Origin of the sequence: Alsobacter soli (assembly GCF_003004785.1) — a bacterium.
GTDB lineage: Bacteria > Pseudomonadota > Alphaproteobacteria > Rhizobiales > Beijerinckiaceae > Alsobacter > Alsobacter soli.
Genome location: NZ_PVZS01000028.1, coordinates 1 through 55,195, shown reverse-complemented (window position 1 = coordinate 55,195; position 55,195 = coordinate 1). Strand labels below are relative to the sequence as shown.

Here is a 55,195-nt window from a genome sequence, read left to right as displayed (position 1 = left end):
CGTCACTGGAAAACTCCGCCCTGCCGGCAAGGCGGGCCATGACGCGATATCGCCGCATGTGGACTGGGTCAGACGCCCAGGAGTACCTAGCCGCTTTGAAGGAATGGCGGAGGCGCTGCGTCGCCATTCTGGCCAAAGCGCCCATCCGATCCCCGATTGCGCTGGCCACCACTGAGATCATGCACGTCATAGACGGGGCAGCCGAGGTGATCACCGGGGGCCGCGAGGCGTTATGGTCGAAGCCGGCGAGCGCCGGCCCGGAAATGCAAGCCCACTTCGGCAGAACTAGTCCGAGTAGCGCAGATCGAGACGGCTAGCTGGTTCACCTCCACTGACTAATAGGCAATCAATCAAGAAAATGGGATATGTCAAAATCGCTTCCTGGGGGACGGGCAGCGTGAGCGCAATCGAGGAAATCAGAGCGGCACGAGAACTGGGGCTCCGGGACGCAGTCATGTTGGAGTTTCTTCGCGGCCGATTGCGCGACCTTGGGGTGAGAGTGGGGCCTCGAAACTGGAGAAGGCTCAACCTGAGGCAAAAGGCAGAACGGATCATCCAGGCGTTCGACCAGCTTGAAGAGCGGAATCGGCAGTCCGCGGAACGAAAAAAGCCGGGCAGGGCCGGGGTATTGCTTAGGATGCCTTCTCGTCCCAGCGCCGATCACGGATGACGGCCCGGAGTTCCTTTTCCAGCTCCCGCAGCCGCTGCTCAAGCGGTTGGCACGCCTGCTGCCGGCGTAGTTCCAGTGCTTTCGCCAGCTTGGCTTTCAGCACAGGGGAGAGCGGCGCTCGCATCAGCGTCTCGCTTTCGTAGTCGAATTCCCCCCGAGCCTCCACGAGTTCGCGCAAAGTCTCGTGCAGTCGGGGCAGCAGCATCGGGGGATAATAGGGAGCCTGGCCTGCGGCGGCATCCCGCACAGGAGCTGACTTCATCGGCGTTTCCTCTGACCTTTTTGAGCGAGCCCACTTCGAGGCAGGCTCGACGCGCGATGCTAGGACCTTCGACCAGGCGCAATACTGACCCTGCTCAATGATTGGGCAGTCAATTACCGGCGCGTCCCTAGGCGTCACGGAACGGGGGCAGCGGTTCCGTAGCTCAGCCGAATGAAGCAGCAGTTTCCTAAACCGAAGGCCGGAGGTTCGAATCCTCCCGGCATAGGCTAGAAGGAGCTGGAAGGAGCAAGTACCCGCTAGCCGGGGCTCGCATGTGGGGGGCGAACCGGCGGGTCATGCGAGGCACATGGCGCGCGCGCTCTGCGCCCCGCAACTTCCGCTAGAAATGAGAAGCCCCGCCTTCAGCGGACCCGGCGGGGCAAGTTGGAGTTTCTATCGATTCCAGAGTGAGCCAGCCTAGCAGGCGTGTATGTTGCGATCATGCCGTTCCGCCCCCGCCCCTTGCCCGTGATCGCCGCGCGCCGGCAGGCTTCATCCAGCCCATGCTGGCGACGCCCTCGGACGCGATCCCCACTGGCCCGGGCNGGCGACGCCCTCGGACGCGATCCCCACTGGCCCGGGCTGGCTCTATCAGGTGAAGCACGACGGCTACCGCATGCAGGCCCGCCGCGAGGCCTCCAGCGTAGCCCTGTGGAGCCGCAACGGCCTTTCGTGGACTGATCGCCTGCCCCGGTTCGCCGCGGGCTTCGTGAGCCTTCCATGCGCCTCCTGCGTGCTGGACGGGGAGGTCGTGGTTCAGCTCCCCGATGGGCGCGACGACTTCGACGCGCTGCGCTCCGTCGCGGGCGCCCCTCACGCTGTGCTGCTAGCCTTCGACTTGCTCGAGCTGGATGGCCGGGATCGGCGCCTGTTGCCGCTCGTTGAGCGCCGCGCCGAACTGGCGAGGCTCCTAGCCCAGCCAGTTGACGGGATCGCCATGGTGGACGCCCTGGACGAGCGCGGGCCGGATCTGTTCCGCCATGCCTGCGCTCTGGGGCTGGAGGGCCTGGTCTGCAAGCGCACGGACAGGCGGTATCGGTCTGGTCCCTCGCCCGCATGGATGAAGGTGAGATGCCCCGAATACCGGCATCCCTGAGATTGGCCCATCGAGAGGGCGATCCCCCTGGCTAGGGTCGGCCCCATTCGCATCGAAAACCCCTGCAGCATGCCAGCTGGCAGGATGTGGGGCTTTCTCATTTACGTCAGACGGTGCCCGGGCAACACAGGTGCGCAAGGGATGAGTGCTCGGTCGCACAGTGCGGACTTGCGGCCGGGTGTAGATCCAAGCGGCGGGTGGATCCCGCCCCCCTTTGAGAGGAGGTCGCCGTGCCTTTGCGCCACTACATCATCGAACGCAACATTCCGCGGGTCGGCTCGCTCGACCGCGATCAGTTGCGAGCCGCCGCTGCGAAATCGAATGAGTGCCTGCGCGAAATCGGTTTCGACATTCAATGGGTGGAAAGCTTCGTCACGGCTGACAAGCTCTTCTGCCACTACCTCGCCGACAGCCCGGAGACCATCCGCAGACACGCCGAGATGAGTGGTTTCCCCGCCACGGTCATCACCGAAGTCAAGAAACGCATCGACCCGACAACCGCATCCCCGGCGATGTGAAGGGCGCGCCGAAGGGAGGCCCAATGCCCATCTTCATCGACCGGCATGACCTGCAGAAAACCACCCAAGCCGAGGTCGCCGAGGCCCATCAACGTGACCTCGCTCTGCAGGACGCATTCGGCGTGCGGTTCCTGACCTATTGGTTCGACGAAGCTAGAGGCTTGGCCTTCTGCCTGGTGGAGGCGCCAGACAGGGATGCTGCTCAGCGCGCGCACGCCGAAGCCCACGGCCTCGTAGCGGCGGAGATCATTCCGGTCAGCCTGGCGGCGATCGAGGCCTTTCTGGGCCGCATCGCCGATCCGCACGGGACCGCCCCGACCGGCGCCCGCGTTGAGCCCGCCCACCGGGCAATCATGTTCACGGACATTGTGGGCTCCGTCCGCATGACCCGCCAGCTGGGCGACACCATGGCCGTCGAACTCGTGCGCACGCACGACGGCATCGTCCGTCGCCACTTGGCGGCGACCTGCGGGCGCGAAGTGAAGCACACGGGCGACGGGATCATGGCGGCGTTCCCGTCCACCCGCGATGCTGTCGGCTGCGCCAAATACATCCAGGCCGAGTTCAGGCGATTTAACGCAACGAGCGAGCAGGCCCTGCACGTGCGCATCGGAATTGCTTCCGGCGAGCCCGTCATGGACAGCTGCGATCTCTTTGGCTCAACCGTCCAGCTGGCCTCGCGCCTGTGCCAGGCGGCGTTGCCAGATACGGTCCTGGTGACGTCCGAGGTTTGCGGGGAGTGCGAGGGGCTGCACGCTTTCGAACGCGCTGGACTCAAGAGACTGAAAGGTTTCCGGGAGCTGATGCCGACGTATCGCTGCGCCTGAACCTGCTGACCCGGGGCCAGGCTTTCAAAGGGCCAAGCCTAACGTCAGCGTGAGGACGGCCGCGGCAAGGAGCGGGTTTCTGAAGGTCGCAATCCCTGCGACCACGTAGAGAGCTCCGAGCAGAACCCAGAGGACCATCTTGCCCCAGCTCCTCAGGCTGAAAGCATGGATGATCTCGGCGACGCCGCTGATCAGCATCATGATGCCGACGAGCGCGACCGACGCCACAGTGGCCATGACGACGCTGCCCAGGGCGATGAGGCCAGCCAGCAGGAAAACCACGCCGAGCGCGACAATCCAGCCCCATCTTGCGCGCAGGGCAGGCGTTTGGTGGAGCCCTTGTGGCAGCCAGACCGCTTCACACTGCGCCTGATCAAGGGGGGCCGTCGGACAGCCAGATGGTCGCGGCGGCTAGAAGGCCGGGGGGCGGCCAGGCCGCCCGATTGTGATCGGCGCACCCCGGGGGCGCACAATGACCCGCTCGCTCTTCTATGGCGTGACCGCCGGACTCCTCGTCGCAGCCTGCGCGGCCGGAGCGGTCCTATATCTCTGGACGCCACACGACAGGCTGCGAATCACGGTCGGACCCGTGGGTGGCAGTGCCGAGCGGTTCGTCGCCGCGATGGTCGCGGTCGCGAAAAAGCAGAATCCGCTGGTGTCGTTCCAGCCAGTGGAGGCGGGCAGCCTCCAGGAAAGCAGCGCGCTTCTCGATGGCCACAAGGTCGATCTCGCGATCGTGCGTTCCGACGCATCTCCGCCCACCGACGGCCAGACCATCGTCATTCTGCGCAGAGACGTCGCCGCTCTCCTGATCCCGCCCCGGTGGAAAGTGGACTCCCTCGGGGGGACTGAGCGGAAAAACCGTCGCGCTGCTCGGCAGCCGCGTTCAGGCCGCTGACGAGGCGCTGTTCGAGGCGCTGCTTGGCTACGCCAACGTCCCGCGCCAGTCGGTCCACCGCGTGATCGTTCCACCGCAGGATCTTGGCAAGCTCTTACGCGAAAGGCCGGTGGCGGCCGTGTTCGTGGTTGGTCCCATCGGGGCCGGAGTTCTCTCTGACACGATCGCGGCGATCACCAGGACGGCTGGCGCCCCGAGCTTGATGGCGTTCGACAACGCCGATGCTATCTCCAACAGCATTCCCGGCACGGAAAGCCTCGACGTCGCCAAGGGCTCCCTTCGCCCCCGCCCCGAGATCCCCGAGGACAGCACGACGGTGGTGGCGGTCACCTACCGGCTGGTGGCTCCCTTCTCGATGCTGAACCTGCACGCGGGCGCCATCGCGCGCGCGATCCTCACCGCCAAGGGCAAGCTGGTGGAAGCCTATCCTCAGGCGGCCTCGATCGAGGCGCCCGATCCCGACAAGACCACGACAGTGCTGCCGGTCCACCCAGGCGTGGCCCAGTACCTCTCGTCCGGCGAGCAGAGCTTCGTCGACGAGGCCCAGGGATACTTCTACGGCGCGGCCATGGCGTTCAGCGTCATCGGCTCACTGTGGGCGATGGTGGCGAGCCGTCTCAGCGGCAAGCGCTACGCCGCGGAGCGGAACCGCATCGGCCGGCTGATCGAGATCGCGGACGAAGCCCGAGCCGCGCCGGTTGAGGACTTGCCCAGGCTGGACGGCGAACTGCACAAGACCCTGTCGGAGATCGTTAGGGCCGGAACAAGCGACCCCACCACCTCCCTGGCGGCGTCCCACGCCGAGGCGGTACTCGTGGCGCGGCGTCAGGCGGCCGATGTGGACCGGCGCCGCGAGCGAAGCCTTGGGACGCTGTGATTTACGGGCTCCCGATGGTCCAGAGCCCGGGGAAACTGCTTGTCGAATTCAAAATGACTCTGATCAACTCGAGTTCGGCGCCCCCCGGCTATCATCGTCGCTCACACAGGGTGATAGGAGGCCTGCCATGCGTGGTCCCATCCTTTGCGTGATCATCCTCGCATCTTTGGCCGTCACGGATGCTGCGTTCGCCCAGAATGAAATCACGGTCACCAGAACGCTCCCGCAATGGAATGAGCGAGGCTGGCCTCTTACTCCGGCCCCCGTGTTGCGGGGCGTCGGCCCAAGGTACTCGGAGCGGAGCGGGGTGCGCGTGGGCCGGGGAAGCGTCATTCCCGTGTGGGTGAGCTCGGGTCAGTTCCAGAACGTGAATGTCCCGGGCCTGAGCCGCGGTGGTTATTACGAGTATTTCATCTCGCCAGATGACCGGGTTGTGGTGTTCACCCCAACAGACCGGCGAGTTTCCAAGGTGTTCTGGCATTGAGGGCAGGGCGGCGCCGAACGGCCCGTGAAGGGGCTAAGCGTTCGTTCCCGAATCCAGCGCGATCGACTTCGTTCACGGCAACTTCGGTTCGGGCCGGCGCTTCGAGGCTCCTGCTCGCTTGGACGCGGGCCACGAAGGTCGCCTGCCGCTTTCATAGCGCCAGGCGCAAGCAGGGTCACAGCACCAGGACGAAAGCCGTGTTGGCGGAGCCCGCTGCGGGACCCGCCAGGAGGAGCGCCGACCGGCCTTTTCGGAGGCGTGGAATGCTCAGGGCTGCTCGGCCGTGGCGAAACAACCGGCTCGATCCTGCTCTCGCCCTGATGGAAGCCGAGGGACCCAAATGGCTACGGGGCTACCTACGGGGCTACCTACGGGGCTACCGGGTGTGATCCCGGCCTGACGTTGGAACATTCGGGCCCGGTAAACGGTCGGAAGGTCATCAAGGCCAGCATGGCCGCGAGCCCGAGGCCCCAGGAAGCGACATACATAGGGGCGTAGGTGCCCGCGCGGTCGTAGATCAAACCTCCGATCAGCGGTCCTGTGGACATGCCGAGACTGCCGGCCATGGAGATTCCGCCGATGATCGTCCCCATCATCCTGAGCGGGAAGTTTTCGCGGATGATCACGGCGTAAAGCGGCATCGTGCCCGCATAGACGAACCCGACCACGACCGCGACGGCGTAGAAGCCGGCGAGTTCGTTAACCAGCGCATAGGAGAGCACGCCGAAGGCCTGCGCGAGCAGCCCCAAGACGAGCACTCTGTGGGCGCCGAAGCGGTCGCCCGCGACGCCGAAGCCCAGGCGGCCGAACAGCCCCGACAAGCCTTCCACGCTGTAGATCGAGACCGCCGCGAGCGTCGGCACCCCGCACGTGACCGCGTAGCTGACCGTGTGAAAGATCGGGCCGGAATGCGTGGCGCAGCAGAAGAAGTTCGCCAGCATCAGCGTAAGGAACTGAGGCGACCGTACGGCCTCACGCACCGTCATGCCGGATTGGGACTGGTTCGGCCCGGGCTGCGCGCCCCCATCCTGCATCGCCGGCGGACGGCGCACGAGAAGGGCCGCGGGGATCATCAAGACCGCGGCTACGCCGGCGACGATCAGCATGGCGTCTCTCCAGTCGAGACGGGTCACCAGCCAGGCCGCCAGCGGGGCCATCGTCATCGGGGCCATGCCCATGCCGGCGGACACAAGAGAGACTGCGAGTCCTCGCCGGGTTTCGTACCACCCCGTGACGCAGGCCATCATGGGAGCGAAGATAGCCGCCGTTGCGGACCCGACCAGGAGCCCGAACAGCAGCTGAAATTCGACCAGGGACTCCGCCCGGCTGGCCAGCGCCAGGCTCGCGGCCAGCCCGGCCGATCCGGCCAGAATGACGGGCCGCGGGCCGAACCGGTCCGACAAGCCGCCCCACAGCATGCTGGCGCCCGCCATGGCCAGGAAGCCGAACGTCATCGCGGTCGAGATCCCGGTCGCCGACCACCCTGTCTGGGCCGACATCGGGCGCAGGAACACCGGCAGCGAGAACATGGCGCCCATGGCGACACAGCCGAGGAGGCCGCCCGCCGCCACGATCACCCAACGATAGGAGCGGTCCATGTTGTCTCCGCCTGGTTCGGAAAATGACCTCTCAGGCGCGGTCAACCCTGGGCGGGATTCCAATCGCCGGAAGGAACCGTGTTGATCATCCACGGGACGCCGAACTTATCGACCAGAGACCCGAAGCCTGGAGACCAGAACGTCTCGCCGAATGGCATGATGGATCTGCCGCCCTCCGAGAGCTGGTTGAACCAGCGCTCGCACTCGGCCTTGTCCGGGCCGTGCAACGTGACGTCGAAGCCGTTTTTGGGCTTGTCGATGTTGCGCGCCCAGGCGATATCCATGTCCGCGCCCATGAGCGCCTGGTCGCCGACCTCCAACCAGCAATGCATCAGCCAGGATTCGTGCTTCTGGTCGGGGACCGGCATGCCGGGAGGGGCCGCGCTGTACGGGATGGCGGCGACGATTTTGCCGCCGAGCACCTGGGCGTAGAACTCGAAGGCCTCGCGGCATTGACCCTGGAAGCTGAGGCTCGTGACGATCTTCATGCTTGTCTCCTCCCGTGTGTTCAGCCTTTCGCCCGTCCGCGTCGTAGTGGGCCGGCGAGCATGCCTCGCAGCCGCCGCGGCAGGTTGGCCGCCGAGGTTGACCTCCTGCGCGATAGGTTGATATCAACGTGAAGGAGCCATAGCAGTCAACCCCTCGTATGCAAAGCCGTCCCGATGTCCCGTTTACGACCACGCTGCTGGTGCGCGACACCTGCCTGTGCCTCCATGCGCAGCGCGCGGCGCGAACGCTTGCACGCCGCTTCGACCTGGCGCTGAAGCCCGTCGGCCTGACAAGCGGGCAGTTCTCGTTGCTGATGTCGCTGAACAGACCGGAGCCGCCTAGCCTCGGCAGCGTGGCCGAGCTACTGTCGATGGACCGGACCACCCTGACCGCCAACATGAAACCGCTTGAGCGTCGCGGCCTCGTGGAGACCGCGCCCGACGCGAAGGACAAGCGCACACGTCGTCTGTCTCTCACGCAGGAGGGCAGGCTCGTTCTGGCCGGAGCTGCGCCGATCTGGCGCCGCGTTCACGCCGCCGTCGAGGCGGAGCTACAAGACCCTGATCGGTTGCGCGCCCAGCTGGCCGTTCTCTCGCAAGCAAACGGTCCGGAAGGCTGAAGCACGGTTGCTCGACTTCGGGTTCCCGAGCGGACGCCGTTTGGCCGCTCAGCGGCGGGGGAAAATAGGGCCCTAGTCCTTCTCGACTCAACGGACAGCGCCAGCCGCGCCTGACGGAGCGTCCCCGGGCGACTTGCGGATTGCGCCCCTTCCGCGCGCTTGAGCCGCGGTATTCCCTTCTTTGATCGCGTTGTGTGTTTTCGAAACTCATCTAAAATATCGTTTTTTGAGGGTCTGCCGATGGACTTCTTGCTGCGCTACCTGGTGGTCCTGGCCTTCTCGGCCATCATTCTCGCCGCCTTCCAGGCGATGCTGACGAACATTCCCCCACCCTTCATAACGGCCTTGGTCGGGTTCGCATTCATCGGCGGCGCTCTTGTGCTTCATCTGCGTAAGCGCCTGCGCGCCCGGCGCTGATACGCGGCATATGGGGAGCGCATCCCGCGTCCGAGGAGGCGGGCGCGTAAGGCCATCCAGTTCTCTTCGCCAACTTTGCGAGAATTGATAAATTTGTAATATAATTTTAGTAACGCTCATGCCGTAGGCCCGTAGCATCGCTCCCCGCCGCCAGCATGCGTCATCGCAGACGGTAAGGAGGCCAGATCACGTGGCGGGGCGCGCGGGCAGGCGGTATCGAATGTCTATTCCTGAGCTAGATTTTTATCTTCGCGACAACGAGCACGTCAGCCTTTCCCGGCGGGCTGAGCCCGCTTTGTTGATCGACGACAGCGCGCCCATGCGGAAGATCGTGGAACGCCTGCTCAACCAGCTCGGGATTCGAGATGTCGACCAGGTTTCGGATGCGCGCGCTGCCTTTCAGCAACTGCACCGGCGACGATACAAGGTCGTGATCTGTGACGTCGTCATGGATGGCGTGACGGGTATCCAGCTGGTGAAAGCCTGCCGGGAGAACCCCGAAACCGCCAAGCTGCCCTTTCTGATGATGACCGCGAGCATGGATCCGCGCTACCTGGCCCAGGCCAAGGGCCGGGCGGAGGGCTACATCCTCAAACCCTTCACAGCGGAAGGGCTGCAACGGCAGCTGCAGGAGATTCTCCCGGCGCCTACGGAGGACGACATCCAAGCCAGTCAGGGGCGCGGCCACGAGCCGAAAGTGGAACGCTTTCGCTTTTAGCCGAGTGCAAGGCCTTTCGTGGATGCGCGGATTGTGCAGCATCTGCTGGCTGTGATCCCGGTACGATAGCTCCGGTTGCTGTTTCGTTCGAACCGCTCAGTCGGCGTTGCGTTGGATCCGCCCGAGTCCGCTCATCTTGAGTGGCAGACCTCCGGGCCGTGCGCCGGGGCCGAGCCCGCGCGTGTTGACCTGAGATGACCCACATGGGGATAAGGTCACCTGCTTACAGCCGATCCGCCTTCGGAAGTCAGGGTCTCCGCCTCCAGCCCTGGATTGACGGGCGAGTTGAAGGGACTACGGTTTCGTGCCGAGTTCCCAGGAGCGGAGGATGTGGGCTGATGGCGGTCAGTTCGCCCGATCTGAAGGCATTCCTGATTGCTACGCCGTTTTTCGGGGGCCTCTCGGACCCAAGTCTCGAACTCCTGATCGCCATGCTGGTCGAGCGCCGCTTCGAGCCAGGCGCCGCTGTCGTACGGGAAGGCGAGCCGGGGCGATCCATGTACATCGTTCGCTCCGGCGAACTTGCGGTGAGCAAGCTGGGCGACGCGGGGCGCCTGATCCCCATGACCCGCCTCGGGCCCGGTGATTTCTTCGGCGAAATGACGCTCATCGAAGCGCAGAACCGATCAGCCACGGTCGTCGCGGAGAGCGCGCTGGTCTTGTACGAGCTGACGGCCCGAAGCCTCTACGCGTACTACAAGGCCGACGTCTACGCGTACGTGATGGTGCTGCAGAACGTCAACCGCGAGCTCTGCCGGCGGCTCCGCCGCGCTGACGGTCGCTTCGCCGAGATGGCGACACCTTCAGGCAGTTCCTGAAGCGAAGCCGCGCGCGTCCGCGGGCGGATGGCTGGACGCACGCGGAAGGGCGTGCCGGGCCTTTGCAGTCCGGCGGCGGCTAGCTGGTCACGGTCAGCCGGATGTCGCCCGTTCTCCGCGGGGCCGTGACGGAGACCCCCGATGGCGCTCTGCGGATGCACAGGTCGAGGACCTCGCCGGATACCTGGATGTCGCGCAGGATGACTTCGTCGAGGAACGCGGGCAGGACCGGGTTCTGCAGCACGACCATCCGCTCGCGCGCGAGGATCCGCAGGCCGAGGCAGGCTTCCAGCAGGGCGAAGGGCGAGGCGGCCGCCCAGGCCTGGGGCGAGCAGGCGACCGGGTATCCCACCGGGCCGCGCCGGCGCCGCCGCAGGAAGCCGCAGTAGAGTTCCGGCAATCGGCGCTGCTCCTGGTGGAGCGACGCGTCGAAGATCGCGCTGAACACGGCTGCGGCCTCCTCCTTCAGCCCATACTGAGAGAAGCCGAGCGCGATCAGAGAGTTGTCGTGCGGCCAGATCGAGCCGTTGTGGTAGGACATGGGATTGAAGCGCGGCTCGCCGCGCGCGAGGGTGCGTACGCCCCAGCCGCTGAATCCGTCCTGGGACAAGAGCGTCTGCGCGGTGCGCAGGGCCCGGTCCGGCGCGGCGATGCCCGTGAACAGCGCGTGCCCGGCGTTGCTGGTCTTCACTGCGCAAGGACGCTTGCCGGCGTCGAGGGCGAGGGCGTAGGTTCCCTTGTCCTCGAGCCAGAACGTCGCCTCGAAGCACTGACGAAGGGCCTCGGCCGAGGACCTGAGGGCGGTCGCCCACCCGGTTTCGCCGAGGCTCTCGGCGAGCCTCGCGGCGTGCAGCTTGGCTGCGTAGACATAGCCCTGCACCTCGCAGAGCGCGATGGGGCCCTGCGCGGGCGAGCCGTCCGCGTGAAAGATGGAGTCGTGGCTGTCCTTCCAGCCTTGGTTGGCGAGCCCGTGCTCCGTCTCCCGGAAATACTCGACGAAGCCGTCCTTGTCGCGGTCGCCCTCGCCGTCGCACCAGGCGAGGGCGGCCTTGATCGCCGGCCAGATGGAGCGGATGAAGTCCATGTCGCCGGTGCGCTCTTCATAGAGGCCGGCGAGCATGATGAAGAGCGGGGTCGCATCCACTGTGCCGTAATAGCGACGGAACGGCACCTCGCCCGTGCGCGCCATCTCGCCCTGGCGGCGCTCGTGCATGATCTTGCCGGGCTGAGCGTCCATCGTGGGGTCGTAGGACGTCGCCTGCGTCGCGGCGAGGTAGCCCAGGACTCCCCGCGCGATGGCGGGGTCGGCCCACAGCGTCTGCATCGCCGTGATGATGCCGTCCCGACCGAACACCGTGCTGTACCAGGGGATCCCGGCATAGGGGTACAGCCCTGCCGAGGTTTCGGTGCAGAGCATGTAGAGGTCCGAGGTCGATCGGCACATCAGCTCGTTGAACAGGTCGTTGGAGCCTTCGACCGTCGCCAATCCGCGTGTGAACTTTCGGTTCTCGCGCCGCTTGTCGCGAAAGGCGGTGACAAAGTCGCAAACGTGGTTGGGCGCGCCTTCCTCGAACGCGATCCGGACGATCACGGACGACTGCCCGTGGGGCGGCATGGTCACCCGCAGGGTGGCGCGTTGCGGTTGGAGTTGCTCCGGCGCGGGCTCAAAGCTGATCACCGTCCGGCGGCGAGCTCCGTCCAGCCCCACATAGGTGTGCTCGACCTGGTCAGGTTGCAGCACCTTGGCGGCGACTTCTCCGCGGCGCATGCGGTCCAGCCCGCGGACTTCGAACAGGTCTCTGAAATCCGCGTCGAACAAAAGGTCGATCCGGAACGAGACGGTGTGCTCGGCGAAGTTGCGCAGCCCGATCCGCTCGTAGCAGGCGTCCTTCCAGAGAAACTTGGTGCGCTCGATCGACACGAGGTCCCGCGGGATGCCGTCGGACTCCTGGCAGCGGATGTCGGGGTTGGTGAGGTCGACGCTGAGCGCCGCGTTGTCATTCTGGATCACCGAACTGAGGAGCAGCGGACGCTTGCCCTCGAAGCGCAGTTCGAAACGCGACAGATAGCGCGTGTCCCTGAAGAAGAGCCCTTCCGGGGTGCCCGGCGCGGAGCCCACGTCCCCGTAGCCGTCCATGACGGCGAAGGCGTCGCCATGCTTGAGCGACCGCAGGGTCCGCTCCACAAGCGAGACGTCCGCCTCGATGTAGTGCTCGGATAGCTTTTCCGGCTCGCCCGAGGCCGGGCGGGATTGGGCCGTTCCCATCATGACGATGCGATCCCTAGCGTTTGTTATCGCCCCCCACGGGGGGCGGTCGTCAATGGGTCGCGAAACCGACGGCGACCTGCCGGCCCGAGTTCCCGGATAGGCTCTCGGGTGCGATCTCGTCCGCTTCGTCGAGCAGCTTCTCGTAGATGTCCAAGTAGGACCGGGCCATGCGCTTGGCCGTGAAGCGCTGTTCGAACGCGGCGCGGATCGCGCGCCGGTCCATGCCGCGCGCCCGCGACACCGCCTCCACGGCCTCCTCCACCGAAGCGACGACGCAGCCGGTCACCCCCTCCGTCACCACTTCGGGGACCGATCCGTGGCGCCAGGCGATCACCGGCGTTCCCGAGGACATGGCCTCGATCATCACCAAGCCGAACGGCTCGCACCAGTCGATGGGAAACAGCAGCGCCATGGCGTTCCCCAGGAAACTGCACTTCTGGCGATCGTCGATCTCGCCCACGAACTCGACCAGGGGGTGGTCGAGCATCGGCTCGATGACCTTGGAGAAGTAGTCCTGGTCGGCCTTGTCCACCTTGGCGGCGATCTTCAGCGGAACGCCGGCGCGCTTCGCGATCTCGATGGCTCGGTCCGGCCTCTTCTCGGGTGAAATGCGGCCCAGGAAGGCGAGGTAGTCCCCGCCGCCTGGGGAGAAGGGGCAATGCTGGGACGGAAGCCCGTGGTAGACCGTCCCCCGCCAGTTGCAGCGGCCTGGTACCGGCGTGCGCTGGCTGTTGGAGATGGAGACCAACGGCATGTTGGGAAAGGCCCGATAGATCGGGTGGAAGTCCGGATAGTCCAGCCGGCCGTGCATGGTGGTCAGGGTCTTGGCCGCCAGGTGCTGGAACAGAGGAAACTGAATGAGATCAACGTGAAAGTGGATGATGTCGAACTCGTCGGCGCGACGGCGCACCTCGTCCACCATGACCAGGTGGCTCGCCAGGTGGTCGCGGATCCCCGCGAGCCGGAGGCCCTCCGGCACAACGGGCTCAAGGCGAGCCCGCGTGACGGAGTCACCGCTCGCGAACAGCGTGACGTCATGCCCCTCATCGACTAGGGCCTCCGTCAGCCACGACACGACCCGCTCCGTACCCCCATATAGCTTCGGCGGCACCGCTTCAGCCAACGGCGCGATCTGCGCGATTTTCATTGTGATCCTCATCAAAGCCTGGGCTGTCGCCGCCCCGCCTGACTGGCAATCGGTCTGGCCGCGAGTTGTTCCAAAGCGCACGGTGCAATGGCATGCGACAGCCACCCGCAGGGGCTCGCGGGAACCGGCGCCGGCCCTTCGCGACTGAGCTCCTCAGGCCTTGTGCCTCAGCGATGATCGTTTCCGGTGTCTGGCCCGAAGACGGCGGGCTTGCGCGCTCGCCAGCATCACAGAACGCGCGCGGGCCGGAAGGATGCGACGTCAAAGGGGGGCTGCTCCCCGGCCATCATGGCCGCCAGCGCCTCGCCGGTGCCGGGCCCCGTGGTGAACCCGATGTGCTGGTGCCCGAAGCCCAGCCACAAGCCTGGGTGACGCGGGGCCGGCCCGATCGCCGGAAGGCTGTCCGGCAGGGTAGGGCGGGCGCCGCGCCAGACCTCCCCCAAGGCTTCGCCGAGCGGCAGCACGCCTTGCGCCGCAGCCGTGGCCGCCTCGATCTGGTCGAGGCGCGAAGGAGCGTCCCGCGGCGCGAGTTCGACGCCGCTCGTGACCCGGACGCCGTTCTCGACGGGCGTGATGACGAAGGCGCGCTCGACGTCGTGGATCGGCCGGCGCAAGCTGCGGTCCGACGCCGCCCGGAACTCCCGGTGGTAGCCCCGCTCGAAACCAAGCGGAACACGGTACCCCAGTGGGCGTAGCAGGTCGGCGGACCACGGACCGAGCGCCACCACCACGTGGCGGCTCGTGAGCGGGCCCGCTTCGGTCTCCACCGTCCAAAGGTCGCCCTGCTTGCTCAGGCTCTGGATCTGGGTCTTCTCGATCCGGCCGCCCTCGCGGGCGAACATCGCCGCATAGGCGGCGACCACTTCCCCCGGGGAATCCACGGAAGCGGTCTGCGTGTGCAGCAGGCCGACGGCGTAGACCGGCGTGATGTCCGGCTCCAGTCCGGAGATGGCCTGGCGGTCCAGGATCTCCGAACCGATCCCGAACTCGGCGAGGGCCGCCTGCTCCCGCTTGGCGGGTTCGAGGCTGTCGCTGCGCCACGCCTTCAGCCATCCTGTCTCGCGAAGGCGCCGCTCGGCGCCCGCCTCCCTTATCCACCGCCGGTGCAGGGCGAGGGACGCCTGCAACAATCCATGCAACGCTGTCGAACGCCGCCGCGCCCCGACGGGCGTAGCATGCGCCAGGAAGGCGATCGACCAGGGCATGGTCCTGATCAGGTGGAACGGGTCGTAGCGGAGGGCCGGATGGCGGTTGCCCAGATAGCCCGGGAGGCTCTTCCACAGGCCAGGGTGGTTGAGCGGCAGCACCGACCCGGAGCTCACGATCCCCGCGTTGCCATAGGATGTCTCCCGGCCCGGCTCGCGTCTGTCGAGCAGCACGACCTCCAAGCCCCGCCGCCGGGCTGCGAGCGCGGTCGAGACGCCGACCATGCCGGCTCCCAAAACGATGACGTCGACCGGCCGGCGGTGGGCCTCGGGATTCTGGCTCATGAGGGGCAGGGCTCCTGTGTCGGCCGCGCTGGGCCCGGGAAGGCTTGGCTCGGATGCGGGACGCGCGCTCCACGTCAGCGTCCGGCCGCCATAGGCGTCAAGGTCAATTCTTCAGGCCCCGGCTGGCCAGCCATGAGGTCGGCCCGGGTTTCGCGTCGTCGGTGTTCGCCATGGATGACGACCTATGGCCTGATCTCCGGCTCGACGAGCTTGGCCAGGTTGAGCAGGGATTCCTGCCAGCCCAGGTAGCAGGCCTCGGTCGGGATCACGTCCGGCACTCCTTCCTGCGTAATCCCGATTTCAGTCCCCACTGAAACTGCCCGTAGCGTCACGGTGACCCGCATCTCGCCCGGCAGGTTGGGATCGTCGAACCGGTCCGTGTAGCGCAGGAGCGCACCCGGAACGAGTTCGACGTACTCGCCTCCAAATCCGTGGCTCATGCCGGTCGTGAAGTTCCGGAACGACATTCTGAATGCGCCGCCGACCCTTGGGTCGAGGCGCTCCACGGTGCAGACGAAGCCGTCGGGCGGAAGCCATTTGGCGAGGGCGTCCGGCTCGAGAAACGCCCGGTAGATCTTCTCCGGACTTGTTCGCAGGACCCTGTGCAGGGTGATGACGCCAGGCATGGTAACCTCCAATCCAGTTCTCCGGGCCAGGCTAGGCGCCCCATATCAGACCAAGCCGGGACGGGAGGCCTCGGCCTGAGCCCCCGCGAACACCAGGTGGCGTCGTCGTGCATGGCAGGAAAGCACTTTGGAGGCGGGCGGCGAAGCCCCTTTTCGCCTGATTGCCGAACCTGTCGCCCCATCCCGCAAGCGCAGGTCGTCCCGATCGAGACGGCGCGCGGAACCGCTCCGGCCCCCGCCGGTTGCCCCGATGGAAACGGAGGATCGAAGGAGGACGCCACATGAGAGCTATCCTGATCCTGGCGGCTGCTGCCGCCCTTGCGTCAGGGCCAGCGCTGGCCCAAGCGCAGACGATCGAGGCGGTCGGGGGCGAGAAGTGCAGCCCCGGACGCGGGCCCTTCACGGTGACCTTCGTCGCGCCGGAAGAGGCGCAACTGGAGGCGACCGCCAAGGCGAAGAACGCCCAAGGCGAGGCCGACCCCGCGCAGGACACCGCGAACCTCGAACTGGACGGAAAGGCCTGCGCCAAGGCGACTTGCAGGTTCAAGGCCAGCAAGGGGCAGAGCTACCACTTCAAGGCGACTGCGACGACGCGGGGACCATCCAACGTATGCATCACCGTCGCCCGGCCGACCTGAGGTGACCGGGCGTCGCGCCGGGTAGGGTGAGTGCGCCGACGAGCCTTTGCTGCGCAAAGCGTTGTCAGCGCCCCTGTTTTTGCGCGCTCGTCCGTGCTGTTGCCCGTTCGCTCGGTCGTGCTCCGAACTCTAGCCGACGCGCTTGGGCCAGTCTTCGAAAGGGCGGGCGTTCAGGACCCTGTCGGGCCCGATCCCTCCCTTGCGGGCCATGGAGACTCCCCAGGCGGTGAGGTCGAGCTCCTCGGCGCTGTGCGCGTCGGGGTTGATGCTGAACAGGCATCCAAGCTCCAGCGCCGTCCGATGCCATCGCCAATCGAGATCCAGTCGATGCGGATTGGCGTTGATCTCGACGGCGACGCCCGCTTCGGCGCAGGCGGCCAACACCCGGGGCACGTCGACGTCGTAGCCTTGGCGGCTTTTGAGCAGCCGGCCTGTCATGTGGCCCAGTACCGTCGTGAACGGGTTGCGGACCGCGCGGATCACCCGTTCGGTTTGCTCCTCCTCCGAGAGCCTGAAGCGGCTGTGGACACTGGCGACGACATAATCCAACTGGCCGAGAATCTCGTCGGGGTAATCGAGCGAGCCGTCGGGAAGAATGTCGGATTCGATGCCGTGCAGGATGCGGAAGGCCGAGCCATAGCGGGCGTTCAGCTCCCGGACGGCGCGCCGCTGCTCCAGCACGCTCTCGACGGCAAGCCCGCCGGCGTAGCTCGCCGACCGTGAATGGTCGGCAACCCCGAAATAGGCGTAGCCCCTGGCCCGGGTGGCTTCCGCCATCGCCTCCAGCGTGTCGGCTCCGTCCGAAAAATCGGTGTGACAGTGGATCAACCCGCGGAGGTCACCGAGAGCGACGAGCTTGGGCAACCGGCCTTTCGCCGCGAGTGCCACTTCCTCGCCTGTCTCCCGCAGCTCGGGGTCGATGAAGGGCAGCTTGAGGGCGCGGTAGACATCGGCCTCCTCGGGACAGGGCAGGAGAGCCCGCCCGCGCCTCAGGCCCTCGGTGTCGAGATAAAGGTTCATGGCGCAGGCGTGCGCCCGCAGGGCCGCGAGATGGTCATCCGAACCGGTGGCCAGCACCAGCGCCGGCCCGTAGAGCCCCGGCGGCGCGAGCCAGAGTTGGGCTCGGCCCGCCAGCTCCAGGATTTCGATCGCCGATCCCTCCGCGGACTCGGCCACCAACACGGCCGCTTGGACGAGTTCCAGCCCGCGCCTGAATTCGCCGGCGGGCGCGAGGCGCCGCAACTCCGGATGCGCGGCAGTCAGCCCGTCCTCCAGGCGACGCAGGTCCTCGCCGGCATGGTGGATCAGCTTGCGTCCGCGGGTTCGCCTGAGTTCCGCCACGGACGAGAGGATCTTCGCTTCGAATGAGGGACCGAAGCCCTTCAGGACTTGGAGCCGACCGGCGCGCGCGGCGCTCTCCAGCTCGTCCAGCGAAGCGATGCCGGCCCGGTCGTGCAGCAAACGGACTTTCTCGGGTGGCAGCCCTGGGACATGGAGCAGCTCGAGGACCCCGGGCGGATAGGCAGCGCGCAGCTTGGAGAGAGTCGGGGTCGTCCCGTGCTCGTGCAGCTCACGGATGACCCCGGCCAAGGAAGGCCCGACTCCAGGCAGATCGGTCAGGCGGCCTTCTCGTATGACCTCCTCGACAGGGGCCACGAGCGAGAGCAGCGATTGGGCCGCCCTGGCGTAGGATCGGGCCCTATAAGGGTTGTCCCCGGCCAAGGCGAGCCGTTGGCCGATTTCGAAAAGCAGAGAGGCGATCTCTACGGTGTCGTGTGGCATCGGCCCGGGCCCCGGCGTAGCGCTAGACCGAACGCCCTCAGGCCGCGTGGCTCCGGCCGATCCGGTCCCTCGCCGCTGTTCGTGGCGCCGTCCTTGGTGGCTCGGCCGGCGCGTCCAAGGCTCTGCCGGCGACGCGGCGAGCCCTGGATCACAGGGAGAGTGAAACGGCGCGCGATGGGCGGACAGTCGCGGCATCCGTCCGCCTCGGCCCGCCCCGGCAAGGCGTTCCTTCTCGGCGAGACGAGACACCTGATCGCGCCAGAGCCAGCGGACGCGGCGCCGGCTGCCCTGCTTAGAGCGGGGCCGCCTTCGACGGGCCGCGTTGCGGCTTCTTCGAGCCGAAGCTCTTCACCATGCGGGGGATCGCCCGCTTGTCCCGGATCGTGGGATTGGTCTTGAGGGGCGGCTCCGTGCGGATGGTGCTCTCATGGCTGATGGAGGATTCCGCCGGGGCGCGGCCCTGCTGGGCTTGAGCCCCGCTCGCCACGATGGCCCCTGCGAGGCTGGCGAAGACAAGAAGGTTCTTGGTCATGTCTCGACTCCAGGCATATGCAAATCAAACCTGCGGCGCCTCGATGAAGTTCCCGTGCGGGGGCCGCCTGCGCAGGTCCGGGCGAGGCCAGCCTGCCTGTCGGTGTCGGCCGGCGCTCGAACCGCTGGTCAGACTGGGCGTTGTATCTGGGCGCGCCCGGCCGGTCTCTCCGCGTGTCCTTTCCGGTCGCGGCGCCGCGGAACGGGAGCGTCCCATGCGCCGGTGTCTGTCGGCATGCGCAGTGCTCGTTCTGTGCGGTCTCGCCATCGTCTGCGGCCATGAGGCGTCCTTCGCAGCGACGGCCCGGACGGGTGTTCGCGTCGAGGTCTTCGCCCAGGCGCCCGGGGCGCGCTCGCTGGCCCTCTGCGCAGGTCGTGTCTACGTCGGGACGAAAGGGGACAGTGTTTACAGTATTCCGCTTTCGGGCGGCGCGGCGGTTCGCGCCGCAGCGGGCCTCTCTGCGCCGAACGGAGTCGCCTGCCTGGCGGGCCGCCTCTTTGTGGCCGCGCGCGACCGCGTCGTGGCGTTCACGCCCGGCCCAGGTCGGCTTGGAATGGGCGAGGTGATCCGCTCCGGGCTTCCCAACAAGAGCCATCACGGGCTCCGGTACATCAAGGCGGGCCCTGACGGCCGCCTCTATGTGGCCCTGGGGTCGCCCTGCAACATTTGCCAGCCGCAGGGACTTGAGGGCTCCATCGTCAGGATGGACCCGGATGGAGGCGCCTTCGAGCGGGTCGCATGGGGCGTGCGCAACTCGGTCGGGTTCGACTGGCGTGACGGAGCGATGTACTTCACCGACAACGGCGCGGACGGGATGGGCGACGACACGCCGCCTGACGAACTGAACCGGCTGGCCCAGGGGGCCTTCTACGGCTTTCCCTTTTTCGGCGGACGAACGCGTCTGCGCGGCTTCGAGAGGGCTCCTCCGCCTACCGGACAGCAGCCGCCCATCCACGAGTTCCAGGCGCACGTCGCGGCTCTTGGAATCCACTTCTACCGGGGCGCCATGTTTCCCGAGTTGCGCGGCCGGGCCCTTGTCGCCGAACACGGGAGCTGGAATCGAAGCGTTCCGGTCGGCCGCCAGCTGGTCGTTGTGGGGACGGACGCCGGCCCCGACAGGCCCTTCGTGAGCGGGATCGGGCGACCGGTCGACGTCGCCGAGTTGCCGGACGGTTCGATCCTGGTGTCAGACGATGCCGGCGGGAAGATCTGGCGGGTGAGCCGCTGACCTGGTGCTGTATTCTGGTCGGCTAACCTCAATGCGCCGGAAAGCGGCCCGTGTGGACCTGGAGGACTGATTCTGGTCAATTCAGACGCCTCCTGCGTCTGCGCTGAACGTACAAACCCACGCACGCAGCCGTAAAGAGATCCGGGTCCAATGCTGGGCGCCGCGCGATGTACTCGGCTACTTTTGATCCGAACTCGCCTTCGCCAAGGTGGCCCTGATCATCCACCAGACGCTCTGCAGCCGTCCAGAGGCTTGGGTCTTCGGGTTCTTGGTCCGTCATCGCCGAGGCCTCTGCCTCCAGCTGAACTCGTCGGACGATGCATTGAATATCGAGAAAGCTCAAGGGCAGTGATCGCCTCGAATCTACTCTGCGTTCCCGTTTGAGGGAGCCGTCGTCGTGCCTCCGAGGCCTGCTTCAGCCCACGCCACCCGCGAGGAGGCGGCGAGGTTCCAACGCGGCTGAGAATCGATGCGGGCCCACTCGATTCCCGCGGAGCCCCGGCGCCGCCGCTCCGGTCACGTAGTCGGCCACTTGACGGCCATAACTCGGCTAGCGCAATTGTTCGCACACCTGGTCGTACCGAATGACGATCACGCTTCAGCGTTGGGCCGATGCGGAGCCGTCCGGGTCCTTGCCATACGCGATTCTCTCTAGGTGAAATCCATGCACGGCCGGGCCCAAACCACGATTTCCCACCGTGCGATCATGCCGGTGCTGATCGCCCTCAGCGTGACGCACCTCCTCAATGACCTTATCCAGTCGCTGATCCCGGCGGTCTACCCGATCATCAAGGACGTGTATCGCCTGGACTTCGGCCAGATCGGAATCATCACGCTCACCTTTCAGGTGACAGCGTCGCTGTTCCAGCCATTGGTGGGCCACTACACGGACAGCCGCCCGATGCCCTTCTCCATGGTGGTGGGGATGGCGTTCACCCTGGCGGGGCTGCTGGGGCTGGCCTTCGCCGGCAGCTATGGGCAGCTGCTTGCGGCGTCCGCCGGCGTCGGACTTGGCTCCTCGATCTTCCACCCGGAAGCGACGCGCATGGCGCGAACGGCCTCCGGCGGCAGGCAGGGGCTCGCGCAGGGAATCTTCCAGGTGGGCGGCCAGGCGGGCGGGTCGCTGGGGCCGCTGCTTGCGGCCTTCGTGATCGTGCCCAACGGCCAGAAGAGCCTGTCCTGGTTCGCCGTCCTGGCGCTTGCGGCGATCGCGCTCATGGTCTGGACCGTGCGGCAGCACCTCGAACACCGCAAGACCCAGGGCGGCGCTGTGTCGAGCAGGTCCGCAGCCGCTCCGTCGTTGTCGCGAGCCCAGATCTTCTGGGCCATGACGGTATTGATCGTCCTGCTCTTCTCCAAGAACGCCTACAACGCGAGCTTCACCTCGTTTTACACTTTTTATCTTCTGGAGCGCTTCGGGGTCTCCATCCAGACCTCGCAGCTCATGCTGTTCCTGTTTCTCGTGTCGGCCGCGGCCGGCGTTCTCGCGGGCGGCATCATCGGGGACAGAGTGGGGCGCGACAGGATCATCTGGTTTTCCATCCTCGGCGCGCTTCCCTTCGCGTTGATGCTGCCCTTCGCCAACCTGTTCTGGACGGGCGTGCTGACGGTGGTCATCAACCTGATCATGGCCAGCGCCTTCGCCAGCATCCTGATCTACGCCATGGACCTCCTGCCCGAACGCGTGGGGCTGATCGGAGGACTGTTCTACGGCCTTTCGTTCGGACTGGGCGGCCTTGCCGCGGCGATCCTGGGCGAAGTCGCCGACGCCGTCGGAATCCAGACGGTCTATCGCCTCTGCGCCTTCCTGCCGGCGATGGGCCTGCTCGCCTATTTCCTGCCGAAAACTCGGCCGCGCGCGGCCGGATGAGGGCTGGCGCCGGCGTTGTGGGTCCGCCGAGCGGCGATGAGGCTTGAGGCCGCAAGCCGCAGCAGCTTGCTGCTCCGCGGTGAGACCTGACCCAACGCCTATCGATCAGCTTGATTGCCGTCCGACGGCCAGAGCCCACCAGTCCAAATGGCTGAGTTCGGCTGCGTGGCCGAGAGCCTTATCATCGTGCTGGGGCCACAACGCCGGCTGCGATCCGGCAGGGTGAGGGAGGCGCGCGATGAGAAAGCTGTTCGTCCTGGCCAGCGCATGTGTCGCTCTGTCCGCAGTTTCCGCGTCCGCCCAGGACAAGGCCGCGATCACCAAGCTGAACGATGCGTTCGAGGCCGCCTTCAAGAAGGGCGACTTCGCCGCCGTCGGCAGCATGTATGCAGAAGACGCCTTTCTCCTTCCCTCCGGCTCCCCCATGATCCATGGGCGGAGCAAGATCCAGGGCTACTGGACGGAAGCCGCCAAGACCATTGGCGACTTGAAGCTCACTACGGAAGACGTCAAGCCGCTCGGAGAGAGCAGCGCGCGGGAAATCGGCACATTCACTCTGGCGAGCAAGGGCGAGCCGCGTCAGGAGATGAGCGGCAAATACGTCGTGATCTGGGAGAAGAGCGGCGGCGCTTGGAAGCTTGCGACGGACATCTGGAACTCGGACAAATAGCTCGCCGGGACGACGATCCGCGTCAGCGGCTCATGTCCGCGAGGGCCTCGCGCATCGCTGTGCTCGGGATTCCGAAGAAGCCCCCATAGGGCGTGTCGAGATCGACGATGACGAACATCACGCTCGATACGCTGACGACCCCGATGCCCAGGACCATCGCCGTCACGCGGCGACGCGGGATCTGCAGCCCGAAACTCACGAAGACGAGGGCCAGCCACAGGCTGATGATGGCGGTGAACACGTTTCCGGAGGGGGCGTGCGTGTCCTCGATCACGGCCCAGCGCCCCTGCAGGGCCGCTTCGTAGGCGGCCCTGCAGCGTGCGGCCGTGTTGGCCCCTGTGTGATCCGACGGAGCCGCCGCATCGATGGCCAGCCCGACTTCGGACATCAGCCTGGCAAGGCTGGCGTCCTCGCCCCGCAACGCCATGCCCTTCGGGTCGGGCATGCCCTCGATGGTCGGCTTTGGCTCGTCCGGCCAGGTGCTGGCGATCACCGCGGCCGTGTACTGCCGGAGCCGAAGCCTCGTCTGCTCCATCGGCGCGCCGAGACCGCGCAGGCACTGGTCGAGCCGCGCCAGCTCAGAGGCGTACGCTGCGCGATTGCGGCTGGCCCCGTCATAGGCGGAGCGCGCCCTGGACAACTGCAGGCTCAGGACAAGAGCCGCGAAGGTCACCAGCAGGCCGGTCATCATGCGAACGGCCTCCATGTTCTCGCTGGAGAGGTGCTCGGTGGGCAGCCGTTTGCGCAGATGCATCCCGGCCAAGGCGCTCAGGCTGAGCAGCGCTAGGAAGCCAAGGCCGTAGAGAAGCTCTGTCATGGTTGGCGCTCGCCTGCCCGCGGCCGGGAGGAAGGGCATGAGGCTGTGTTCCGCCAGCCAATCTAAGCTGAAATGGCACGCCACTGTCCAGGGCGCCCCCTCCCGCGCCTGTCCGTGCGCGTAACGCAGAACCGAGGCCCTCAAGCGCTCGGTGACTGTCCCGGCCCAGTGCGCCTGTAATTTTTGGCCCTCGCTTCAGGCTGGTGTGCCTGTGCGGGCACAGGCTGGCGTTAAGCCAGCGCAACCCCTCCCGTTTAGGGATGAATCGAGATTAATGATGACCTAAATGGGTCATTGTGACCCAGCGGCCCACGGCACAGCGTTTGTAGCAACGTCCCTGCAACAATCGGACGGAACACAATATGGCGTCAGCGGAATTATTTCAGGATCGCTCCCAGCAGTCGCGCCAGCGGCGTGCCGACCTCCTGGTGGCTGTCGGGCTCGGCTCGGCCTGCGTGATCGCCGAAACGCTGTGGCTCGGATTTCTGGCTTGGGTCGGCTTGCGCCTTATCGGCGTGATCTGAATCGGCGACTTCTGGTCGGCAGAGATGGCCTGACCTCACCAATCGATGGCGAGGTCCCCGTCGTCCAGCAATGGCGCGCGAGCGGCGAGCTCCAGAAAAACCGCCAAGCATGCAAGATCTAAAATGGCGTACCACATGGAGGTCTCCATCCCAGGGCCGGCTCCTTAGCGGAGCTCTGCTTGAGGACTTCTGCGACTCAGTACGCGAGAGTTGGAACAAAGGTTCCTTCAAGTTGCGCAAAGGCGCAAGCACTTCCGTCGATCCACGCGGCAGCGGGCGCGTGAACCTCAAGGTGAAGGGCGCATGGAGGGCTGCCGCACTTCAACGGGCCTCGGGTCGGTCTCTGAGCTTAACGGGGCGGAGCTTCACGGTTGTCCTGCCCCTTTCAGGCATGGCTCCCGATGCCTTCAGGTGAGCGCGTGTCCACGTTGGGATATGCGACTTGATCTCGTGTTCCGTCTGGACGCCGTCGGCTTGCGCCTGCGCAGGGTCGCTCTCTGAATCCGAGGGTCACCAGGGTCCAAGAGGCGCACCCGCCGACGTGAGCGTTGTCGTGAACGGTCTGCTTCGCGTAACACGGGCGTGATGTGCCCTGATGCGCGCGTTCAGTTAGTTTCGATCGGCGCCGGGCGCGGCCGTCGCCGAGCAACTCGCCCAAAAAGGCAGGGAGGACAGGATGGCTTTCACAGGCTGGATTCTTGGGGCCACGGCCCTGTTGGCTCAGGTTGGGTTTGCGGCCGCGCAAGATGCTTCGATGAGTTTCTTCGTCACGAGCGTCGGCATCGGCCGCGGCGGCGATCTTGGGGGGCTCGCCGGCGCTGACCAGCACTGTCAGCGCCTCGCGAGCGCCGTGGGCGCGGGCTCCCGGACCTGGCGCGCCTACCTGAGCACCCAAGGCGACGGCGCCGTGAACGCGCGCGACCGCATCGGCTCAGGTCCATGGATGAACGCAAAGGGTGAGGTGATCGCCAAGAGCGTCGACGACCTGCACGGCCCCGCCAACAACCTTACGAAGCAAACCGCTCTGAACGAGAGGGGCGAGGTCGTGAAAGGGCGCGGCGACCAGCCCAACACGCATGATATCCTCACCGGCTCGACACCCGAGGGAACCGCCTTTCCCGGCGGCGCCGACATGACGTGCCGCAATTGGACCAGCAGCACGACTGGAGCGGCCATGTTGGGGCACTCGGACCGGACCGGGCTGGATGAGAGCGCGGCCGCAAAGTCCTGGAACTCGTCACACCCCTCCCGCGGCCCGGGCGGGGGCTGCGCGCAGGATGACCTGCGGAGCACCGGCGGGGCCGGCTTGCTGTATTGCTTTGCAGCTCGATAGATCGGCGAAGGTTTTCAGCCGAGGGCGCTGTCAGGGTGAAGCGCCGTCTCACCTGCAGCGGCGCGATGAGCGTTTGGGCTGGTGACGCGCACACTGGCCTTAAATCCGTAGCGTCTGGAAAAAACCCCGAGCGTCGGCGCGCCAAGTTGCTCGGCCGAAGCCGGCCTCTTTGTTCCGCTGCGTGGCGACTGCGCTACAGCCTGCGGCACTCGATAGGAGGAAGATGCCGCAGGATGGTCGCCTCGGAGGATTGTCATGCACAACCGTCCCGATCGCCGCAGGCAGGAACGAGAGAGATCGCCTGCGCCACCGCCGCTGAACCCGCGCCGCGCCGCGGCCCGGGCCGCCCTGTCGCAGCGCTTGGCCAGAAAGCTTGCCTCCTGCGCGGCGGCCCGGAGCATTGTCGGCTAATTTGTGGGACGTCGGGGGTCGAGAAGGCTTCCCGAAATGCTCGGTGCGCCGGCGTGCGAGAGCCTGACCTTTCCTCCGCACCGGCGGAGCGTCGGCGGCACGCCTGTAGGCTGCTGGAGAAAGAGGCCGGCGCGATGCCTGAGCGGCGCGACCTTCGTCGCTCACGCTATCGCGTGAAGTCCGTGTAAAGAGATCCGGTCTCCGTTCTTGCGCGCCGGTCACGGCGCCGCCCCGGGTTTCGGAGCGCCGCGCCAAGCATGCCCAGAGAGGTCGTTCCATGCCTGACTCCAATATTTCCGGCCCGGAGATCCCGTTTTCGCCGCATACCTCGCACTGGGGCGTGTTTTCGGCCCGGATGAAAGATGGCGAGCTTCAGGTTCGATCCCACCCCGGCGATCCCGATCCCAACGAGGTGATCCAGAACTTCCCCGCCGCCCTGCGCCATCGCGCGCGCATTGCAGGGCCGATGGTTCGGCGCGGCTGGCTCGAGAACGGCCCCGGCCCGGACGATCGGCGCGGCCGAGACGACTACGTGCCGATGTCGTGGACGGCCGTGCTCGACCTGCTCGGCAAGGAGCTGCTCCGCGTGCGCGATGGCTTCGGCCCGGGGGCGATCTTCGGCGGCTCTTATGGCTGGGCCAGCGCCGGCCGCTTCCATCATGCGCAGAGCCAGATCCATCGTTTCCTGAATGTCGCCTGCGGCGGCTACGTCAAGTCGGTGAACAGCTACTCCTCCGGGTCCTCGCAGGTGCTGGTCCCGCACATCATCGGCGAGTACGAGGATCTCACGAAACGCAACGTCTCCTGGGACCAGGTCGCCGAGCACAGCGACATCGTGCTGGCCTTCGGCGGCATGGCGCTGAAGAACTCGATGGTTGCCGGAGGCGGCGTCAGCAAGCATGTCGAGCGGGGCGCGATGCAGCGTGCGGCCGAGCGCGGCTGCGCATTCGTGCTGGTCAGCCCCCTGCGGGCCGATCTGCCGGACGAGGCGCAAGCGCAGTGGATCTCCTGCGCTCCGGCCAGCGACACGGCCCTGATGATGGCCATCGTCCACACCTTGGTCGTCGAGGGCCTGCACGACCGGGGGTTCCTGGAGCGCTGCACCGTCGGATGGTCGATTTTCGAGCGCTACCTGCGAGGCGAAACCGACGGCCAGCCCAAGGACGCCGCCTGGGCGGAGCCGCTGACAGGCGTCGCCGCCGCCGAGATCGTCGCGCTGGCGCGGCGCCTCGCCGGCAAGCGCGCGCTGATCGTGGTGTCGCATTCGCTGCAGCGGGCCGAACACGGCGAGCAACCGGTCTGGATGGGCATGGTGTTGGCCGCGGCGCTCGGCCAGATCGGCCTGCCTGGCGGCGGGTACGCCTACGCCCTCGGGGCCATCGCCTATTACGGCCGCCGCTTCAACGCCGTGCCCCTGCCGACCCTGTCGCAGGGACGCAACTGCGTGCGTGATTTCATCCCGGTCGCGCGCGTCTCCGACATGCTGCTCAACCCCGGCCGGACCTACCGCTACAACGGCGAGACCCGGACCTATCCCGAGATCAAGCTGGTCTACTGGGCCGGCGGCAATCCGTTCCATCACCACCAGGACCTCAACCGGCTGCGAAAGGCCTTCGCTCGCGTGGATACGCTGGTGGTCCATGAGTTGGCCTGGACCGCGACGGCCCGCCATGCCGATTTCGTCCTGCCCTGCACCATGACGCTGGAGCGCGAGGACATCGGCGGCAACTCGAATGACCCTTTGCTGGTCCCGATGCGCTCGGTCGCCCCGCCTTATGGCCAGGCGCGCGACGACTACGAGATTTTCGCGGATCTGGCCGAGAGGCTCGGCGCGCGCGAGGCCTTCACCGAGGGCCGCAGCGTGCTGGAGTGGCTCGAACACCTGTACCAGCCGACCCGCGACGGCCTGGCGGCCCTGGGGCTGCCGGCGCCGAGCTTCGCCGAATTCTGGGCCAACGAAGGCTACGAACTGCCGCAGCAGCCCGATGATGGCGGCAATCTGCGCGCCTTCCGCGAGGACCCGGAAGGCAGGCCACTGGCGACCCCGAGCGGAAAACTGGAGATCTACTCCGAGACCATCGCGAGCTTCGGCGAGGCCGATTGCCCCGGGCATCCCGTCTGGCTCGGGGCTCCATACCAGCCTGACGAGACCACGCCCTACGTGCTGGTCGCCAACCAGCCGAGAACGCGTCTGCACAGCCAGCTCGATTTCGGGGGCCACAGCGCGGGCGCCAAGCATCGGGGACGCGAGGTGGCGCGGATGCATCCCGAGGACGCAGCCGCCCGCGGCATCCAGGACGGCGACATCATCCGTCTGTTCAACAGCCGCGGCGCCTGCCTAGCCGCCGTCGTGCTCACCCAAGACATCCGGCGCGGCGTGATTCAGCTGCCGACCGGGGCCTGGTACGACCCTGCCGACCGGGACGAAGACAAGCCGCTCTGCGTCCACGGCAATCCCAATGTCCTGACGCGCGACATCGGCACCTCGGCGCTGGCTCAAGGCTGCACGGGGCAGCTCACGACGGTTCAGGTGGAGCGGTTCGACGGCAACTTGCCGCCCATCCAGGCCTACGATCCGCCCGTGGCCGGGGCGACATGAGGACGGGGCGCAGCCCGCGCCTCTGAACGCGCGCGGGATGGGCGCGCCCGGGCGACCATCGGCTGGGCCCTGGCGGGGGCGCCGAATGCAAGCCCGACCTCCATGGGCTCGGTCGACCAGGTCTGCCAGGAAGTCGGCCGCACTCGCCTTACCGCCGCGCAAAGCTCGCCCGAGTGTTCCCCCAGCCCGCCCCGAATTCCAGTCCTGTCCGCCCGACCTGAGCGGTCCCCGGCCTGCGGGCCGTGTCGCCATGAGCACGGGTCGGAGCCGTCCGCCTTCGAAGGTGTCCGGTTTTGCCCGTCACGGGCCCTCGCTGGCCCTCTCTGTCCTGCTATGCTGTCCTTGGCCGAAGATGGACGGACGCGCAGGGGTCCGAAAGCGGGAGGAAGCCATGGCGGTTCACGAGGCGCGATCCGTGTCCGGTTCGCACTGGCGCAGCGCCCCTCTCGCCCGTCACGCCATGGCCTATGTGCTGGCGGGCGGGCGCGGCAGCCGTTTGCTGGAGCTGACCGACAAGCGCGCCAAGCCCGCCGTCTATTTCGGCGGCAAGTCACGGATCATCGACTTCGCGCTGTCCAACGCCCTCAATTCGGGCATCCGCCGCATCGGGGTCGCCACCCAGTACAAGGCGCACAGCCTGATCCGCCACATGCAGCGGGGCTGGAACTTCCTGCGTCCGGAGCGCAACGAGAGCTTCGACATCCTGCCCGCAAGCCAGCGCGTGTCGGAGGACTTCTGGTATCGCGGCACGGCCGACGCGGTCCATCAGAACGCCGACATCATCGCGAGCTATGACCCGAAATACATGGTCGTTCTCGCAGGCGACCACGTCTACAAAATGGACTACGAGCTCATGCTCCAGCAGCACGTGGAGCAGGACGCCGATGTCACCGTGGCCTGTGTCGAAGTTCCCGTGACCGAGGCTTCCGGTTTCGGGGTGATGCATGTGGACGAGCACGACCGCATCATCTCGTTCCTGGAGAAGCCGAAGGAGCCGCCCTCCCTGCCGGGGCGGCCTGATGTCGCTCTGGCGAGCATGGGCATCTATGTCTTCGCCACGCGCTTCCTGATGGATGTGTTGCGCCGCGACGCAGAGGACGCCGGCTCCAGCCACGACTTCGGCAAGGATCTGATCCCCTCCATAGTCGCCAACGGCAAGGCGGTGGCGCATCACTTCGCCCGCTCATGCGTGCGCTCGCACGCCGAGACGGGGCCGTATTGGCGCGACGTCGGAACCGTCGACGCCTACGCGGAAGCCAATCTCGATCTCGCGGACGCCTCCCCGGAGCTCGACCTCTACGACCGCGACTGGCCGATCTGGACCTTCAGCGAGATCGTCCCGCCCGCCAAGTTCGTTCATGACGAGGAGGGGCGCCGCGGCATGGCGGTGTCGTCGCTGGTGTCCGGCGGCTGCATCGTCTCAGGGGCCGTCTTGCGACGCTCACTGCTGTTCACGGGCGTGACGGTGCACTCCTACGCGCAGCTGGAGAACGCGGTGGTGCTGCCCTACGCCCAGATCGCCCGCTCCGCCCGTCTGCGCAACGTGGTGATCGACCGCGGGGTCGCGATTCCCGAAGGCCTCGTCGTGGGCGAGGACCCTGAGCACGACGCCGCCCGCTTCCGCCGCACGGAAAAAGGCTTCTGCCTGATCACCCGCCCCATGGTCGAGCGGCTTGCGGGCGCGACCAGCGGATGAGCTTGCGGGTCCTGTCCGTCGCCTCGGAGGTGTTTCCGCTGGTCAAGACCGGCGGGCTGGCCGACGTGGCCGGCGCGCTGCCGCGCGCGCTCGAACGGCTGGGCGTGGCCGTCTCGACGCTGCTGCCCGGCTATCCGGCGGTGCTCAAGGCCCTTCCGCATCTCGAAACCGTCCACGCCGCGTCAGACATGTTCGGCGGACCGGCGCGTCTGCTGCGCGCCCGCGCCTCGGGCCTTGACCTCTTGGTGCTGGACGCGCCGCACCTGTACGCCCGCGCCGGGGGCCTCTACGCGGACGCCTCCGGACGCGACTGGCCGGACAACGCCTTGCGCTTCGGGGCGCTGGCCCGCATGGCGGCGGAGATCGGGCTGGGCCGAACGCCTCTGCCCAAGCCCGAGGTGGTGCACGCCCATGACTGGCAGGCCGGCTTGGCGCCAGCCTACCTGCATTACGCCGGGGCGAAGCGCCCGGGAACGATGATCACCATCCACAACCTGGCCTTTCAGGGTCGCTTCGAGGCGCAGGTGCTTGCGCCTCTGGGCCTGCCGCCGGAGGCTTTCCACATCGAGGGGGTCGAATATTTCGGCGGGGTCGGCTTCCTCAAGGCCGGGCTTCGCTTAGCCGACCGCATCACGACGGTGTCGCCCACCTACGCGGCCGAAATCCAGCGCCCGCAGGCCGGCATGGGCCTGGATGGTCTGCTGCGGCACAGGGCGGACAGGCTGTCCGGCATCCTGAACGGGATCGACACCAAGGTTTGGAATCCGGCGCACGACCCCCGTCTCCCGGCGCCCTTCGAGGCCGCCCGGCTGGATGGCAAGATGCGGGCCAAGCAGGCGCTGCAGCAGCGGCTTGGGCTTGACCTCGACCCGCAGGCCATGGTCGTGGGCGTGGTGAGCCGCCTGTCGTGGCAAAAAGGCCTCGACCTCCTGCTCGAGGTCCTGCCGCATCTGCTCGCCGGCGGCGGTCAGCTCGCGCTGTTGGGCGCAGGCGAGGCGGCGCTTGAGGACGCGTTCCGCCGGGCCGCCTCCGACTCGCCCGGCGCGGTCGGATGCGCCTTTGGCTACGACGAGGGGCTCGCCCACCTGATCCAGGGCGGGTCGGACTTCATCCTGGTGCCCTCCCGCTTCGAGCCTTGCGGCCTGACCCAGCTGTGCGCGCTGCGCTACGGATCGCCGCCCATCGTCACCCGGGTCGGCGGATTGGCCGATACGGTGATCGACGCCAATTTCGTGGCCCGAGCGGCCGGCGTCGCGACGGGGATCGTTGCGCGGGATATCGATGCGCAGAGCCTGGCGGAGGCGCTCGACCGCGCCGCCGCGATCTTTGCGCTGCCGGGCGAGATGGCGCAGCTGCGCCGCCGCGCCATGGCGACGGAGGTCTCCTGGGACGGCCCCGCCCAGGCGTATCTCCGTCTGTACCAGGGCATCGCTGGCGTCAGCTGAACAGAGCCGGCAAGCCTCGTTCGAGGGCAGCGGACCACCGCCCCGCTTGAGCGGCGGGCCAAAGATCCTGCCCCAAAAGCGCCGATCAGGATTATGCTTTGCGCCACTGTCGCGCGCCGCTCGCGGGAGCGGGCGCCAAGACGAGTGCGGAGCTCCGCATCGTGGACGACAAAGTCGCCGGCGGACCAGATCCTCCGCCGCTGCCGGGCGCGGCCGCGGAGCGCGTCAACACCTTGGCGCATTTTCACCGCGCCGAGATCGCCCGCATGGCGGGCTGGCGCGATCGCATCGACCGAACCACCAACTGGGCGATCACGGTGGTCGCGGCGATGCTGTCGGTCTCGCTCTCCACCCCCAGCGCTCATCACGGCGTGCTGCTCTTCGCCATGCTGCTGGTTTGGCTGCTGCTGTGGATCGAGGCGCGCCGCTACCGCTTCTTCGACGTCTACCGGGCGCGGGTGCGACTGATGGAGCGCCACTACTTCGCCGAGGTTTTCGATCGCGGGGCGACCCTCCATGCGACCTGGGGCCGGTCGCTGGCCGAGGATCTCCGCGCGCCGCGCTTCCGCATAGGGCGGCGGGCCGCCATGTCGCGGCGGCTGCGGCGCAACTACATCTGGATGTTCCTGATCCTGCTGCTGGCCTGGGTGCTGAAGATCAGTTCGTCCAAGTTGCAGCAGAGCGACCGCACCGACGTCCTCCAGTCGCTCGATGACGTCGTCGCCAACGCCTCGCTCGGCCCCCTGCCGGGCTGGTTGGTGATGGCGCTCCTCGCGGCCTTCTATCTGTGGTTGACCTGGTTGTCTTTGTCGGTCGGGCCGAAACGCGGCGACGACGGAGACGTGCATGTCTGATCGAGCCGCATCAGCCTTAGAAACGGAAACTTTGGTCCGAGCGCGTGGTATTGGAATACAGTATTCCAGTCATGATCACACTTTCGTATGCGGAAAAGATCTGGACCCCAAGGATTGGGCATGAGAGCGTGATGGAAGGTCCAATTTCCCAACTCTGGCGCATGGTAATGCCAGATGCAAAATCGTCGATTTGTCTTCATTGGAGGGTCAAGGAAGAACAAGAAGCGCGACAGGGGCGAAAAATGTTGCTTGCGTGCCTGAGAAGAGTTGCGGCCTTGGCCGAAGACAGCGGCGCCGTCGAGTGCTCGTTGAACACTCCGGCGCTCATGGATGCAGACCTGATGATTCTGCTGGCGAACGACCTGCTGGAAATCGGCGGCGTGATCGCGGGGCCGGAGGGCAAGATCCGGTACGTCATCACCGCCAAGGGGCGCGCGCTCATGGACGGCAAGCCCTTACGAGCATCCTACGTGAGGCATGGCGACAACTGGCTCGCCGGGCCCTGCTGGACCGACCTGAAGGGGCGTTATGGCGGGGGCGCCGGCCACTGAGAGCTGCGTGGGGGACGCCCCGGTGACAGAAGCCTTACACAGGACTCCACGGGCGCAGCCGAGGCCACTGGCTCCGACCGTATCAAGGCTTTGGGAGGCGGCGGGTATCTGACCCTGCCGCTGTTTCAGCGGGTGGAGAGCTGGGCGCCGGCCTCGCTGCAAATTGCCTTAAGGGCGACCAGGATCGCGTGCTCGTCCGAGACAGAGCGGTGCCGTTGCAAAGACGGAACCAGGATGGCCGCATCGGCGTGACCGGCGTGGCCGATGACGGGGCAGACGATGTCGGTCACCGCGATGATGTCACGGCTTGGTGCGATGCGATGGCCCTGCAAACGAATGGCGGCGAACAGATTGCGAAGTTCACGGGAGTCGATCTGTTCCCGCTCCGTTGGGCCCGCATCACGCATCAGGGCGTGTCGGCTGGCCTCCGACTGGAATGCGAGGATAAGGAGGCCAGAATTGGCTTCCAGCGCGGGGCGGCCATAGCCTGGGCGGACGGTCAAGGTTGCGTCCAAATGCCCTGACGTCGTGGCGATCACCACCGTCTGTGCCCTGCTCAGCACGACCAGATGTGCTGCCTGCCCCGATTCTTCGCTGAAGCGCTCCATCAGGGGTAGGACAACCGACGTCAATTGCCGTCCCCCCGGTGTCCTGATGCCGAGATCAAAGAGGCGGCGTGACAGCGCCAACCTTTCCGTGCCTGCTTCACGCACGAGATAGCCGCGCTGCTGCAGCACGAAAACCATCCGGAAAATCTCGCTCTTCGAGCGTTGAAGGCGCTCGGCGATGGCGCGGGTCGAGAGAGGCTCGCCGACCTCCGCCAGCAGCTCGAGGATGTCGAGTCCCTTCTCCAGCGCCGGCGCGGCGTACGCGCTCTTGTCGCCATTCTCTGGTTCAGACGCGTCAGTCATTCTGCTTCATATATGAAGATTGACATCAAATAAGAAGCACCGCAGTCTCGTTGTAAAGTGGGGGATCGATGGAATTGCCTGCGCCCGTTCGTTCCGGTGATCCGATTCCTACCACCGCGCTCCAGACAGCGCTTCAGGGAAGGACGCCATGAAATATGGGCTCCAGTTTCGCGATGTCTTTGCGGCCTGGGAATCCCTCCTCGATGGTGTGTTGATCACGCTCCTGCTCTCCGCTTGCGCCATGTTGGGCGGACTTGCCATCGGGATCGCCTGCGCCGCTGGTCGTGTTTACGGGCCCGGCTGGCTGAAGCGCCTGGTCGCCGCCTATGTCGAGGTGATCCGGAATACGCCGCTGCTGGTCCAGCTCTTCCTGATCTTCTTCGGTCTGCCCAGCTTCGGCATTCGGCTCGACGGTTTCACGGCGGCGGTCCTCGCACTTGTGATCAATCTGGGCGCCTATACGACAGAGATTGTACGAGCTGGGTTGGAGGCCGTGCCAAGGGCGCAGGTCGAGGCGGGACATTCTCTGGGGCTCTCGGGTCTTCAGGTCTTCCGCTACATCGTCATGTTCCCGGCGTTGAAGGCGATGTTCCCGGCGCTCGCCAGCCAATTCGTGCTGCTTATGCTGGCGACAAGCATCGTGTCGCAAATCTCGGTGGAGGACCTGTTCCACGCCGCCTCCATTGTGCAGTCCCGAACTTTTCGTGATTTCGAAGTCTACGTAGTGATTGGTGGGCTCTATCTCGGGCTCGCCTTTGTATTCCGTGGATTGTTCGCTGCGCTCTATTATTGGACTTTCGCCCGTCGATGATTAGAACCTTCTCCTATGTCGACGTGATGTATTTGGTTGCCGCGGCGCGCTGGACGCTGGCTTTGACCTCGACTGCCTTCGTCGGCTCGGCCTTGCTCGGATTTCTTTTTGCAATTGCCCGCATATCGCCCATTGCCCCGCTGCGCTGGCTCGTGGCGGCGCTCGTCTACATTGTGCAGGGCACACCGCTTTTGGTGTGGCTCTTCATGATCTTCTTCGGCCTGCCGCTGGTCGGCGTCTCGGTCAATCCGTGGCTTGCGGCCGCTGTCGCGTTCTCGGTCTACGGCAGCGCCTTCCTGGGCGAGATCTGGCGCGGGGCCCTTGTGTCGATTGCCAAGACGCAGTGGGAGGCCGGCGCATCGCTGGGCCTCTCGACATTCCAGCAGCTTCGCTACGTGATCGTCCCGCAGTCGATCCGGATCGCGATCCCCCCGACCGTCGGCTTTCTTGTTCAACTCATCAAGAACACCTCACTGGCCGCGACGATCGGACTAGTGGAGCTGACGCGTGAAGGCCAGCTCACGGCCGCCGGCACATACAAGCCCTTCGCGGTCTACATCACGGTCGCCTCCATCTACTTCGTCCTGTGTTTCCCTCTTACCCAGTGGAGCCGCTCACTGGAGCGGAAGTTCGATGGCGCTCGTTGAAGTCCAGAGGATCAGCAAGAGCTACGGCGCGCTGCAGGTGCTGACGGACGTGTCGCTTGACGTGGCGAAGGGCGAGGTCGTGGCGTTGATCGGCCGCTCGGGCTCGGGCAAGAGCACGCTGCTGCGTTGCATCAATGGGCTGGAGCCGATCCAGGCCGGCGCCATTCGCATCGACGGCGTGCAAGTCAACGATCCGACGACCAATCTGCGCAAGCTGCGGCAGGAGGTTGGCATCGTCTTCCAGAGCTTCAACTTGTTCCCGCATCTCTCGGTCAGCGACAACATCACCCTGGCCCCGCGCGTGGTGAAGAACCAGCCGCCTGAGGCGGCTCGGGAGCTCGCCCGCGAGGTGCTGCGGCGCGTAGGGCTCGAGGACAAGCTGGACGCCTTCCCGGCGCAGCTTTCGGGTGGACAGCAGCAGCGCGTCGCCATCGCTCGTTCGCTGGCGATGCGGCCCAAGGTCATGCTGTTCGACGAGGTGACCTCCGCGCTCGACCCCGAACTCACCGGGGAGGTGCTGAAAGTGCTCGAATCCGTGGCCCGGGAAGGAATGACCATGATCCTGGTGACCCACGAGATGGGCTTCGCCCGTCGTTTCGGCTCGCGCGCGGTCTTCATGCACGAAGGCCGAATTCACGAAGAAGGCCGGGCCGCGGCCATGCTCGCCGAGCCGAAAACGCTCGAGTTGCAGACCTTTCTCAATGCAGTTCTGCACTGAGGATCCAGAGAACAAGAGAACCAGGGAGAGAAAGCATGCGCGCAGTTCTTGCCGGGTTGGCCGCGTTGGCCGTCGCTGCCTTCGGCTCGGTGGAGGCCAGGGCGGACAAGTTGCAGGACATCTTGCAGAAAGGGGTCGTGCGCATCGGCGTGCCTCTCGATGCGCCTCCCTTCGGCTCGCAGGACGAGAACCGCAAGGCGGTCGGCTTCGACATCGAGATGGCCGAGATGGTGGCCAAGGGCCTTGGGGTGAAGTTGGAGATGCAGCAGATCACGGGCGCAAACCGCGTTCCGTTCCTGCTCACCGACAAGGTCGACATCGTGATCTCGGTGATGGGCCTGACGCCGGAGCGCGCCAAGCAGATCCTCTTCACGGCGCCGTATGCCAACACCTTCCTGGCCGTCTACGGGCCGAAGTCTTCGGCTGTGACCAGCCCGGAGACGATCGGATCCGCCCGCGTGGCGGCCGCAAAGGGCTCGACCCAGGAGCTCGCGATCAGCGCTTCGGCGCCCAAGGCGAGCCTGCTGCGCACGGAGGACGACGCGACGGCCGCGGCCGCCTACATCACCGGGCAAGCCGATCTGCTCGCCACCAACAGCATCGTGGCCCAGGCGCTCGCCAAGCAGAACCCGACCAAGGAGTTCGAGCGCAAATTCACCATCCGCCGCAGCCCGGCGCACATGGGCGTGCAGATGGACCAGCACAATCTCGTGCGCTGGCTGGACGGTTTCATTTTTTTCAACACGATGAACGGCGAACTCGACCGGCTGCACCGCAAATATCTCGACATGCCGATGGATCCGCTGCCGAGCCTCTGAGGCCTGCCCGATTCCTGCCGACGGGAGAGGGCAGAACCGCCCCACGCCCGTCGCTGCCCTCGGGGCCACAAGCTCGGCGCCAGGGGGGTGCGGCCGAGAAGCCCACCCCTGCCCCCTCCTTGCCCGCAGGGCGGGGATCTCCCAGCGCGTCCTGAAATCCAGAGCCGGAGCCCGTTGAGCCAGTCATGACCATCACACGCATTGGATCCGAGCCGCGCCCATCCAGCGCATTCCTCACTGTCGATCCGGATCGAAACGGCAAGCAATCCGGGTTCGTGATGATCCCGCACTCGCCGGATGACGACGCATGGGGCGCCACGGCTGTCCCGATCGCCATCATCAAGAACGGCTCCGGTCCGACCGCGATCCTCGAGGGTGGAAATCACGGCGACGAATATGAGGGACCGATCACGATCTGCGACATGATCCGCGATCTCGACCCTGGCCGGGTCCAGGGTCGACTGATCCTGATGCCTGCCAACAACGTTCACGCCGTCATGGCCGGCAAGCGCACCTCGCCTGTCGACGGCCTGAATTTCAACCGCACGTTCCCGGGCGATCCGCGCGGCACCATCACCCAGCAGATCTCCGCCTATGTCAGCGACCACATTCTGCCGCTCGGCGACGCTTTCCTCGACCTGCACTCCGGCGGCTCCTCGCTCGATATCATCCCGAGCGCGATCATCGAGCCAACCGATGATCCCGCGCTGCACAAGCGAAACGTCGCAGCCGTGCAGGCCTTCGACGCCCCGATGACCGTGGTGATCAGCAACCTTGGCGAGCCGCGGACCGCGACAGCTGCCGCCTGCCGCGCCGGGCTTGTCACGGTCGGCACCGAGATGGCGGGTGGCGGGACTGTATCGCTGCCGGCCCTTCAGGTCTGCCGGCGGGGCGTCGCCAATGTGCTTGACCACTTGGGAATCCTGGCCCGCGACGAGCCGCAGGCGGAGCGCGGCGGCGGGCAAATCCTGGAGCTGCCCGGCGCCTCAGCGTATGTCTACGCGACGGCTGACGGCATCTTCGAGCCCTTTCACGCCAACGGCACGAAGGTCAGCGCCGGCGAACCCGCAGGCCGCATCCATTGCACGTGGGATCCCACGCGCGCCCCAGCGACGCTGCACTATTCTGCTGACGGAATTCTCTATGGCCGCCGCCAGCCCGGCCGAGTCAGGCCGGGGAATTGCTGCCTGGTCGTAGCCGCCCCCTACAAGGGGGTGCTCTCATGATCGATCTCGCGGCCATTGAAAAAGCGCGCGAGCGCATTGCGCCATACATCCGAAAGACGCCGACACTGCCCTTCACGCAGCTGAGCACGGGTGATCAGCGAGACTTCGAGGTCACGCTCAAGCTAGAGCTGCTGCAGGCGGCAGGGTCGTTCAAGGCGCGGGGCGCGATGAATCGCCTGCTGACCCTGAGCACAGGCGAGCTTGCTCGCGGCGTCGTCACGGCTTCGGGCGGGAATCACGGGCTCGCCATCGCCCGATCGGCGCACGTGCTCGGCGCACAGGCGACAGTCTTCCTGCCGTCCAATGTCGTGGCCGACAAGGTCAGAAAGCTGAAGCAGTGGGGAGCCTCTGTGGAGATCGTTGGCGACGTCTGGGACGAGGCGAACGCCGCCGCCCTCGCGCACGCGGAGAGGACCGGCGCAACTTACGCGCACCCGTTCAGTGATCCGCTCGTGGTGGCAGGGCAGGGCACGCTCGGGCTGGACATCCTCGACGACATGCCGGACGTGGACGTCATCCTCGTCGCCATCGGCGGTGGCGGCCTGATCAGCGGGCTGTCGACCGCGGTGAAGGCCAAACGGCCGGCCACGCGCATCATCGGGATCGAGCCATTCGGATCGCCCACCCTGCACGCCTGCTTCGAGGCCGGCAGGCTGGTGGCTCTCGACCGGCTTGAGACGCGCGTCGCGACAATGTCCTGCCGGCAAACGGATCAGGCGATCTTCGAGATCGCGCGGGCCAATGTCGACGAGGTGATCCTGGTCGGGGACGACGAGATGGAACGGGCGGCCCGCTCGCTGTGGTTTGAATGCGGCGTCGCCGCGGATCTTTCAGGCGCAGCCTCAGTCGCCTTGCTCCAATCCGGACGAGCGTCGCTGGCCCCGGGTGCGCGCGTTTGTGCCCTGGTCTGTGGAGCGGGCGCGGACGGGATGTCCTCAGGCGAATCCCGCTGATCGGCCTTTGCCAACTTAAAGTTGCGCCCGGGCAAGCCGTCGTCGCACGCTGGAGGATGGCCGCGCAGCAACGGACGGCGTCGGGCGCCGTGGACGAGATCGGGAAAGCCGCGGCGCCCCTTCGCGGTGATGGACGCCAGATCGAAGAAGTCCCTTCTGAGCGTCGACCGGGACGAGGCCGACGAGGCTTACCGGAGAGGTCCAGACCAGCGCCAAATGCCTGCAGCGCTGGATCAGGCCTGCCTCGCTGGGCTCGCCGCGGCACGGGCGGGGCCGTGGTAAAATCACGCGCGCGAGCCTGCCTCGCCGGCAGGTCCTCGTTAAGCCGGGAGGGCTCCCCGGCGCTCCGGAGGCGCCGGAATGGTCCTCGGGAGGTTGCCATGACGACCTACATCATGCTCGCCAAGTTCACCGACCAGGGCATCCGCAACGCGAAGGACTCGCCGGACCGTCTCGACTGGGCGAAGCAGCTGCTTGAACAGATGGGCGGCGAGTTCAAGCTGTTCTTCCTGACCATGGGCAAGTACGACTTCGTCGCGGTCTACGAGGCGCCGGATGATGCAGTCGGCGCGCGCTTCACGTTGCAGCTTGGCATGTTGGGCAACATGCGCACGCAGACGCTGAAGGCGTTCCCGGAGCCCGCCTATCGCGAGATCATGCGGACGCTGGCGTAAGCTGCGAGCCGGTCTCCCGGCGCACCAGGCAGAACGAGCTGGTTGAGCGCTTCGGCGTTTCGTCACAGGGTCAGCGCTGACAGGAGCGTCACGACCGGAGATCTGCCCGTGCTCACGCGGGACAGGCAGTCTCGGGCGAAGAGGCGTCCCCCGGTCGCGTTTTCGGCCGCTCCGCACAGCCCGATCTCGAGCGCATAGCGTTGCTCCTCAACCTTGAGCAGCTGGGCCGTCACATAGATGAAGGCCACGGTTCCGAGCGTGGCGAGGCCCAACCGCCGCATCCGTTCACCGTTCGACAACGACGTACCCTCCCGTGGGACCGACGCCTTTCGGAACGGGAACGCTGGTCCCCTGATAGTCGCTGTTCATGACCAGATTGGCCTTGTTGCGCACTTCCATCTTGCGAACCACGATGATCGTATACGCCGATCCGCCAGAGATCGCGTTGGGGCTGTTGCTCGGGTCGGTGCCGGGCGGCAGCGGCGCAAGGCCGTCGTTTTCGTCGGGATCGCCGTCATCGACCGCTGCCTTGCTCGCGGCGTCATCCAGGTCGATCCTGAGATAGCCCTGCTTCAGGTAGATCGTCCCCAGCAGCTTGGTCACGCCAAGGCTGTTGACGAAGTATTCCTTCTTCGCCTTGCCAGCCGGATCCTCGATGAACAGGAACCCGGGATAGCTCCCGCCCGTGGGGGCCGAGAGACTGACGAAGGAGCCAGACAGAAAGGCGAAGGTTCCGCCGTTCATGAAATAGAACGTGACGCCGTCGCCGGGAGCGGTCTCCAGCCGGCCGCCTTTGCGCACGATGAGCCCGTCCAGTTTGCCGAACCCCTTGGGCGGAGCGCCGAAGGCGATCACGCCGCCGCCCCGGATGACGACCCGTCCGCCGCTCATGACCTCGATGCGCTTGTAGCAAAGGGTGACGGGACCGGTGATGATGGTCACGACCTCGCCCGAGCGGACCCGCAGGTCGTTGATGCATGGGGGCGTGAAGGGCGCGGGAGCGCGCGCGGCCAGGGGATCGTCCGCCGGGGGGCAGGCGACCGGGGTTGGGGCAAAGACCTGCAGGGCTGCGCTCCGCCTGGGCGCCGTGGCGGCGCAGATTTTCGAGGCGCGCACTTGCGAGGTCGCGTCATCGGCGAACAATCCGTCGGCCGAAGCGGAGTCCGACTGCACCGCGCAGTCCTTGGCGGTGACCCTGGACCCCTTCAGCATCGCAACGGTTTTGTTCTCCTTCCGCTCCAGGGACAGGACGCACAGCGGCGAGGCGCCCATCAGCCGGGCGACCGACTCGACCCCGATCTGGTCAGGCGCCGCCCCGAGGTGCCTCAAGGCGTAGGTCGCCACTTTGCGGGACAGCACGGTCTTGAGCGTCTGGCGGTCGTAATCGACGGTGGTGATGACGTCGATCTGCCCAGACGGCGTCTGGATCGTTCGATGCTCGCTCTGGGATCCGGAGTGCTGCGCAGAAGACGCGGCCCCGCCGGCTTCGAACCTTGGCGCCTCGCCCTTCAGCTTGCTGGCGACGAAGCTCGCCGCCAAGCTTGCGAGACGCCGGCTGTCGGGATTGGCGAGGCGCAGCTCGGAGGCGGCGGCGAGGCTCGCGCTGTCGGCGGCGTCCTGCAGCGTGCTTCGTTCTCTGTAGATGCTGGCGTAGTCGGTGGCCACGACGCCCATGCCGAAGACGAGCGGAGCCATCACACCGAACAGCATCGCAATGGAAGCCTCGGTGCACTGGAACAGGCGGAATACAGATCGGGGAATGATCATTCTCTGTTCGTATCGCTGACCAGAAAAAATTGAGTGTGGCCGACCAAAGAAAACAGGGTGGCTCGTGCAGGAACTTATTAGTGAACAGCACGACGCCGGCCGCCTTTGGACTGCCACCGGCTCCATGGCCACGGAAGAGCAGAGCGTCTCAAAGTACCGGCGCAGTGGGCAGGCGGCGTTGTCGTGAGCGCCCCTGACCTCCCCGCCCTTCGGCGCGAACTGGAGGTGACGAGACGTCAGGTCGCTTGTGCTGCGAGGGGCCCGAGCCGAGGCGGGGCGAGCCGCGCCCAAGCGGGACGGCTGAACAGGAACCCGACGCGCGTGCCGCGCACGGCGCGCTCGGCGAGGAGGAGCGTGACCACGGCTAGGATCGTGACCGCCAGAGCCGTCCATCCCGGATCGCCGTCGGGAAAGAGCCGGGCCGTAAGGTCGCGTCCGACCGCCATGGGCAGGAAGAAAGCCAGGTAGATCACGAGCGAGCGGCGCCCCAGCATCGAAAGCCCGGCAAGTCATCGAACGTGCCCGATGGGCCGCAGCCGTGACCACCGCGGCGGCTCCGGCGAGACCGAGCGCGAGCCGCAGGACCGGGACCGTCGACACCGTCGCGACACCGAGCACAGGGGCAGGGGTCGTAACGGCGAAGCCGTTCAGCGCGGCCCAGAGCAGAAGGCCCGCCAGGGAAGCCATGAAGCTTGGACCAGCCAAACTGGCCAGCGCGCGGCGAACTCGTCGAGCTTGGTCCAGCGTCGACGTAGATCCGCCAGGGACGGTCGAGGACGCGCGACGCGAACAGCCCCGAGATGAGGAAGAAGTCCGGCATCCGGAACGATTTGGCGAAAGCCACGGCGGCGTGCACTAAGCCCTCGCGCCCGAGCGCCTAGCCGAGCCCGAGCTTCGTGTGCATCGCCACAACTATGAGGATGCACAAGCCTTGACGGTGTCGACGATGGCCATTCGGTCTGAAGCGCAGGGCATGCCCACATGACGACGCGGGGCGGTTTTAAGTTGGCCTTTCCTCCGAGTGGCCGATTCGGGCGGGTCGGCTTTCGAGGGGACAGAACGGCCCAAGGCACGATGATTCTTCCGGTTGCAAGAAGGCCAGACTTCGGCCCCGTTGCGAAGCGGGGTTTCTGATCATCGCCGACGGAGGAGGGCCCGCTTCGTCGCCCCAGCCGCGTGGTTCAAGCAAGACCTTGGAGAAGCTGGCCCATTTCCGACAGATGATTCATGCGCCGGGGCGCCCGCCGGGGTTGCAAAACCGCAACACGCCGCCGGAAAGCTTTGGATATGGGCAGCATTTGGGCAGAACCAAGTTGAACGACCGGTCGGATCAGCTACCTTCCCTTCAGTGACAGGGGGGCTTCCCTGTCGCGAGTCGGGACGAGGGCGTTCGCAGGCGTACCGATTAGCAGGGAGGGGCTCATGACGAGCGCCCCCAAATCCGCAACTTGGAGGTTCCACAATGAAGCTCGTTAAGAGCCTGCTGCTTGGGAGCGCCGCCGGCATCGCTGCCGTCGCGACCGCCCAGGCCGCCGACCTGCCGTCCAAGAAGGCGGCCCCGGTCGAGTACGTTCGCGTTTGCTCGACCATGGGTGCTGGCTTCTTCTACATCCCCGGCACCGACACCTGCATCCGCGTCGGCGGCCGAGCCGCCTACGAGTTCCAGTACGGCCAGCCCTTCGTGCGTAACGACGCCACGACCGGCTCGCGCACCACGGGCCGCATGTACATGGACGCCCGCACGGCGACCGAGTACGGCCTGGTCCGCGCTTACGTCCGCGTCGACGTCCGTCGTCGTATCGGCCAGATCTACTCCGGCTCGCAGGCTCGTACGGGCATCGCCTTCACCGGCTCGAGCGTGGACTACAACGGTCAGGCTCAGACCACGGTCGACCTGAACCGCGCCTTCGTTCAGTTCGGCGGCATCACCGCTGGCCGCACGCAGTCGTTCTTCGACTTCTACTCGGGCGATCTCGAGTACGTCGGCACGACCGCTGGCTCGGCGCTCGTCAACAACGTCCTCGCTTACACCGCGACCTTCGGCTCGGGCTTCAGCGCCACGCTGTCGATGGAAGACTCGGTTGAGCGTCGCTCGGGCATCAACGTCGGCAACTTCTTCGCCCCGGCCGGCACCGGCGTTCCCGCGCTCACCGCGACGAACGCTGGCGGCTTCGCCTACACCGGCGAGGGTGTTCCGGATGCGGTCGCCAACCTGCGCTATGACTCCGCCTGGGGTTCGGTGCAGCTCTCGGGTGCCCTCCATCAGATCCGCGTGGGCGCCTACACTGGCGTCGGCAGCAGCGCGGCGTTCAACTTCAATGCTCCCGACGCGGAGTACGGTTGGGCTGTGAACCTCGGCACGAAGATCAACCTGCCGATGCTCTCGCCTGGTGACGCCCTCTACCTGCAGGGCACCTACACCAAGGGCGCTCCGTCCTACATCCTGTCGAACCCCTTCGGTACGGGTAAGACGGGCTGGAGCTTCGGCGGAACCGGCGCGATCATTCCGGACGCCTACCTCGTGGCGAACGGTGGCGTTCTCGGCGGTGTCGCGACCTACGACGTCGAGAAGCCGGCTGTGTGGGGCCTGACGGCCGCCATGCTGCACTACTGGACCCCCACCATCCGTCAGGCGTTCCTGGCCTCGTACATCAAGAGCGACGCTCCGTCCTCCGTGTTCGCTGCCTTCGGCGCCGCCACTCCGGCCACGGCCTTCGTCAACCGCGCTCGCGACCTGACGTACTGGACCCTGGGCACGAACGTGACCTGGTCGCCGATCAAGGATCTCGATATCGGCGCCGAGGTGAACTACATCCACGCGAACGTCGGCAACGGCCCGAGCGCCACCTTCCTGGCGACGGACCCGGCGGCCCTCTCGGTCCGCAACGACTCGATCTGGAACACTCGCCTGAAGATTCAGCGCGACTTCTGATCCGTCCTCACGGACTGGTCTTGGACCCCGGCGCTCGCGCCGGGGTCTTTCTGTTTCAGCGAGCATGTCATGTCCCCATCTGACGATCTGCTCACCCTGTTTCCCGCCAGCAACCGCGAAACCCGGATCCGATTGGCCGGCATCGTGCAGAGCTATCCGGCGGGGGTGTCGCTGTTCGAGCAGGGCCAGCCTTGCCGCATGATCTTCGGGGTGCTGAGCGGGAGGGTGGCCCGGATCGCTCGTCGTGAGGCCCGAAGCTCGCTGATGGATTTGGTGGGCCCAGGCGCCGTCCTGGGCGCCGAGGCCGCTCTGGCGGCGACGCCATACGGGTTCACCGGGCGCGCGGTCACCGGCGTGACCGTCCTCGCGATGGGGGCGGCGCCCTTTCTCGATCAGTTCGCGGAGGACTTCGGCTTCGCCAAGGACGTGGCGCGGCATCTCGCCCAGGATCGCGCGGCCGTGTTCGGGGCGTGGGCTGACGCAAAATTGAAGACCGCGTCTGAACGGCTCGCCGCCTGGCTCCTGGCGGAACTGGGTCACGCAGGCGAGGGCGCCCTGGCCAAGCTGCCGCTGCCTAAGATCGAGATCGCCAGTTTGATGGGCACCACGCCCGTCTACATCACCAAGGCTTTCAATGACTTGGCCGCCTATGGCGTCGAGACGAAGGGCAAGTACGTCATCCTTCACGACTTGCGCAGGTTGGCGGCGTTCGCCGCCGGGCCGTAAGCCGCCCTTCCAACCTGCCCAAAGGAACAGGTTGTGGTCCCGCGCGTTGAAGACTAGCTTGAGAGATCAGAGAACCTCCATGCGCCGGCCCTGCAGCGAAGCCCCGCTGCGGGGCCTTTCGTTGTCCGGAGCCCTGAGCACCCCGCTCCCCGCGTGAGCCGATTGGCTGGAGCGGCGAGGTGGCAGCCCGGTCGGGAACGCTGACCACTCAGCTCGCGCCAGACTAGCCACGGCCGCGGCTCTGCGTCGCTGCGGATGCAATCGGCGAAAGTTCGGAGAAAGTGCAGCTCAATGATCTACTAAGGTCTGCGGGATAAGCGCGTAAGACAAGATTTGGCCGGCCAAGCTCTGCCTGAGCCGGGCTCGAAGCTATTTCGTGATCAATCCATCAAAGGCCTTCGATGTGGGCCAAAGTTATGCCTTGTTTCCGGGAGATGTAGCCGCCGCCCGCGATTGAAGAGGTGGCCCGCGCGTTTTCGCGCGGGTTTTTGCTGGCCCACATCACAGGATGTACCCCGCATCCTTGGTGGTTCGTCTCGCGATCAAGGAGATCATCTTCGCCCGGGACAGCGCCCGCTGTCTCAGTCACTCGTGTGCGCCAGTGCAGGATCACGGCGTGCTCGACGGTTCGGAGGATCAGCCGAACCCCTTGCCGCACCCAGACTCGCAGGGACGGCATCGTTCACCACAGGAGTCACGCAGTTCATGAACAAGACCATCCTCGCCCTCTTGCTGGCGATGGTTCTTGCCTCTCCCGCTTTTGCGAAGGCCAAGCACTCAGGGACGGCCAGCCACGGCCGCCACCATCACACTCTAAATGCAAGCCGCCCCACAGCGGTTCCCGCACCGGATCCCGAAAAGAAACCGCAGCCCACCGCCGAGGCCCTCCCTCCGGCCCAGGACGCCGACAGCGTGAAGCAGCTCGTCACGGCTGTCGCCGAGGAGCATGGGGTGCCTCCGGCCCTGGCCCACGCCATCGTGCAGGTCGAGAGCCGCTATGACTGCGCCGCCAAGAACCGCCACTCCACAGCGACTGGCCTGATGCAGACGCTGAAGGGCACGGCCCGTTCTGTCGGGGTCACCGGCGACCTGCGCGACTGCCGCAACGGACTTGAGGCCGGCATGCGCTACCTCAAGCAGGCGGTGGAGGAGCATGGCGCGAGCTGCGCCGCCGCCTCCGCCTACAACACTGGGATTTCCCGCGCGCGGCGTTGCACCGCCTATGGGCGCAAGGTGATGGCTCTGATGGATCATCCGGCCGCCAGGAGCCGCGAAGCCAAGCTTTGAGCGTCGGGCGCAGCCAGGCGCATGAGCCGGGCGGGCGCCAGCTGTACCTAGACACCCCGAGATCGTCCGCATTGCCGCAGGCGGGCGATCCCGGTTAAGCTTCCGCCTGGCAAGCGCAGGAGCCGCATGCGTCAGACCGGCGCGGGACGTGCCGGCGCGCAGCCTCGCCTCGGCCTACAGGTGCCGTCGCGGCGGATCTTCGAATTCTGCTTCGTGCAGAGATTGCGGGTGAAGGGCTGGGCAATGGTTGATTGGGGCCGCGTGTCAGTTCTGGTCGTCGACGACTTCGCGCCCATGCTGACCATTGTGCAGAAGATGCTAAGGGAGCTCGGCGTCCGGGACATCGATCGGGCCAGCAGCTGCGAGGCGGCCTTGGCCCGGCTCAGGAGCCGCGACTACGACCTGCTGATCGTAGATTATTTCCTAGGGGATGAGACCGGCGACGAACTCATCGCCCGTGCGCGCGCCGCTGGGGAGGATGTGGCGGCCGTCATCATGACCGGGGAGCCCGAAAAGGCGTCCCGCGCTCTTGGTCATGAGGTGGACTGGCTCAGAAAGCCGTTCACCGCAGCAGAGCTGCAGCTCCGCATCGAGGCGACATTGCCCTGAGACATTGCAACGGGCGAAAGCGAGTCATCACCGGCGTCAGGCCTTGGCCAGGGTGTCCTTCACCTTATAGGGCAGGAGCGCCCAGTTGACCGGTTTGGTCACATAAGAGTTGGCGCCCAGCCGGTAGACCGTGTCAATCGCGTCCAGGCTCTTCTTGCCGGTGATGACGATCACAGGGAGCTTGGTGAGCCCCTCCGTGCTCCTGACGTGCTTGATGACCGAAAACCCGTCCGCGCCGGGCATCTCCAAGTCGACAACCAAGAGGTCGACCTGGCCAGGCCGCAGGCGCTCGATCGCGCGCAGGCCGTCCGCCGCCGTCACCACCTCCGTGCCTTCGTCTGTGAAAGCGCGCAGAGCGATTTTGCAAAACGTCGGATCGTCGTCGACCACGAGAACGCGCTTCGGGGCGGCGGACACAGGACGAGTCGCACGAGCGTCGTACTTCATGACGGCACGCTAGCCCCGACTCGTAAACCATTGGCAAAGAGCGCCGTCGCAAGTCGAACGACCGACGAGTCACTGAATATCAACATGCCCGTCCGATGCTGGCCCCGGAGGACGCGACATGCACTGGCTCAGGGCGAGACTGCAGGGGCACGAGGGCAACGAGCACGAGATGACGGCCAACAGGGTCGTCCTGCTCAGCATCGTGCTTGGCTATCTGGTCGTGGCGAGCGGGGTCGGCGATCTCCGGGCGTCGCAGATGCTGGAGCTGACCTGGAAAGTCTTCGCAGTTCACTATCTGCTCACGGCCCTGCTTTTCGTTCATCTGGTCTGGCGCCCCGGTCCTTCAGCGGGTCGCAGGCTCCTGGCGATTGTCGCCGATCTGGCCAGCCTTTCGGTAGGGCTGAATGCGGGGGGCGAGGCATCGGCCTGCATCTTCCCGATCTATCTGTGGGTCATTTTTGGCAATGGCTTCCGTTTCGGCCTGAGCTACCTGTTCGCAGCCAGTGCGGTTGGGGCTGCGCTCTTCTCCGGGGTCATCCTCACGACGCCGTTCTGGAACGCCCACCTGCCGCTCTCCATCGGTCTCCTGGTCGGCCTGGTGGTGCTGCCGCTCTACGTATCGAAGCTGATCCGGATGCTCTCCGAGGCGAAGCACGAGGCCGAGGAGGCCAGTCGGTCGAAGACGTTGTTCCTGGCCGGCGTCAGCCATGAGCTCCGCACGCCCCTGAACGCCGTCATCGGCTTCAGCGAACTGTTGGACGACGGCTCGCTGGCTCCCGCTCAGGTGGAGATGGTGCAAGCTGTCGGAGCCGCCGGGCGGACGCTCCTCGGCTTGATCACCAGGCTGCTCGACGTGTCTCGGCTGCAGTCGGGAGCCGCCCTGGGCGAGCCTGAACTCTTCGCCTTGCCCGACCTGCTCGGGTCGGTGCGCGGCATGGTCTTCGTGCAGGCGCGCGAGAAGGGGCTCGCCTTCAACGTCAGCATCGCGTCGGATACGCCGCTGCTGTTCGTCGGGCACGCCGGCCGCTTGCGCGAGGCGCTCGTCAACCTGTGCGCGAACGCCGTCAAGTTCACAGACCGCGGACGTGTCCTTGTGGCGGTCGCGCCGTCGCAGCGCGCCACCCACATCCGTTTTGAGGTCAGCGACACAGGGATCGGCATCGCGGCAGACGCCCGGGGCAGGATCTTCGAACGGTTCACCCAGGCGGACGCCCGGATTGCGGATCGTTACGGCGGCACCGGCCTCGGGCTCGCGCTTGTCAAGGAACTGGTCGAGGCCGCCGGAGGCGTGATCGGCGTCGACAGCGAAGTCGGACAGGGCAGCTGCTTCTGGTTCGAGTGGCCGCTGGCGGAGGCGTCCGGGCCGACCGCTGTCACGGCGAAATCGGTCGTGGTGGAGGCGCCGGACGCCCTGTCTGCTGGGCTGCGCGAAGCCTTGCGGGCCGGCGGTTTTCCTGCAGTCGCGCCGAGCCCGGAGGCAGGCGCCGTCGCGCTGGTGCATGCCGCTGACGCGGGCTGGCGGGCGAGGGCTGCGGAGTTGCGGGCGAACTTCGCCGCCATGCCGATCCTGCTGGTCACGCCGGAGCCGACCGCTCCCCTAGCGCCTGAGGACCGAGCCCTTATTACCTCCACCTTGCCTGAGAATCTCCCCAAGGCGGCGCTCGCATGGGCCATGCGTCTTGTCCCGGGCTTGCCCACGCCCTCGGCCTCAGCGAACGGCTCCTTGGCGGGGTTGCGGGTGCTGGTCGCCGAAGACAACCGCGTCAACCAGAAGGTCGTCGCCAAGATGCTGGAAGGCGCAGGCGCTCGCGTGCGCCTGGTGGGCGACGGCGACGCCGCGCTGGACCAGCTGAACCAGGACGAGTTCGACATCGTGCTGATGGACGTGAACATGCCGGTCATGAACGGCGTGGACGCCGCCCGGATCTACACCACGGCGCGAGGGTCGGAACCGGGATGCCCGATCCTCGCCCTCACCGCCGACGCGACCTCCGACACCGCGCGGCGGTGCCGCGAGGCCGGCATGGTCGGCTGCGTCACGAAGCCGGTCAACCGGATCGACCTGCTCAAGGCCATTCGGGCCGCCCTTGATGGCCGCTCGCCTGCCGCAGCTGCGGACACCCCGCCCGCCGCCGCGCCTGCCGTGGACGAGGCCGCGCGCGCGGCGCTGCGCGGCATCGGCGGCGACGCGTTCCTGGCCGAGGTGACCTGTGATTTCCTGGGGATCGCGGCCGAAAAGCTGGACGCGCTCGCGCGCGCCGATCGCGACCAGGATTGGACCGAGCTCCAATCCATCGCCCACGCCCTGAAGAGCGCCGCGGGCAATGTCGGGGCAGCCGAGGTCGCGGCTCTGTGCGCCGCCTGCTGCGACGCGGGCTTTGAGCTCCTGGCGTCGTCGGCTCCGCCGCAAAGACGGCTGCCCGGGGCCCTGCTGCGCTTTCAGCACGCCTTGGCGGGGCAGCCGGGCGCGGGCGCCGCAGCCGCCTGCGACGACGGCTTCGAGGAGGCAGGTCGGGATCAGCTCAGGGCGCGGTCCTGAGCCCGCAGGCGCCGATCCTGCGCCGCCCGGAGGTGTCCCATGCGCCGCAGGTCCTCCATTGGCAGCTGCATCGCCGTCTCCACCCAAAGGTCGGTGGCCTGCCGCAGCTCCTCCCGGGTGATCGGCCAGGTTCTCTTGCGAAGCGTGTGAATGGCCCGCCGCGCCTCATAGGAGCGCTCGTTTGCGGCGATGAAGGCCTCGACGGCTTCAACCCCTCGACCGTCCTCGGCGACCACGTCCACGAGGCCCATCGCCTTTAGATCGTCCGCCGTGTAGCTCAGCCCGCCCAGGATGAGCCGCTCGGCCTGGGCCGGCCCGATGCGCCGCGCCAGCAGCGCGTAGGCGCCCATGCCGGGGAAGAGGTTGAACATGATCTCCGGCAAGGCGAACTTGGCGCTGCGCTCGGCCACGAGGACGTCGAACGACAGCGCGGCCTCGAAGCCGCCGCCGAGAGCGTCGCCCTGCACCAGGGCGATGGAGGTGACGGGCAGCTCGTGGCCCAGGTTGCGGTAGATGGCTTCGACACAGTCATAAGCGTATCCGCGCAGCGCCTCGGCGTCGCGCGCCCGGATGAGTTCGGAAAAGAGCCGCAGGTCGCCGCCGAAATTGAACACCCTGGGGGTCTTCGAGCCGAGCACGAAGTAGCGGGCGCGCTCCGACCGGTCCGGTTGCGCGAGATTGTCCTCGACGAGATCGCGCAGCCTGAGGAGCTCGCGCAGCAGGGAAGGGGTGAAGCAGGGGGCCTGTCGCGCCTTGATCAGGCCCCAGATCGCCCGCTGGCCCGTGCGCCAGGAGACCTCGATTTCATCAAAGAAATGCTGGTCGAGCCAGGGAGCCGCCCGGTCGCGGGGGTGGTGGCGGGTCGGGAAGACGACGGACGTGGGCGCGGCGGCTGATGGCGCCGCGCGCTCGATGAAGGGGTGTCGCATGGTGGCCTGCCTCTGTGCCGCAGGCTCTTCATAGGCCGTTCGCAGTTGAGCTTCGACGTCAACCCTTTGTTAACCTTAATGAGCTCCGGCTGGCGCCCGCGGCGGCCGCCGCACTGCCTCGACCAGGACCAGGTCTCGCCGCGTGAGCGGATCCGCCGGCCGTCGCTCGACAGCGCGACCCCGGCAGGCAGCTCAACGCAGTCGGTTCGGCTGGTCCGAACGGCGAATCCGTCCAGTGCGCAGACCATTCACCTCCAGGGCGCCGGTCATGCCGGCGCCAGCTGATCGAGACTTTCGTTGGGGCCTCTAGGCGCGGGGCGGGCCCGACCGAGCGCAAGCTGGCCCTGGCGCGGCCGGAGATACTGCCGAGTTATGGCCGCCGGTGTGGTCCTGCCCTGACCAGCCGGCGCAGGAGGTGCGCGCCAGCAGCCAATTTCATCCCATGCCTGCGCGCTCCGCCGTGGCCGGTCGTACGACGTGTTCCGGAACGCGATGCAGACGAGCAAACGAAGGTCAAGACGCGGAAACGACTCTGCCGTTTGCGCGGGCAGATCCACCGGCGCCGCCTAACGGGGTCTCTCGCCGTAACCGAGGACTTTCTGGATCGCTCTGAAGGCCCAAGTGAGAGCGGACCGCAACCCGGCGAGCGCGAAAATGATGATCACAGAGATCCATGTTATCGCGGCGACCCCTACATAGGCGACGGCGCCGAGAACAGGCCGAAGAAATCGAAATGTGCTTCTTGGCGTCATCCACCCAGCCCGATTAGCAGCGCTAAGCAATCTGATAGACGAAGCTTATCGCACTTCAAAACAAGAATGGCCCGCACTCACGCTTTTTCCAAGGCGCACAAAAGCCAGAGCCCCGCCGTACCGGGCTTTTCGGCAGCAGAAGCAGTCCGGCGTCTTAATCCGACTGGTTAGGTTGCCCCCCACCCGGTCAAACGATTTAGCATCACCAACTTAAAGGCGAGGGCGATAAGCCATGTCCCGAGAGGAAGACATGCTGCAGCGGGTCGCCGACGTCGTCGCCGCATACGTGGCGAACAACGCCGTCCCGACCCAGGACGTCGCCTGGATCGTCGCCCGCGTGCACGAAGCCTTCATGGGCGCCGCTTGCGAAGCCACTGAGGAACCGCAGCAAGCGCCGGCCGTGCCGCTTTCCAAGTCGGTGCGGGCCGATGCGATCATCTGCTTGGAGGACGGGAGACCCTACACGTCGCTTCGTCGCCACCTGACGACCCGTTACGGCATGAGCCCGGCAGATTGCCGAGCGAAATGGGGCCTGCCGAACGATTATCCAATGGTGGCGCCGAATTATGCCGCAAAACGCTCGGCTCTGGCGCGTGACATGGGCCTTGGCGCGATCCGTCGACATCAGCGAAGCGGCGCGCCTGCCCAGGACGGCGGGGTGACCGCACAGCAGGATCCAGAGCCGCAGGACACCCCTGTCACGGGCGGAAGCGGCCCAAGCCTGGGCGGCGCGACGGCGGATGGCGCCGCTGCCAACAGCAATGACCCGGAGGGGCCCGCTCCCGTCAAATCGGAGCAGGCGCCCTCTTTTCGTGGCGAGTGAGCCCTCAACGCTGCAGTGCCCATCGGCCCGGGGCGCCTCGCCAGAACAGTCCGAGATAGGGGAGGGCCGCCCGCGCCGCTTCGGCGCTCTCGCTCCCAGACCGAGCCGGGCGAGCCTTCTGCCCGTTGCCGATGGCGGCGAAAACGGGGGCGAAGATTTGGCGAGCTGAACGCCGAGCCGGACGAGCCCTGCAGAGCCTGGGCGGGAACAGTCGGTCGCGTACGCCGGTGTCGGATGGGAGCCAAGCCGTCCTGGCCCGCAATTGCTCAAAGCCTCGAAGGAACGTAGTTTGAAGCTATGGCTGAGGTTATGGCGCCCATGCACATGGCGGATGAAGACCAGGGAGGTTGGCCCTGGCCGTCCAGCGCGCCGCCTCGACCAGACGACCTCGCCGTTCTCTACCAGCTGACTGATCGGCTGTTCCGCGCGCTGGGCCTCGAGGAGGTCTACCAGGCCGCCCTCGACGCGATCCGGGCGGCGCTTGGCTGCTCAAGGTCGTCCATTCTGTTGTTTGATCACGCAGGCGTCATGCGCTTCGTCGCCTGGCGGGGGCTCTCAGACCCCTACCGCGCCGCGGTCGACGGACACTCGCCCTGGCGCCTGGGGCAGCCGAGCCCCGACCCCGTCCTGGTCGAAGACATCGCGCTGACGAGCGAGCCGGCAGAGGTCAAGGAGGCCATCGCCGCCGAAGGCATCGTCGGTCTGGCCTTCGTTCCTCTCGTGGTGCGAGGCGGGACCATCGGCAAGTTCATGACCTATTACGAGGAGCGGCATCAGTTCACGCAACGCGAAGTCGATCTCGCCGTGATGATCGCCCGCCAAGTCGGTTTCAGCATCGAGCGGGCGCAGGCCGACGAGGAGCGCCGCAAGGCGGAGGAGGCTCTCAGGAAGCAGGAGCAGCGCGCGCGGGCGATGCTGGAAAACGCGCCAGTGATGATCTGGACCAGCGACGCGAACGGGCGCTGCGAGCATCTGAACCGGAAGCTGCGTGAGTTCTGGGCCGTGCCGGACCGCGACATCGGGCTCTTTGACTGGTCCGCCACCATTCATCCGGACGACGCGAAGGGCGTGGTGGACGCCATGGCCCGTGCGATTCAGGAACGGACTGGCGTGGCCATGCAGGCGCGCTACCGCGCCGCCCAGGGAGGCTACCGAGTCCTTGTCACCGATGCGCAGCCCCGGTTCTCCCCGGCCGGCGAGTTCCTGGGCATGATCGGCGTCAACGTCGATGTCACCGAGCGCGAAGAAGCAGAGTCGCTGCGCCAGTTGCTGGTCGCCGAACTGAACCATCGCGTCAAGAACACGCTCGCCGTGGTTCAGGGGATCGCCCAACAGACCTTCAAGGGTGCGGCGGCGCCCCCAGAGCTGCAGGCCGCCTTCCTGGGGCGGCTGAACGCGCTGGCCCTCGCCCACGGCATGCTGACCGAGAGCAGTTGGCGCCACGCCTCCCTTCCGGACATTGTCGCCGACACGCTCAGGACGGCCGCTGTGAGCCTGAGCCGGCTGTCTCTGTCGGGCCCGCCCATCCTGCTCGAGCCGAAGGCGGCCCTCGCCGCCGCGATGGCCCTGCATGAGCTTGTGACAAACGCAGTCAAATATGGCGCCTTCTCCAATGACGCCGGCCGCGTCTCGGTTACCTGGGCCGCAGCAGATGAAGCTTCTTCGCGCTTCCGACTGGAGTGGGTCGAGACAGGTGGCCCGCCGGTGGCGCCGCCGCGCCGGGTCGGCTTCGGCTCCAAGCTCATCGAGCGGCTGGCGGCGCAGGATCTGGGGGGCGCCGCCTCGCACGAGTTCAGGGCGGAGGGCATCCGCTGCGTCCTCGAAGGACGGGCGGCGGACGGGGCGTGCGGCGCGCCGCCAAACGGCTGATCCGGCCCGCATCCGTCGACAGCCGGGAGCGCTGGGCTGAAGTGCCCCAAGGTCGGGATCGGCTCGGGCCACGAAATGCTAGGAACAGCGAGGCGCCCGCCGGGTACATCCGCCGACGGGCGCCTTCGACAGGGAGCCTCAGAAACCGAAGAGGCCTGACTCAGGATCGTCCGGCCGCTCCGCCCGGTCCAGCGGTATTCGGACTATCCTCTCGGCGTAGCAGCGCACGGAAGATCATCTGTCCGGTGCCAGCCGTTGCTTCCTTCGGCGCATTGCGAGCTTCGCAGGCTCCCAGGACGAAGGCTCAGCGCTGAGCCTTCGGCAGCAAGGCGGCGCCGGCCTGAAGGCCGTCTGCAACAGGTCGCTCCACCACGCAGGAACGCACCTCCAGGCCGCCCGTCGGATCGGCCGAAACCGCCAGCGCGGCTTTGATCGGATTGCCTAGGAAGGGCGCGGGGAGAGCCTGGGCTACGCTGGTGAGTCCCAGTGAGACCACGGCGAACGCAAAGGAGAAACGGGCGGCGTTGAATTGGCGGGACATGTGCAGCTCCTCGAGCACGTTGCCGAATAGTAGCCCTGGGGAGTTGTTCTTCCGTTCAGCCCGTTAAGGCTATTCGAGAGGAGCTGGACAGGATCTGTTAACTGCAGGAATCGCGCCATATCCTTGCAGTGGCAAGGTCGCGTCGTGCCAAGTAGCGCCGACGCCGCAAGTCCACAGATGCGAGCCGGCCAGCCGGCCGGGGGCGCCCTGCATCGCCTCGCGCGCATTCTGGAGAATTCGGAGCACCGCCCGATCCGGCTTTGCAGGACAGCAACGGTGCCCAATCGCGTGTAATTAGATTGGCATGCGCTACCAAAAGCTCAGTTCCCGGAACCGGATCTCTCCGCAAGTCTGGACAGGTTCCGACCATAAGCCGTCTTCCCGAACTGTCGTGCGCTCTTCAGCAGCTGCTCCCGCCCGATGAAGCCGTTCAGGTAGGCGAT

52 protein-coding genes and 2 pseudogenes are annotated in these 55,195 nt (G+C 66.4%); 35 read left to right on the top strand and 19 right to left on the bottom strand.

Annotated features, from left to right (window positions below; translation table 11 throughout):
* Nucleotides 1-632: 632 nt before the first annotated feature.
* Nucleotides 633-932 carry a hypothetical protein gene (locus SLNSH_RS19810; RefSeq protein ID WP_106339171.1) on the bottom strand — a complete coding sequence of 100 codons (300 nt, stop codon included), beginning with the start codon at nt 930-932 and terminating at the stop codon, nt 633-635.
* Nucleotides 933-1,497: 565 nt separating this feature from the next.
* On the opposite strand from SLNSH_RS19810, the gene SLNSH_RS19805 reads away from it, so the two are divergent.
* The 3 genes from SLNSH_RS19805 to SLNSH_RS19795 all read left to right on the top strand — a co-directional run bounded on the left by SLNSH_RS19805 (nt 1,498) and on the right by SLNSH_RS19795 (nt 3,373).
* The gene (locus SLNSH_RS19805) at nt 1,498-2,028 is read left to right on the top strand and encodes an ATP-dependent DNA ligase (protein ID WP_280954487.1); all 531 of its coding nucleotides are present in this window, start codon (nt 1,498-1,500) and stop codon (nt 2,026-2,028) included.
* A 230-nt stretch (nt 2,029-2,258) separates the two neighbouring features.
* Nucleotides 2,259-2,546: a DUF4242 domain-containing protein gene (locus SLNSH_RS19800; protein WP_210202546.1), complete on the top strand. Its 288-nt coding sequence runs from the start codon at nt 2,259-2,261 to the stop codon at nt 2,544-2,546.
* A gap of 23 nt (nt 2,547-2,569) precedes the next feature.
* A complete protein-coding gene (locus tag SLNSH_RS19795) occupies nt 2,570-3,373 on the top strand; it encodes a nickel-binding protein (protein WP_106339159.1) in 804 nt (267 codons plus the stop codon).
* Nucleotides 3,374-3,400: 27 nt separating this feature from the next.
* On the opposite strand, the pseudogene SLNSH_RS19790 reads toward SLNSH_RS19795, so the two are convergent.
* Nucleotides 3,401-3,721, bottom strand: a pseudogene (locus SLNSH_RS19790) (HdeD family acid-resistance protein); the annotation flags it as partial.
* Nucleotides 3,722-3,845: 124 nt separating this feature from the next.
* Here SLNSH_RS19790 and SLNSH_RS19785 point away from each other — a divergent pair.
* The 3 genes from SLNSH_RS19785 to SLNSH_RS19775 all read left to right on the top strand — a co-directional run bounded on the left by SLNSH_RS19785 (nt 3,846) and on the right by SLNSH_RS19775 (nt 5,632).
* On the top strand, nt 3,846-4,271 hold the full coding sequence (locus SLNSH_RS19785; protein ID WP_106339152.1) for a TAXI family TRAP transporter solute-binding subunit: 426 nt from the start codon (nt 3,846-3,848) through the stop codon (nt 4,269-4,271).
* A 109-nt stretch (nt 4,272-4,380) separates the two neighbouring features.
* Nucleotides 4,381-5,148 (top strand): TAXI family TRAP transporter solute-binding subunit, encoded by a 768-nt coding sequence (locus SLNSH_RS19780; protein WP_106339150.1) that lies wholly within the window; start codon nt 4,381-4,383, stop codon nt 5,146-5,148.
* 127 nt (nt 5,149-5,275) lie between these two features.
* On the top strand, nt 5,276-5,632 hold the full coding sequence (locus SLNSH_RS19775; protein WP_106339148.1) for a hypothetical protein: 357 nt from the start codon (nt 5,276-5,278) through the stop codon (nt 5,630-5,632).
* Nucleotides 5,633-6,000: 368 nt separating this feature from the next.
* Here the strand turns inward: SLNSH_RS19775 and SLNSH_RS19770 are convergent, their stop codons facing one another.
* Both SLNSH_RS19770 and SLNSH_RS19765 read right to left on the bottom strand, forming a co-directional pair.
* Nucleotides 6,001-7,230: an MFS transporter gene (locus tag SLNSH_RS19770; protein ID WP_106339146.1), complete on the bottom strand. Its 1,230-nt coding sequence runs from the start codon at nt 7,228-7,230 to the stop codon at nt 6,001-6,003.
* Nucleotides 7,231-7,271: 41 nt separating this feature from the next.
* Nucleotides 7,272-7,718 (bottom strand): VOC family protein, encoded by a 447-nt coding sequence (locus SLNSH_RS19765; RefSeq protein WP_106339144.1) that lies wholly within the window; start codon nt 7,716-7,718, stop codon nt 7,272-7,274.
* Between the two features lie 158 nt (nt 7,719-7,876).
* On the opposite strand from SLNSH_RS19765, the gene SLNSH_RS19760 reads away from it, so the two are divergent.
* The 4 genes from SLNSH_RS19760 (at nt 7,877) to SLNSH_RS19750 (ending at nt 10,291) form a co-directional block, all read left to right on the top strand.
* Nucleotides 7,877-8,338: a MarR family winged helix-turn-helix transcriptional regulator gene (locus SLNSH_RS19760; protein WP_106339142.1), complete on the top strand. Its 462-nt coding sequence runs from the start codon at nt 7,877-7,879 to the stop codon at nt 8,336-8,338.
* A gap of 240 nt (nt 8,339-8,578) precedes the next feature.
* Nucleotides 8,579-8,755 carry a hypothetical protein gene (locus SLNSH_RS24975; protein ID WP_210202545.1) on the top strand — a complete coding sequence of 59 codons (177 nt, stop codon included), beginning with the start codon at nt 8,579-8,581 and terminating at the stop codon, nt 8,753-8,755.
* A gap of 220 nt (nt 8,756-8,975) precedes the next feature.
* Nucleotides 8,976-9,473, top strand: a complete 498-nt coding sequence (locus tag SLNSH_RS19755; RefSeq protein ID WP_106339140.1) for a response regulator — start codon at nt 8,976-8,978, stop codon at nt 9,471-9,473.
* A 338-nt stretch (nt 9,474-9,811) separates the two neighbouring features.
* Complete coding sequence (locus tag SLNSH_RS19750; protein ID WP_106339138.1) at nt 9,812-10,291, top strand: cyclic nucleotide-binding domain-containing protein; 480 nt, start codon at nt 9,812-9,814, stop codon at nt 10,289-10,291.
* A 79-nt stretch (nt 10,292-10,370) separates the two neighbouring features.
* On the opposite strand, the gene SLNSH_RS19745 is transcribed toward SLNSH_RS19750, so the two are convergent.
* The 4 genes from SLNSH_RS19745 to SLNSH_RS19730 all read right to left on the bottom strand — a co-directional run bounded on the left by SLNSH_RS19745 (nt 10,371) and on the right by SLNSH_RS19730 (nt 15,823).
* Nucleotides 10,371-12,560 (bottom strand): amylo-alpha-1,6-glucosidase, encoded by a 2,190-nt coding sequence (locus SLNSH_RS19745; RefSeq protein WP_106339136.1) that lies wholly within the window; start codon nt 12,558-12,560, stop codon nt 10,371-10,373.
* A gap of 49 nt (nt 12,561-12,609) precedes the next feature.
* Nucleotides 12,610-13,707: a glycosyltransferase family 4 protein gene (locus tag SLNSH_RS19740; protein WP_106339134.1), complete on the bottom strand. Its 1,098-nt coding sequence runs from the start codon at nt 13,705-13,707 to the stop codon at nt 12,610-12,612.
* 227 nt (nt 13,708-13,934) lie between these two features.
* Nucleotides 13,935-15,197: an NAD(P)/FAD-dependent oxidoreductase gene (locus SLNSH_RS19735; protein ID WP_106339132.1), complete on the bottom strand. Its 1,263-nt coding sequence runs from the start codon at nt 15,195-15,197 to the stop codon at nt 13,935-13,937.
* Nucleotides 15,198-15,379: 182 nt separating this feature from the next.
* Nucleotides 15,380-15,823: an SRPBCC family protein gene (locus SLNSH_RS19730; protein ID WP_106339130.1), complete on the bottom strand. Its 444-nt coding sequence runs from the start codon at nt 15,821-15,823 to the stop codon at nt 15,380-15,382.
* A 281-nt stretch (nt 15,824-16,104) separates the two neighbouring features.
* On the opposite strand from SLNSH_RS19730, the gene SLNSH_RS19725 reads away from it, so the two are divergent.
* Nucleotides 16,105-16,461: a hypothetical protein gene (locus tag SLNSH_RS19725; protein ID WP_106339128.1), complete on the top strand. Its 357-nt coding sequence runs from the start codon at nt 16,105-16,107 to the stop codon at nt 16,459-16,461.
* Between the two features lie 129 nt (nt 16,462-16,590).
* Here SLNSH_RS19725 and SLNSH_RS19720 read toward each other — a convergent pair whose 3' ends face one another.
* The gene (locus SLNSH_RS19720; RefSeq protein ID WP_106339126.1) at nt 16,591-18,243 is read right to left on the bottom strand and encodes a DNA polymerase/3'-5' exonuclease PolX; all 1,653 of its coding nucleotides are present in this window, start codon (nt 18,241-18,243) and stop codon (nt 16,591-16,593) included.
* A gap of 292 nt (nt 18,244-18,535) precedes the next feature.
* Nucleotides 18,536-18,775: a hypothetical protein gene (locus tag SLNSH_RS19715; RefSeq protein ID WP_106339124.1), complete on the bottom strand. Its 240-nt coding sequence runs from the start codon at nt 18,773-18,775 to the stop codon at nt 18,536-18,538.
* Nucleotides 18,776-18,989: 214 nt separating this feature from the next.
* Here SLNSH_RS19715 and SLNSH_RS19710 point away from each other — a divergent pair, with 214 nt between their 5' ends.
* The 3 genes from SLNSH_RS19710 to SLNSH_RS19700 all read left to right on the top strand — a co-directional run bounded on the left by SLNSH_RS19710 (nt 18,990) and on the right by SLNSH_RS19700 (nt 22,543).
* Nucleotides 18,990-20,003 carry a PQQ-dependent sugar dehydrogenase gene (locus SLNSH_RS19710; protein ID WP_106339122.1) on the top strand — a complete coding sequence of 338 codons (1,014 nt, stop codon included), beginning with the start codon at nt 18,990-18,992 and terminating at the stop codon, nt 20,001-20,003.
* A 664-nt stretch (nt 20,004-20,667) separates the two neighbouring features.
* Nucleotides 20,668-21,873 (top strand): MFS transporter, encoded by a 1,206-nt coding sequence (locus SLNSH_RS19705; protein ID WP_106339120.1) that lies wholly within the window; start codon nt 20,668-20,670, stop codon nt 21,871-21,873.
* Between the two features lie 238 nt (nt 21,874-22,111).
* Nucleotides 22,112-22,543: a YybH family protein gene (locus SLNSH_RS19700; protein WP_106339118.1), complete on the top strand. Its 432-nt coding sequence runs from the start codon at nt 22,112-22,114 to the stop codon at nt 22,541-22,543.
* Nucleotides 22,544-22,565: 22 nt separating this feature from the next.
* Here SLNSH_RS19700 and SLNSH_RS19695 read toward each other — a convergent pair whose 3' ends face one another.
* The gene (locus tag SLNSH_RS19695) at nt 22,566-23,360 is read right to left on the bottom strand and encodes a bestrophin-like domain (protein ID WP_106339116.1); all 795 of its coding nucleotides are present in this window, start codon (nt 23,358-23,360) and stop codon (nt 22,566-22,568) included.
* Nucleotides 23,361-23,722: 362 nt separating this feature from the next.
* On the opposite strand from SLNSH_RS19695, the gene SLNSH_RS24970 reads away from it, so the two are divergent.
* The 7 genes from SLNSH_RS24970 to SLNSH_RS19665 all read left to right on the top strand — a co-directional run bounded on the left by SLNSH_RS24970 (nt 23,723) and on the right by SLNSH_RS19665 (nt 32,773).
* On the top strand, nt 23,723-23,884 hold the full coding sequence (locus SLNSH_RS24970) for a hypothetical protein (protein ID WP_158266831.1): 162 nt from the start codon (nt 23,723-23,725) through the stop codon (nt 23,882-23,884).
* A 676-nt stretch (nt 23,885-24,560) separates the two neighbouring features.
* The gene (locus SLNSH_RS19690) at nt 24,561-25,217 is read left to right on the top strand and encodes a lectin (RefSeq protein WP_106339114.1); all 657 of its coding nucleotides are present in this window, start codon (nt 24,561-24,563) and stop codon (nt 25,215-25,217) included.
* Nucleotides 25,218-25,905: 688 nt separating this feature from the next.
* Nucleotides 25,906-28,227, top strand: coding sequence for a molybdopterin guanine dinucleotide-containing S/N-oxide reductase (locus SLNSH_RS19685; RefSeq protein WP_158266830.1), 2,322 nt, complete (start codon nt 25,906-25,908; stop codon nt 28,225-28,227).
* A 391-nt stretch (nt 28,228-28,618) separates the two neighbouring features.
* On the top strand, nt 28,619-29,923 hold the full coding sequence (gene glgC, locus SLNSH_RS19680; RefSeq protein ID WP_106339112.1) for a glucose-1-phosphate adenylyltransferase: 1,305 nt from the start codon (nt 28,619-28,621) through the stop codon (nt 29,921-29,923).
* Nucleotides 29,920-31,368 (top strand): glycogen synthase GlgA, encoded by a 1,449-nt coding sequence (gene glgA / locus SLNSH_RS19675; RefSeq protein ID WP_106339110.1) that lies wholly within the window; start codon nt 29,920-29,922, stop codon nt 31,366-31,368. Before glgC ends, glgA begins: the two co-directional genes overlap by 4 nt.
* Before the next feature lie 161 nt (nt 31,369-31,529).
* Nucleotides 31,530-32,222 (top strand): DUF2270 domain-containing protein, encoded by a 693-nt coding sequence (locus tag SLNSH_RS19670; protein WP_245422423.1) that lies wholly within the window; start codon nt 31,530-31,532, stop codon nt 32,220-32,222.
* Between the two features lie 275 nt (nt 32,223-32,497).
* Nucleotides 32,498-32,773: a hypothetical protein gene (locus tag SLNSH_RS19665; protein ID WP_106339108.1), complete on the top strand. Its 276-nt coding sequence runs from the start codon at nt 32,498-32,500 to the stop codon at nt 32,771-32,773.
* Between the two features lie 125 nt (nt 32,774-32,898).
* Here SLNSH_RS19665 and SLNSH_RS19660 read toward each other — a convergent pair whose 3' ends face one another.
* Nucleotides 32,899-33,684 (bottom strand): IclR family transcriptional regulator, encoded by a 786-nt coding sequence (locus SLNSH_RS19660; RefSeq protein ID WP_106339106.1) that lies wholly within the window; start codon nt 33,682-33,684, stop codon nt 32,899-32,901.
* Nucleotides 33,685-33,832: 148 nt separating this feature from the next.
* On the opposite strand from SLNSH_RS19660, the gene SLNSH_RS19655 reads away from it, so the two are divergent.
* The 7 genes from SLNSH_RS19655 to SLNSH_RS19625 all read left to right on the top strand — a co-directional run bounded on the left by SLNSH_RS19655 (nt 33,833) and on the right by SLNSH_RS19625 (nt 39,531).
* Complete coding sequence (locus SLNSH_RS19655; RefSeq protein WP_106339104.1) at nt 33,833-34,495, top strand: amino acid ABC transporter permease; 663 nt, start codon at nt 33,833-33,835, stop codon at nt 34,493-34,495.
* Nucleotides 34,492-35,142: an ABC transporter permease subunit gene (locus tag SLNSH_RS19650; protein ID WP_196240288.1), complete on the top strand. Its 651-nt coding sequence runs from the start codon at nt 34,492-34,494 to the stop codon at nt 35,140-35,142. Before SLNSH_RS19655 ends, SLNSH_RS19650 begins: the two co-directional genes overlap by 4 nt.
* Complete coding sequence (locus SLNSH_RS19645) at nt 35,129-35,860, top strand: amino acid ABC transporter ATP-binding protein (protein ID WP_106339102.1); 732 nt, start codon at nt 35,129-35,131, stop codon at nt 35,858-35,860. The genes SLNSH_RS19650 and SLNSH_RS19645 overlap by 14 nt, the downstream gene beginning before the upstream one ends.
* A 35-nt stretch (nt 35,861-35,895) precedes the next feature.
* Nucleotides 35,896-36,678 (top strand): transporter substrate-binding domain-containing protein, encoded by a 783-nt coding sequence (locus SLNSH_RS19640; RefSeq protein WP_106339100.1) that lies wholly within the window; start codon nt 35,896-35,898, stop codon nt 36,676-36,678.
* A 185-nt stretch (nt 36,679-36,863) separates the two neighbouring features.
* Nucleotides 36,864-37,904: a succinylglutamate desuccinylase/aspartoacylase family protein gene (locus SLNSH_RS19635; RefSeq protein WP_106339098.1), complete on the top strand. Its 1,041-nt coding sequence runs from the start codon at nt 36,864-36,866 to the stop codon at nt 37,902-37,904.
* A complete protein-coding gene (locus tag SLNSH_RS19630; protein WP_106339096.1) occupies nt 37,901-38,857 on the top strand; it encodes a threonine ammonia-lyase in 957 nt (318 codons plus the stop codon). The genes SLNSH_RS19635 and SLNSH_RS19630 overlap by 4 nt, the downstream gene beginning before the upstream one ends.
* A 380-nt stretch (nt 38,858-39,237) precedes the next feature.
* On the top strand, nt 39,238-39,531 hold the full coding sequence (locus SLNSH_RS19625; RefSeq protein WP_106339094.1) for a GYD domain-containing protein: 294 nt from the start codon (nt 39,238-39,240) through the stop codon (nt 39,529-39,531).
* Between the two features lie 62 nt (nt 39,532-39,593).
* Here SLNSH_RS19625 and SLNSH_RS19620 read toward each other — a convergent pair whose 3' ends face one another.
* The 4 genes and pseudogenes from SLNSH_RS19620 to SLNSH_RS25750 all read right to left on the bottom strand — a co-directional run.
* A complete protein-coding gene (locus tag SLNSH_RS19620) occupies nt 39,594-39,830 on the bottom strand; it encodes an acylphosphatase (RefSeq protein ID WP_146140316.1) in 237 nt (78 codons plus the stop codon).
* Nucleotides 39,817-41,298 (bottom strand): pilus assembly protein TadG-related protein, encoded by a 1,482-nt coding sequence (locus SLNSH_RS19615; protein WP_158266829.1) that lies wholly within the window; start codon nt 41,296-41,298, stop codon nt 39,817-39,819. Before SLNSH_RS19615 ends, SLNSH_RS19620 begins: the two co-directional genes overlap by 14 nt.
* Nucleotides 41,299-41,534: 236 nt before the next feature.
* The gene (locus SLNSH_RS25235) at nt 41,535-41,792 is read right to left on the bottom strand and encodes a hypothetical protein (RefSeq protein WP_106339088.1); all 258 of its coding nucleotides are present in this window, start codon (nt 41,790-41,792) and stop codon (nt 41,535-41,537) included.
* A gap of 251 nt (nt 41,793-42,043) precedes the next feature.
* Nucleotides 42,044-42,268 (bottom strand): annotated as a pseudogene (locus SLNSH_RS25750) (acyltransferase family protein); the annotation flags it as partial.
* A gap of 492 nt (nt 42,269-42,760) precedes the next feature.
* Here SLNSH_RS25750 and SLNSH_RS19605 point away from each other — a divergent pair.
* From SLNSH_RS19605 to SLNSH_RS19590, 4 genes are all read left to right on the top strand, one after another.
* Complete coding sequence (locus SLNSH_RS19605) at nt 42,761-44,230, top strand: porin (protein WP_106339086.1); 1,470 nt, start codon at nt 42,761-42,763, stop codon at nt 44,228-44,230.
* Nucleotides 44,231-44,299: 69 nt separating this feature from the next.
* Nucleotides 44,300-44,956 (top strand): Crp/Fnr family transcriptional regulator, encoded by a 657-nt coding sequence (locus SLNSH_RS19600; RefSeq protein WP_106339084.1) that lies wholly within the window; start codon nt 44,300-44,302, stop codon nt 44,954-44,956.
* 705 nt (nt 44,957-45,661) lie between these two features.
* Nucleotides 45,662-46,243 carry a lytic transglycosylase domain-containing protein gene (locus tag SLNSH_RS19595; protein ID WP_106339082.1) on the top strand — a complete coding sequence of 194 codons (582 nt, stop codon included), beginning with the start codon at nt 45,662-45,664 and terminating at the stop codon, nt 46,241-46,243.
* 126 nt (nt 46,244-46,369) lie between these two features.
* A complete protein-coding gene (locus SLNSH_RS19590) occupies nt 46,370-46,852 on the top strand; it encodes a response regulator (RefSeq protein ID WP_106339080.1) in 483 nt (160 codons plus the stop codon).
* 36 nt (nt 46,853-46,888) lie between these two features.
* Here the strand turns inward: SLNSH_RS19590 and SLNSH_RS19585 are convergent, their stop codons facing one another.
* Nucleotides 46,889-47,299, bottom strand: coding sequence for a response regulator (locus SLNSH_RS19585; RefSeq protein ID WP_106339078.1), 411 nt, complete (start codon nt 47,297-47,299; stop codon nt 46,889-46,891).
* Nucleotides 47,300-47,417: 118 nt separating this feature from the next.
* Here SLNSH_RS19585 and SLNSH_RS19580 point away from each other — a divergent pair, with 118 nt between their 5' ends.
* Nucleotides 47,418-49,838, top strand: coding sequence for an ATP-binding protein (locus tag SLNSH_RS19580; protein WP_106339076.1), 2,421 nt, complete (start codon nt 47,418-47,420; stop codon nt 49,836-49,838).
* Here SLNSH_RS19580 and SLNSH_RS19575 read toward each other — a convergent pair.
* Complete coding sequence (locus SLNSH_RS19575) at nt 49,817-50,767, bottom strand: crotonase/enoyl-CoA hydratase family protein (RefSeq protein ID WP_106339074.1); 951 nt, start codon at nt 50,765-50,767, stop codon at nt 49,817-49,819. The genes SLNSH_RS19580 and SLNSH_RS19575 overlap by 22 nt on opposite strands.
* A gap of 1,002 nt (nt 50,768-51,769) precedes the next feature.
* Between SLNSH_RS19575 and SLNSH_RS19570 the strand changes: the two genes are divergently transcribed.
* Nucleotides 51,770-52,342, top strand: coding sequence for a Ros/MucR family transcriptional regulator (locus SLNSH_RS19570; RefSeq protein WP_245422422.1), 573 nt, complete (start codon nt 51,770-51,772; stop codon nt 52,340-52,342).
* Nucleotides 52,343-52,660: 318 nt separating this feature from the next.
* Nucleotides 52,661-54,211, top strand: a complete 1,551-nt coding sequence (locus SLNSH_RS19565) for a sensor histidine kinase (protein ID WP_158266828.1) — start codon at nt 52,661-52,663, stop codon at nt 54,209-54,211.
* A 304-nt stretch (nt 54,212-54,515) separates the two neighbouring features.
* On the opposite strand, the gene SLNSH_RS19560 is transcribed toward SLNSH_RS19565, so the two are convergent.
* Nucleotides 54,516-54,752, bottom strand: coding sequence for a hypothetical protein (locus tag SLNSH_RS19560; RefSeq protein WP_106339068.1), 237 nt, complete (start codon nt 54,750-54,752; stop codon nt 54,516-54,518).
* Nucleotides 54,753-55,195: the final 443 nt, after the last annotated feature.

Coding starts and splice junctions, on each gene's coding strand:
- SLNSH_RS19810 (WP_106339171.1), bottom strand. CDS start 932: ATGAAGTCAGCTCCTGTGCGGGATGCCGCCGCAGGCCAGGCTCCCTAT.
- SLNSH_RS19795 (WP_106339159.1), top strand. CDS start 2,570: ATGCCCATCTTCATCGACCGGCATGACCTGCAGAAAACCACCCAAGCC.
- SLNSH_RS19785 (WP_106339152.1), top strand. CDS start 3,846: ATGACCCGCTCGCTCTTCTATGGCGTGACCGCCGGACTCCTCGTCGCA.
- SLNSH_RS19775 (WP_106339148.1), top strand. CDS start 5,276: ATGCGTGGTCCCATCCTTTGCGTGATCATCCTCGCATCTTTGGCCGTC.
- SLNSH_RS19770 (WP_106339146.1), bottom strand. CDS start 7,230: ATGGACCGCTCCTATCGTTGGGTGATCGTGGCGGCGGGCGGCCTCCTC.
- SLNSH_RS19765 (WP_106339144.1), bottom strand. CDS start 7,718: ATGAAGATCGTCACGAGCCTCAGCTTCCAGGGTCAATGCCGCGAGGCC.
- SLNSH_RS19760 (WP_106339142.1), top strand. CDS start 7,877: ATGCAAAGCCGTCCCGATGTCCCGTTTACGACCACGCTGCTGGTGCGC.
- SLNSH_RS24975 (WP_210202545.1), top strand. CDS start 8,579: ATGGACTTCTTGCTGCGCTACCTGGTGGTCCTGGCCTTCTCGGCCATC.
- SLNSH_RS19755 (WP_106339140.1), top strand. CDS start 8,976: ATGTCTATTCCTGAGCTAGATTTTTATCTTCGCGACAACGAGCACGTC.
- SLNSH_RS19750 (WP_106339138.1), top strand. CDS start 9,812: ATGGCGGTCAGTTCGCCCGATCTGAAGGCATTCCTGATTGCTACGCCG.
- SLNSH_RS19745 (WP_106339136.1), bottom strand. CDS start 12,560: ATGATGGGAACGGCCCAATCCCGCCCGGCCTCGGGCGAGCCGGAAAAG.
- SLNSH_RS19740 (WP_106339134.1), bottom strand. CDS start 13,707: ATGAAAATCGCGCAGATCGCGCCGTTGGCTGAAGCGGTGCCGCCGAAG.
- SLNSH_RS19735 (WP_106339132.1), bottom strand. CDS start 15,197: ATGAGCCAGAATCCCGAGGCCCACCGCCGGCCGGTCGACGTCATCGTT.
- SLNSH_RS19730 (WP_106339130.1), bottom strand. CDS start 15,823: ATGCCTGGCGTCATCACCCTGCACAGGGTCCTGCGAACAAGTCCGGAG.
- SLNSH_RS19725 (WP_106339128.1), top strand. CDS start 16,105: ATGAGAGCTATCCTGATCCTGGCGGCTGCTGCCGCCCTTGCGTCAGGG.
- SLNSH_RS19720 (WP_106339126.1), bottom strand. CDS start 18,243: ATGCCACACGACACCGTAGAGATCGCCTCTCTGCTTTTCGAAATCGGC.
- SLNSH_RS19715 (WP_106339124.1), bottom strand. CDS start 18,775: ATGACCAAGAACCTTCTTGTCTTCGCCAGCCTCGCAGGGGCCATCGTG.
- SLNSH_RS19710 (WP_106339122.1), top strand. CDS start 18,990: ATGCGCCGGTGTCTGTCGGCATGCGCAGTGCTCGTTCTGTGCGGTCTC.
- SLNSH_RS19705 (WP_106339120.1), top strand. CDS start 20,668: ATGCACGGCCGGGCCCAAACCACGATTTCCCACCGTGCGATCATGCCG.
- SLNSH_RS19700 (WP_106339118.1), top strand. CDS start 22,112: ATGAGAAAGCTGTTCGTCCTGGCCAGCGCATGTGTCGCTCTGTCCGCA.
- SLNSH_RS19695 (WP_106339116.1), bottom strand. CDS start 23,360: ATGACAGAGCTTCTCTACGGCCTTGGCTTCCTAGCGCTGCTCAGCCTG.
- SLNSH_RS24970 (WP_158266831.1), top strand. CDS start 23,723: ATGGCGTCAGCGGAATTATTTCAGGATCGCTCCCAGCAGTCGCGCCAG.
- SLNSH_RS19690 (WP_106339114.1), top strand. CDS start 24,561: ATGGCTTTCACAGGCTGGATTCTTGGGGCCACGGCCCTGTTGGCTCAG.
- SLNSH_RS19685 (WP_158266830.1), top strand. CDS start 25,906: ATGCCTGACTCCAATATTTCCGGCCCGGAGATCCCGTTTTCGCCGCAT.
- glgC (WP_106339112.1), top strand. CDS start 28,619: ATGGCGGTTCACGAGGCGCGATCCGTGTCCGGTTCGCACTGGCGCAGC.
- glgA (WP_106339110.1), top strand. CDS start 29,920: ATGAGCTTGCGGGTCCTGTCCGTCGCCTCGGAGGTGTTTCCGCTGGTC.
- SLNSH_RS19660 (WP_106339106.1), bottom strand. CDS start 33,684: ATGACTGACGCGTCTGAACCAGAGAATGGCGACAAGAGCGCGTACGCC.
- SLNSH_RS19655 (WP_106339104.1), top strand. CDS start 33,833: ATGAAATATGGGCTCCAGTTTCGCGATGTCTTTGCGGCCTGGGAATCC.
- SLNSH_RS19650 (WP_196240288.1), top strand. CDS start 34,492: ATGATTAGAACCTTCTCCTATGTCGACGTGATGTATTTGGTTGCCGCG.
- SLNSH_RS19645 (WP_106339102.1), top strand. CDS start 35,129: ATGGCGCTCGTTGAAGTCCAGAGGATCAGCAAGAGCTACGGCGCGCTG.
- SLNSH_RS19640 (WP_106339100.1), top strand. CDS start 35,896: ATGCGCGCAGTTCTTGCCGGGTTGGCCGCGTTGGCCGTCGCTGCCTTC.
- SLNSH_RS19635 (WP_106339098.1), top strand. CDS start 36,864: ATGACCATCACACGCATTGGATCCGAGCCGCGCCCATCCAGCGCATTC.
- SLNSH_RS19630 (WP_106339096.1), top strand. CDS start 37,901: ATGATCGATCTCGCGGCCATTGAAAAAGCGCGCGAGCGCATTGCGCCA.
- SLNSH_RS19625 (WP_106339094.1), top strand. CDS start 39,238: ATGACGACCTACATCATGCTCGCCAAGTTCACCGACCAGGGCATCCGC.
- SLNSH_RS19615 (WP_158266829.1), bottom strand. CDS start 41,298: ATGATCATTCCCCGATCTGTATTCCGCCTGTTCCAGTGCACCGAGGCT.
- SLNSH_RS25235 (WP_106339088.1), bottom strand. CDS start 41,792: ATGCTGGGGCGCCGCTCGCTCGTGATCTACCTGGCTTTCTTCCTGCCC.
- SLNSH_RS19605 (WP_106339086.1), top strand. CDS start 42,761: ATGAAGCTCGTTAAGAGCCTGCTGCTTGGGAGCGCCGCCGGCATCGCT.
- SLNSH_RS19600 (WP_106339084.1), top strand. CDS start 44,300: ATGTCCCCATCTGACGATCTGCTCACCCTGTTTCCCGCCAGCAACCGC.
- SLNSH_RS19595 (WP_106339082.1), top strand. CDS start 45,662: ATGAACAAGACCATCCTCGCCCTCTTGCTGGCGATGGTTCTTGCCTCT.
- SLNSH_RS19590 (WP_106339080.1), top strand. CDS start 46,370: ATGCGTCAGACCGGCGCGGGACGTGCCGGCGCGCAGCCTCGCCTCGGC.
- SLNSH_RS19585 (WP_106339078.1), bottom strand. CDS start 47,299: ATGAAGTACGACGCTCGTGCGACTCGTCCTGTGTCCGCCGCCCCGAAG.
- SLNSH_RS19580 (WP_106339076.1), top strand. CDS start 47,418: ATGCACTGGCTCAGGGCGAGACTGCAGGGGCACGAGGGCAACGAGCAC.
- SLNSH_RS19575 (WP_106339074.1), bottom strand. CDS start 50,767: ATGCGACACCCCTTCATCGAGCGCGCGGCGCCATCAGCCGCCGCGCCC.
- SLNSH_RS19570 (WP_245422422.1), top strand. CDS start 51,770: ATGCTGCAGCGGGTCGCCGACGTCGTCGCCGCATACGTGGCGAACAAC.
- SLNSH_RS19565 (WP_158266828.1), top strand. CDS start 52,661: ATGCACATGGCGGATGAAGACCAGGGAGGTTGGCCCTGGCCGTCCAGC.
- SLNSH_RS19560 (WP_106339068.1), bottom strand. CDS start 54,752: ATGTCCCGCCAATTCAACGCCGCCCGTTTCTCCTTTGCGTTCGCCGTG.